The sequence below is a fragment of the Streptomyces phaeofaciens genome, from assembly GCF_014648915.1.
GTDB lineage: Bacteria > Actinomycetota > Actinomycetes > Streptomycetales > Streptomycetaceae > Streptomyces > Streptomyces phaeofaciens.
This window is the reverse complement of record NZ_BMSA01000012.1, coordinates 1-57671: the sequence shown is the minus strand read 5'-3', so window position 1 is coordinate 57671 and position 57671 is coordinate 1. Positions and strand designations below refer to the sequence as shown.

Genomic DNA, 57671 nt, shown 5'->3' with positions numbered 1-57671 from the left:
GGCCCCCGGCCACTAAGCCCCAGCCCCCGGCCGGCCCCCGGCCCCCGGCCACTAAGCCCCAGCCCTCGGCCACCACTAAGCCCCGACCACCAACCACCAGACGCACCCCCCACGCCCACACCCATACCCACGCCCACACACGAGCACGACCACGAGCACGACCACGAGCAGAAGGACACACGAAAAGACCCCGGTCCATTGGACCGGGGTCTGATTCCCGAGCGGACGACGAGGCTCGAACTCGCGACCTCAACCTTGGCAAGGTTGCGCTCTACCAACTGAGCTACGTCCGCATTGCCTCCGACCGGCTTTCACCGATCGGCGCGAGCACCAGCCTACCTGATCCACATACGTGGTCGGGACGGCGATGCAGAGCGGGTGACAGGAATTGCACACTGCGCCTTCCCCCTGGAAGGGGGATGTTCTGCTACTGAACTACACCCGCGTGGCCTCCATGAGCTGGGCTTTTCGGCCCCGCCCGGCGGCGTGCTCCAGACATTAGCCGACCATGTGGGGGGTAGCGCAAGTCGGTTGCCCCCAGGGTCCGCTGACGGGGCCCCGGGACGGGGCTGGAGGGCGCGCCGGAGAGCGGGCCCCGAGGGCAACCGGACGGCGCGGGCTCACTGCGCTTCGGCGAACGCCTCGTAGACCCTCTTGGGGATGCGGCCGCGCGCGGGGACCTCCATCTTGTTGGCCTGGGCCCAGGCGCGGACGGCCGCCGGGTCGGGCGCGACCTCCGTCTGCTTGTACGCCTTGCCGGACTTCGACCGCTTGCGGCCGGCCTCCACGTAGGGGGCGAGCGCCTTGCGCAGTTTCCCGGCATTGGCTTCATTGAGGTCGATCTCGTACGACTTGCCGTCGAGTCCGAAGGCGATCGTTTCCGCCGCTTCCGAGCCGTCGATGTCGTCAAAGAGAGTGACCACGACCTTCTGCGCCACGAATATCGGTCCCTTCGTGCGACAGCTCTGCGATGACGTGCCAAGACGTCACGGAGATGTCGACTGTCCGCCAGTTATGAGGCAAAGTATCGGCTATTGCCAATTCATTTGTACAGTGCCCGGCAATCGAATGTGAAGCCCGACTAAATCTGCCCGCGTGTCCCAGCGCAATAGGGAACACGGGTGCACCCCGGATCTTTCCCTGAATTTTTCGCGAAGGCACTGGTCCGATACCTGATCGTGATGGCGCTCACGTAGTTTCCTACAACTCTACCCGCGTAGAAATTTTGTGCAGGTAGTCTGAAGGCACCTGTTGGAGACACCATCAGGAGCCTGCTCAGCACCACACCACCGGGAGTGCCAGTGGCACGCGTCGTAGTCGACGTCATGCTCAAGCCGGAGATCCTCGACCCCCAGGGCCAGGCGGTGCAGCGCGCACTGCCGCGGCTGGGTTTCGAAGGCATCTCCGACGTACGTCAGGGAAAGCGATTCGAACTGGAAGTTGACGGACCGGTCGACGAGGCCGCCCTCGCCCGCATCCACGATCTTGCGGAATCCTTCCTCGCCAACACCGTGATCGAGGACTTCACCGTCAAGGTGGAGGAAGTCGCGGAGGCCGCGAAGTGACCGCTCGTATTGGCGTCGTCACTTTCCCGGGCAGCCTCGACGACCGGGACACCCAGCGCGCCATCCGCCTCGCGGGTGCCGAACCGGTCGCGCTCTGGCACAAGGACAAGAACCTCCATCAGGTCGACGCGGTCGTCCTGCCCGGTGGTTTCTCGTACGGCGACTATCTGCGCGCCGGGGCCATCTCCCGCTTCTCCCCGGTGATGGAGACCGTCATCGAGCAGGCGAAGGCGGGTCTGCCCGTCCTCGGCATCTGCAACGGCTTCCAGATCCTCACGGAGGCCCACCTGCTTCCCGGCGGGATGCTCGGCAACGACCACCTCCACTTCATCTGCCGCGACCAGAAGCTGCGGGTGGAGAACGCGGACACCGCCTGGACCGCCGACTACACGGCCGGCCAGGAGATCCACATCCCGCTGAAGAACATGGACGGCCGGTACGTCGCCGACGCGTACACGCTCGACAAGCTGGAGGCGGAGGGCCGGGTCGTCTTCCGCTACCTGGACTTCAACCCCAACGGCAGCCTCCGCGACATCGCCGGCATCACCAACGAGGCCGGGAACGTCGTAGGCCTCATGCCGCACCCGGAGCACGCCGTCGAGCCGCTCATCGGGTCGGGCCGTACCGACGGCCTCCCGTTCTTCACCTCGATCCTCAAGAAGCTGGTCAACGCATGAGCCGGACGCCTCTGGACACGGTCGAGCACGCGGCCGCGACCCCCGACGTCGAGCTGCCCTGGGCCGAACTCGGTCTGAAGAAGGACGAGTACGAGCGGGTCGTGGAGATCCTCGGCCGCCGGCCCACCGGCGCCGAGCTCGCCATGTACTCCGTCATGTGGTCCGAGCACTGCTCCTACAAGTCGTCGAAGGTGCACCTGCGCCAGTTCGGCGAGAAGGCCCCGCAGTCCGACGCCCTCCTCGTCGGCATCGGCGAGAACGCCGGCGTCGTCGACGTCGGCCAGGGCTACGCGGTCACCTTCAAGGTCGAGTCGCACAACCACCCGTCGTACGTCGAGCCCTACCAGGGCGCGGCCACGGGTGTCGGCGGCATCGTCCGCGACATCATCGCGATGGGCGCCCGCCCGGTCGCGGTGGTCGACCCGCTGCGCTTCGGCGCCGCCGACCACCCCGACACCAAGCGCGTCCTGCCCGGCGTCGTCGCCGGCATCGGCGGCTACGGCAACTGCCTGGGCCTGCCGAACATCGGCGGCGAGGTCGTCTTCGACGCCTGCTACCAGGGCAACCCGCTGGTCAACGCCGGTGCCATCGGCGTCATGCGGCACGAGGACATCCACCTCGCGAAGGCGTCCGGCGCCGGCAACAAGGTCATCCTGTACGGGGCCCGGACCGGCGGCGACGGCATCGGCGGCGCCTCCATCCTGGCCTCCGAGACCTTCGACGACGCCAAGCCCTCGAAGCGTCCCGCCGTCCAGGTCGGCGACCCCTTCCAGGAGAAGCTCCTCATCGAGTGCACCCTGGAGGCCTTCGCCGAGAAGCTGGTCGTCGGCATCCAGGACCTCGGCGCGGCCGGTCTGTCCTGCGCCACCTCCGAGCTGGCCTCCAACGGCTCCGGCGGTATGCGCGTCACCCTGGACGACGTACCGCTGCGCGACTCCACGCTCTCGCCCGAGGAGATCCTCATGAGCGAGTCGCAGGAGCGCATGTGCGCGGTCGTGGAGCCGGCGAAGGTCGAGCGGTTCCTGGAGATCTGCGACAAGTGGGACGTCATCGCCACCGTCATCGGTGAGGTGACCGACGGCGACCGCCTGGAGATCTTCTGGCACGGCGGCAAGATCGTCGACGTCGACCCGCGGACGGTCGCCCACGACGGCCCCGTCTACGAGCGCCCCTACGCCCGCCCGGACTGGCAGGACGCCCTCCAGGCCGACGACGCGAACAAGCTCGCGCGCCCGGCGACGAGCGACGAGCTGAAGGACCAGGTCCTGAAGCTGGTGGCCTCGCCCAACCAGGCGTCCAAGAAGTGGATCACCTCGCAGTACGACCACTTCGTGCAGGGCAACACCGTCCTCGCCCAGCCCGAGGACTCCGGCATGATCCGGATCGACGAGGAGTCCGGCCTCGGCGTCGCCATCGCGACGGACGGCAACGGCCGGTACGCCAAGCTCGACCCGTACGCGGGCGCGCAGCTGGCCCTCTCCGAGGCCTACCGCAACGTGGCGACGACCGGTGCCAAGCCGCTCGCCGTCTCCGACTGCCTGAACTTCGGCTCGCCCGAGGACCCGGCCGTCATGTGGCAGTTCGCGGAGGCCGTCCGCGGTCTCGCCGACGCCTGCCTCCAGCTCGGCACCCCGGTGACCGGCGGCAACGTCTCGCTCTACAACCAGACGGGCGACGCGGCCATCCACCCCACCCCGGTGGTCGCCGTCCTCGGCGTGATCGACGACGTCGCGCGCCGCACCCCGGTCGCCTTCCAGGAGGAGGGCCAGCTGCTCTACCTCCTCGGCGACACCCGTGAGGAGTTCGGCGGCTCGGCCTGGTCGCAGGTCGTCCACGACCACCTCGGCGGCCTGCCTCCGAAGGTCGACCTGGAGCGTGAGCGCCTGCTGGCCGAGATCCTGATCTCCGCCTCCCGCGACGGCATGATCGACTCCGCGCACGACCTGTCCGACGGCGGTCTGATCCAGGCGGTCGTGGAGTCGGCGCTGCTCGGCGGCAAGGGCGCGCGTCTCGTCGTACCGGACGGGCTCGACGCGTTCACCCTCCTGTTCTCCGAGTCCGCCGGACGTGCCGTCGTGGCCGTCCCGCGCTCGGAGGAGCTCCGCTTCAACGACATGTGCGGCGCCCGGGGTCTCCCGGTCACCCGTATCGGTGTCGTCGACGGCGAGACGGTCGAGCTCCAGGGCGAGTTCGCGCTGTCCCTGGAGGAGCTGCGCACGGCGCACGAGGGGACGATCCCGGCCCTGCTCGCCTGAGCGGTCCCACGACGACGAAGGCCCCGCCCGATGACGGCGGGGCCTTCGCCGTGTTCGCGGGGCCGGCCGACCCGGCGCCCGGTGTCCGCCCCCGGGGTGCACTCACCGCCAACGCCCCCGGCGGGAGAGGCGGTTGTGCCAGGCTGAGAGGTGTACGGGCACACGGCGGCGCGTGGGCGCGAGGAGTGGGCGGATGAAGATCAGGTTCCAGGCGTCCGGACCCGACGGGGAAGCAGAACTCGGGTCCCTGTTCGACTGGTTCTCGGACGACAGAGCACTGCGGGGGCACGTCCGGGTCGAGCGGATCGCCCTCGACACCCCGGGACGGATGGGGCCCGGCCTGGAGGCGGTGCTGACCGTGCTGTCCACGGCCGCCGGTGTGGCCCAGCTCCCGCTGTCGTATCTGGCCTGGCGCCACTCCCGCAGGCCCCGGCCGCCGATCGTCCTCAACGTCCTCGGCGGGGACCCCGCCGAGGTGGAGGAGCTGCTGCGCAGGCTTCGGGGAGAGACCGGGGAGGACGGCGCCGCGGGGGAGGACCGGCCTTGACCGCGACCGTGCCGCACCAGGGCGAGGGCAGCGGCGAGGACCTGGGCACGGCGGGCGAGAACCTCACCCGGATCGATCCCCTCCGCTCGGCCTGTGTGCTGATCGGCGTGGACGACTACGCGTCCCTCGACCCGCTGCGCAGCGTCCGCCACAACCTCGTCGAGCTGCGGGACGCGCTCGTGAAGGAGACGATCTGGGGCATCCCCGAGGACCGGATCGTCACGGTCGCCAATCCTCGGGCACCGGCCGATCTGGTCGGGCCGATTCGGGAGGCGGCCTGGCGCGCCGAGGACACCCTGATCGTCTACTACGCGGGTCACGGCCTGCTCGACCGGCACGAGCGGCAGCTTCTGCTCACCCTGCCCGACTCGGTCGAGGGCCGGCCCGACACCTGCGTCCGATCCCGTGACGTGCGCCTGGCCATCCGCGACACGGGCACCGCGATGCGCAGGGTGCTGATCCTCGACTGCTGCTTCAGCGGACAGGTGCTGAACGAGATGGCCGGCACCGACCGGGGCGCCCAGGGCGGCGCGGCGGCGGTGCAGACGCTGGACGGCGTCCAGGGCTCCTACGTGATGACGTCCGCCCCGCGCGACCGCCCCTCGCACGCCCCCGACCCCAGGCGCTGCACGGTTTTCACCGGCGCCCTGGTGGACGTCATGAACCAGGGGCTGCCGGACGGGCCGGACATGCTGGGGCTGCACGCCCTGTTCCAGGCCGTCAAGGAACGCATCACGACCATGCGGCCGACGATGCCGCAGGAGCCGCAGGACGAGGACCGCAACGGCGTCGGCCGGCTGGACTTCGTCCGCAACCGGGCGGTGGCGCCCCCGCCCCCGCCCCTGCCGCACCAGGCCCTGGCCGAGCCGCCGCGCCGGTCCCGGGCCCGCACCCTGGTGTGGTCGCTGACCGCCGGCGCGGTGGGCCTGGCCCTCGGGCTCGGCGCGGCACCGGCCCGCGACTGGTGGGACGACACCCACCCGGCGGCCGCGACCGGCGCCTGCGGGACACCGGGCAGATCCGACGCGCCCCGGGCGGTCCTGCTCGACCACTCCGACGCCCTGGACAAGACGCACGTCGACTACGAGGACATCGAGGGCCTCTCCTCCCTCGCCCTCGTCCATGAGGGCGACGAGGTCGAGGCCCTCGCGCTGGAGGACAACTCCCCGGGCCGGGTCTTTCCCCTCACCCTCGGCAGCCCCTTCGACCTGCGGCCGGTCGCCGCGACCGGCCGCACCCTGCGCAGTGCGGACAACGAGGAGTTTCCCCAGTGGTACGACGGGGAGGCGCTGGTCGTGGAGAAGGGCGGCCGGACGATGCTGATCGGCTCCGAGACCGGCCCGGCCATCCGGCGCTTCGACATCGACTCCGGCCGGCAGATCGGCGCGGACCTGCCGATCCCGAAGGTGCTGCGGTACTGGCCCGAGGGCGGGGCCCAGGCCGGCCGGAGCATCGAGTCCCTCGCCCTCACACCGGACGGCCGTCATCTCTACGCCGGCTGGGAGGCGCCGCTCTCCAAGGACGGCGACACCCGCGGCCGGGGCATCATCCGCATCCAGCGCTACACGGGCTCGCCGGGCGGCGCCTACACCCCGGACCTGCAGTACGCGTATCTCGCCGGCGACGGCATGAACCTGGTCGAGCTGGCCGCCGTCGACGACTCGGGCGGGCTGCTCGCCCTGGAGCGCCAGTACACGGACGGCCTCGGCACGGCGATCCGGGTGGTCCAGCTGTCCCTCGGCAAGGCCCGGGACGTGGCCGGCGGCGGCTCCCTCTACGGCCGGTCCGCGGACGTCTTCGCCAAGGATCAGCCCGTGTTCAACCTGCTCGACTGTCCCGCGGGCGGCCCCGGCGCGGTCGCCACCTCCGGGTCCGTGCAGCTCAACCCGCTGGTCGACAACGTGGAGGGGATGGCGCTGGGCGCCCCCTGGACGGAGGGCCGCTACAAGGGCTGGCGCCCGCTGTACATGGTCTCCGACGACAACGACAGCCCCGACCAGATCACCCGCCTGTACGCGCTGGCGGTACGGCTGACCCTGTGAGGCCGGGCCGGGCCGCGGCGGGAGCCACGCGGCTGGGGGTCCCCCCTCTGGGGGAGTGCGTGCCAGGCCCCGCGACCCCCGGCGAGATCCGAGAGAGAGGCTCTAGGCTCACGCCATGCCCCCGGCCAAGAAGCGCGCCCGTACGTACGATCCCGCCAAGACCCGGACGGCCGTGTCGGCCCAGTTCCGTGCCGTACGGACGGCGGTCGCCGGACTCACGCCCGAGCAGCTGGCGCTGCCGACGCGGCTCGGGGAGTGGACCGTACGCGAGCTGGTCGCGCACATCGGGATGGCGGTGACCGCCGTGCACCGGGCGCTCGACCTGCCGGAGCCCGCGCGGCAGGACGCCGTGCTGCTGGACTGGCCGTTCGCCACCGTGGCCAGTGCCCCGGCCATCGACGACTTCACCCGGGACGTCGTCGAACGGCACCCCGATCTCGACGCCTACCTCGCCGGCATCGAGCGGAGCCTGCCCGAACTGCTCGACGCCCACCCCGCCGGCCGGCTGCTCCAGACCAACGCCGGCGCCCTGCCGCTGGCCGACTACCTCGTCACCCGCACCGTGGAACTCACCGTCCACACCGACGACCTCAACGCCGCCGTCCCCGGTCTGGACGTCCCGTTCGACCGGCAGGCCCTCGCCGCGGCGACCCGGCTGCTCGCCGACGCGCTCGCCGCGAAGGCGCCCGGCAGCGCGACGGAGGTGCGGGTTCCGCCCTACGCCGTCGTGCAGTGCGTCGAGGGGCCGCGGCACACCCGCGGTACCCCGCCGAACGTCGTCGAGACCGACCCGCTGACCTGGCTGCGGCTGGCGACCGGGCGCCTGACCTGGGGGGAGGCCCGAGCGGAGGCCAAGGTCAGCGCGAGCGGCGAGCGGGCCGATCTGGGAGCGCTCCTCCCGCTGATGTCCTGACCGGACGATGCCGAATGATGTGCGACACCTCACTCATGCATACGGAACGCGACCGCGCAGGGCCGCCCCGGTCACCCGAAGGATCATCCCGGGAACCCGGTTCAGGCCATCTGACCTGCGAAAATAAGTCGATCATGGATATCTCTGCCGGACGATGATCCAGTTACCCGCAGGTATCCCCAATTCGGACCAGTGGTCGATCTCGCCTACACTCGGTGGCGTGCCACGTGGTGACGGTCGACTCAGTCATGATCTGCTCCCCGGCGAGAAAGGACCCCAGGACGCTTGCGGCGTCTTCGGAGTCTGGGCTCCCGGTGAAGAGGTCGCCAAGCTCACTTACTTCGGGCTCTACGCCCTCCAGCATCGGGGTCAGGAATCCGCGGGAATCGCGGTCAGCAACGGCTCCCAGATCCTCGTCTTCAAGGACATGGGGCTCGTTTCCCAGGTCTTCGACGAGACCTCGCTCGGTTCGCTCCAGGGTCATATCGCGGTCGGACACGCCCGCTACTCGACCACCGGTGCCTCCGTGTGGGAGAACGCCCAGCCGACGTTCCGTGCCACCGCGCACGGCTCGATCGCGCTCGGCCACAACGGCAACCTCGTCAACACCGCCCAGCTCGCCGAGATGGTCGCCGACCTGCCCAAGCAGGAAGGCCGCACTCCGCGCGTCGCGGCGACCAACGACACCGACCTGCTCACCGCGCTCCTCGCGGCCCAGGTCGACGCCGACGGCAAGCCGCTGACCATCGAAGAGGCCGCGCACTCGGTCCTCCCGCAGGTCCAGGGCGCCTTCTCGCTCGTCTTCATGGACGAGCACACGCTCTACGCCGCCCGCGACCCGCAGGGCATCCGCCCGCTGGTCCTCGGCCGGCTGGAGCGCGGCTGGGTCGTCGCCTCCGAGTCCGCGGCCCTCGACATCTGCGGCGCCGCCTACGTCCGTGAGATCGAGCCGGGCGAGTTCATCGCCATCGACGAGAACGGCCTCCGTACCTCTCGATTCGCGGAAGCGAAGCCCAAGGGCTGCATCTTCGAGTACGTGTACCTGGCCCGCCCCGACACGGACATCGCCGGCCGGAACGTCTACCTCTCCCGCGTGGAGATGGGCCGCAAGCTGGCCGCCGAAGCCCCCGCCGAAGCCGACCTGGTCATAGCGACCCCGGAGTCCGGCACCCCCGCCGCCATCGGCTACGCGGAGGCGAGCGGCATCCCGTTCGGCGCGGGCCTCGTCAAGAACGCCTACGTCGGCCGGACCTTCATCCAGCCCTCGCAGACGATCCGCCAGCTGGGCATCCGCCTGAAGCTGAACCCGCTCAAGGAAGTCATCAAGGGCAAGCGCCTGGTCGTCGTCGACGACTCGATCGTGCGCGGCAACACCCAGCGCGCCCTGGTCCGCATGCTCCGCGAGGCCGGCGCCGCCGAGGTCCACATCCGGATCTCCTCGCCGCCCGTGAAGTGGCCCTGCTTCTTCGGGATCGACTTCGCCACCCGCGCCGAACTCATCGCCAACGGCATGACGATCGACGAGATCGGCACCTCGCTCGGCGCCGACTCCCTGGCGTACATCTCCATCGACGGCATGATCGAGGCGACCACCATCGCCAAGCCGAACCTCTGCCGCGCCTGCTTCGACGGCGAGTACCCGATGGAGCTCCCGGACCCCGAGCTGCTCGGCAAGCAGCTCCTGGAGACCGAACTGGCCGCCGGTCCGGCCGCCACGGCCGCGGCCGACGCGATCCGTCGCCCGTAAGTCCTGCCGTACGACACGAAAGTTCTCACTAGCCATGTCTGAGACCCCCATTGCCGACGGCGGCGCCAGCTACGCAGCCGCGGGCGTCGACATCGAGGCGGGCGACCGCGCCGTCGAGCTGATGAAGGAGTGGGTGAAGAAGACGCAGCGCCCCGAGGTCCTGGGCGGCCTCGGCGGCTTCGCCGGCCTCTTCGACGCCTCCGCCCTCAAGAACTACGAGCGCCCGCTGCTCGCCTCCGCCACGGACGGCGTCGGCACCAAGGTCGACATCGCCCGTCAGCTGGGCGTGTACGACACCATCGGCCACGACCTGGTCGCGATGGTCATGGACGACATCGTGGTGTGCGGCGCCGAGCCGCTGTTCATGACCGACTACATCTGTGTCGGCAAGGTCCATCCCGAGCGCGTCGCCGCCATCGTCAAGGGCATCGCCGAAGGCTGTGTGCTGGCCGGCTGCGCCCTGGTCGGCGGTGAGACGGCCGAACACCCGGGCCTGCTGGGCGAGGACGACTTCGACGTCGCCGGCGCCGGTACGGGCGTCGTGGAGGCCGACCGGCTGCTCGGCGCGGATCGTATCCGTACGGGTGACACGGTGATCGCCATGGCGGCCTCCGGCCTTCACTCGAACGGATACTCCCTCGTCCGGCATGTCCTGCTGAACCAGGCCGGCCTCTCCCTCGACGCGCGGATCGAGGAGTTCGGCCGCACCCTCGGCGAGGAGCTGCTGGAGCCCACCAAGATCTACTCGCTGGACTGTCTGGCCCTGACCCGGACGACGGACGTGCACGCCTTCTCGCACATCACCGGCGGCGGACTCGCGGCCAACCTGGCCCGGGTCGTCCCCGACGGCCTGCACGCGATCGTCGACCGCTCCACCTGGACCCCGGCCCCGGTCTTCGACCTCGTCGGCCGCACCGGGAAGGTCGAGCGGCTGGAGTTGGAGAAGACGCTGAACATGGGCGTCGGCATGATGGCCGTCGTGCCGCAGGAGTCGACGGACGTCGCCCTGGCGACCCTCGCCGACCGTGGCGTCGAGGCCTGGGTCGCCGGTGAGATCACCGAGCGTGGCGAGCACTCGACCGGCGCGGAGCTGGTGGGCGACTACGCCTGAGACCGCGCGGGCAGCACAAGAGCCGGTCGGTGACCGAAGTCACCGACCGGATGAGTGCTCAAAGCAAGGTCAAGCGCCGCGACGGTGTTGTTGCGAGGAGTCCTCGTCGTCATCCTCGTCGTCGGCCCCGTACAGCTCGGCGTACCGTGCGTACGGGTCATCGTCTTGCTCATCGTCATCGTCCTCGAACGGCTCGCCATTCGGCGGAATGTTCGATGGCGATGCGCCCAGCTCTTCGGCCAGGCGTGAGAGATCTGTCCCGCCGCTGTTGTACTTCAGCTGGCGGGCGACCTTCGCTTGCTTGGCCTTGGCCCGGCCGCGCCCCATGGCTCGACCCCCTCAACGACGGGGCTCGCTGGCCCCAGGTTGACACGCGTTCATGATCCAGGACGGTCTCTCCTCGGAGAGCCCGTCGTAGGGCTCCCACGGTACCTGAGCCCACGCCCGTACGGTACGTCGCCCGTAGCACGCGCGTGTGCACAGAACCTTTGAGGCGCCCCGTCCTCGCTGGTCAGTGGCGATTTTAACCACTTCTCGGCGGCCGACCCGCCGGGAAGAGTGAGAGTTCTCTCTAACTTTCCACCCGGCGGTACCGCCGAAACCCTCGGGACGCCTCTGGGGAAGCCGTCCCGGAACGTCACCGTCCGCGCGCGCGGGCCGCCTCGTGCATCCGCTGTTCGGCGATCCGGTCGGCCGCGGCGGCCGGCGGAATCCCGTCCTCCTTCGCACGTGCGAAGATGGCGAGAGTGGTGTCGAAGATCTTCGACGCCTTCGCCTTGCACCGCTCGAAGTCGAACCCGTGCAGTTCGTCGGCGACCTGGATGACCCCGCCGGCGTTCACCACGTAGTCCGGCGCGTAGAGGATCCCGCGGTCGGCGAGATCCTTCTCCACGCCCGGGTGGGCGAGCTGGTTGTTGGCCGCGCCGCAGACGACCCGGGCGGTCAGCACCGGCACCGAGGAGTCGTTCAGCGCCCCGCCCAGCGCGCAGGGCGCGTAGATGTCGAGTCCCTCGACCCGGATCAGCGCCTCCGTGTCGGCGACCGCCGTGACCCCCTCCGGGTGCCGGTCCAGGATCCGGCGCACGGCGTCCTCGCGCACGTCGGTGACGATCACCTCGGCGCCCTCGTTCCGCAGGTGCTCCACCAGGTGGTGGCCGACCTTGCCGACGCCGGCGACGCCGACCCGGCGGCCGCGCAGCGTGGGGTCGCCCCACAGGTGCTGGGCGGAGGCCCGCATGCCCTGGTAGACGCCGAAGGCGGTGAGCACCGAGGAGTCGCCGGCGCCGCCGTTCTCGGGGGACCGGCCGGTCGTCCAGCGGCACTCGCGCGCCACGACGTCCATGTCGGCGACATAGGTGCCGACGTCGCAGGCGGTCACGTACCGCCCGCCGAGCGAGGCCACGAAACGGCCGTACGCCAGCAGCAGCTCTTCGGTCTTGATCGCTTCGGGGTCACCGATGATCACGGCCTTGCCGCCGCCGTGGTCGAGCCCGGCCATGGCGTTCTTGTACGACATCCCGCGCGCGAGGTTCAGGGCGTCGGCGACGGCCTCCTCCTCGGTCGCGTACGGGTAGAAGCGGGTACCGCCGAGGGCGGGGCCCAGCGCGGTGGAGTGGAGTGCGATGACGGCCTTGAGGCCGCTGGCGCGGTCCTGGCAGAGCACGACCTGCTCGTGACCCCCCTGATCCGAGTGGAAGAGGGTGTGCAGGACGCCGTTGGATACGTCGGTCACTGTGGTGACTCCTGGGTAACTCGCGGCGGTTGGGACAAGGGCTCCCGTACGGGTGGCGGGGCCTGTGGGATGAGCGTAGAGCCTGCACAGCCCGCCGACGCCGCAGTGTTCGGGATCACCTCCGCACGGCGTACGGCCGTGCGACGATTCGCATGGTTTTCCGTGCCCACGGGCGCGGGTCCCGCAGGTTTCCCGGTCGGCCCAGGGGGGAGGGAGCAGGCGTGCCCAAGGTGTCCTCGCTGATCGTCCCGTACGCGTCCTATCTGCGGGTGTACGAGCCGCTGGCCGCCTTCCCGGAGCCCGAGCGCAGCCACTGGGCGCGCTACGCCCGCCGCCCCGAGCACCCCTCCTACCAGGACGAGCTGCACCGCTCGCTGGCCGATCTGCTGCCCACCCCGCCGGTGCCCGTGCCGGTGCACGAGAGCGGCGACGCGTTCGTGCTCGAGGTGGACGGCGTGCTGTGCGTCTGCCCCTGGCGGACCCGGCTGCGCGGCTGGCAGGCCCTGGCCGAGCTGGACGACGAGCTGCCCAGGCCGGTCCTGGAGGCGGCGCTCCCCGAGGTCGTGCGCCGGCAGGCCGCCCAGGACCACGAGCGCTGGCGGGAGCGCAATCCCGACGCCCGGCCCTGGATCCGCACGGCGACCTGGCAGGTGCCGCTGAACTGGTTCGTCCTCGTCGCCGACGAGGAGCGGGCGTACGAGAAGGGGACCGCGGAGGTGGCGCCCGTGCTGCGCTACCGCACCCCGATGGTGCAGGCGCGGCGCCGGGTGGCCCGGGGGCTGCGGGCCCTCAAGGACGCCATGGACGAGGGGCCGCTGATCGACGGCCTGCTGGACGTGGGGCGCTGGCTGGAGGAGTTCCACCCGCGTTCGCTGGTGGAACTGGACTACGGCGGTCTGGTGCACGCCCTGCCGGCCGGCGATCTCGAGGACGACCACTCCGCGAAGGACGTGGCCGAGGGGATCGCCGCGCTGCGGCGCGGGGACGGCGAGGCGGCGGGCGAGGCGTACGGGCGGCTGGTGGAGCGGTGGCGCTCCGTGCGGGACCGGCGGTCGGCCAACTGACCTGCCCCGTTCGGGCCCGCCTGACGGTGTGACAGACGTGACAGCCCTTTCCCTGTGTGACCCGCGTCACGGACGAAATGGTTCGAACAGCGTACGGTCAGCGCCACTTCACGGAACTGACGGGGCGTAGGTCCCGATCCGGGCTTTTGTCGCAAGGGTGATGGACCGCACGTACACGGCCCTTGCGTCGCTTGCCCCTCCTCGTGCCAAAATAGGACAAGGAGTCCGGGGAGGGCTCCGTCCGCCTACTTATGCTCCATGGTGGGGGGAATCTCGGTATTGCACTGCTTTGGGGGTTCTGGTGACTCCTGAGCGCCCCTGTGACTGATCGTCACAGGGGCGTGACTGTCCGCTATGGCATGGTCCATCGGCTTCCGTCGCCGATGAACACCTGGGGGGCAATTCCATCGGTTTGGCCGACGCGGCTGGACGGATGGTGTAGTTGTAGTGCCGAGGACAAGCCGTTCGTCCTATAACCGACTCGACTCGCGTCCGCCATTTCGGGCAACGCGGGTCAAGGTGCAGAATTTAGAGGAAAGAACCGAGAAGGTTCGGTTCTCCCGAGGAGGCCGCTCATGACCGCTCGCACCCCTGATGCTGAGCCGCTGCTGACCCCGGCTGAGGTCGCCACCATGTTCCGTGTGGACCCGAAGACGGTCACGCGGTGGGCGAAGGCCGGCAAGCTCACGTCGATCCGTACGCTCGGCGGACATCGCCGATACCGCGAGGCCGAGGTCCGCGCCCTGCTTGCGGGCATTCCGCAGCAGCGCACCGAGGCCTGAACAACTGAATAACCGGGCGAAACGCCAGGTCCCCCAACCTGTCGTGTCGTTCGAACCCTGGCTACGAGCGACGCGGGTCTGCCCCAACAGGCCCGTCGCCCACAGGGAGCGTCGTCGATCGCGCTGGACTCCGCCGGGTCCAGCGCGATCTTTTTTGTGCGTCCACGACCGTCCCGGAAGCCGTATCAGGTGGCTCTGTGAGCGGGCTTGTCGGAGTCTGGGGAGGCTCTGGGAGGGTTCCTGGAGGCATCCTCCACAGTGGTGCAATTGCACATATTAAATTGACCTGTTGTAGGAGACCGGTAAGTAGGCCCGGTTCCAAAACTTATGCGGTGACACCCGTCACATGCCAGTGGCCTTGTTGCCGCAGGTCCGGGTGCGCTAGTGGAAGCGCTTGCAGGTCAGCCTTCCTCCATCGCCCCCTCGCCGTACGGCTGTTGACGCCGCCGAGAGGTCAGGAGGCCGAGGAGCCCTCGTCCTCCGCGGCGACCCTCTCAGGGGCTTGTGTACCCGCTGGAGCGCCGTCCATCGCCAGCCGCAGCAAGCGGTGGCAGATCGGACAGTGACGGGTCAGGTGCCGGTAGGACGACGCGGCCGACAGATGCGCGCGGAGCAGGGCCCGCGTCTCGTGCCTGACCGATGCCGCCATGCGCCACCTCCTGGGGGCCACACGGGGAAAGGGCCCTGAGTTCTGGGGTACCGACGGAATGTGACGCCGTCAAGGGCGCGAGTCCCCCGCCGGACGGGCGGCGTGCCACCGCCGATGCCCCTACGGGCCTCCCGGGGCCCCTGTGGCCGCCCCGGAGCCGCACTCCGGGCTCATCGGCCCCGACGGCGCCCCGGCCTCACCTGCCGAACGGCGCGACGGTGAGCCGGCTCAACGGGCCTTGGGCGGCCGCCGGGCACACGAAGAAGGCCCGCATCCCCGAGGGGGTGCGGGCCTTCCTTTGCTTCACTGCGGTCCTGACGGGATTTGAACCCGCGGCCTCCACCTTGACAGGGTGGCGAGCACTCCAAACTGCTCCACAGGACCAGGCTTTGCGGCACTTTGTCTTGCGCTGTGCTGCGAGAAGGACTGTACAGGAGGGTGAGCCCCGTGGTCGAACTCACCCTCCGTACAGGGTCCGTCACGGTGCCGCGGCGTCGATCGCCTTCACGATCCGCTTGTCCGAGACCGGGTACGCGGTGCCCAGCGCGTGGGCGAAATAGCTGACCCGGAGCTCCTCGACCATCCAGCGGATGTCCAGGACCTGCCGCGGCACCGGCCGGCCCCGGGGAAGCTGCTCCAGCAGCCAGGCGTACTCGTCCTGCATCTCGTGGACCTTCTCCATGCGGGTGGTGTCCCGCTGGACGTTTGTTGCCATCTGCTGAAGGCGTCGGTCGGCGGCGACGAGGTAGCGCATCAGGTCCGGCAGCCGCCGCAGCCCCGCCCACGTCACGAAACCGGGCTTCACCAGGGCGTCCAGCTGCGCCCGCACGTCCGCCAGGTTGGCCAGCAGCGTCGGGCTGCGTACGCCCTTCAGACGGCGCTCACAGGCCTGCCAGGCGGCGAGGACCTGCTGCACCTGCCCGACCGTACGCACCGTCGTGTCGACGATCTCCGCACGCACCTTGTCGTACAGCTTCCGGTACGACTCCTCGTCCCACGCCGGGCCGCCGAAGTCGGCGATCAGCCGGTCCGCCGCCGCCATGGCGCAGTCGTCGAACAGGGCCTGTATCGACCCGTGCGGATTGGCCGACAGGGCGAGCTTCTGGGCGTTCGTGAGCTTCTCGGACGCGAACTTCGCCGGGTTCACCGGGATGTTGCGCAGGATCAGCCGCCGGGTGCCCTTCCACATCGCCTCCGCCTGCTCCGCCTCGGTGTCGAAGAGGCGTACCGAGACCGTGTCGCCGTCGTCGACCAGTGCCGGGTACGCCTTCACGGGCTGGCCGGCGCGGCGGGTCTCGAAGACGCGGGTGAGCGTGCCGATCGTCCAGTCGGTCAGGCCCGAGCGTTCCAGGGACTCGCCGCCCCGGCGCTCGGCGGTCGCCGCGGCCGCCTGGGAGATCGCCTGGCGTGCCTTCGGCTTCAGACGGAGCCTCAGCGCTTCCAGATCCTTGTCCTCGGCCAGCTTGCGGCGCCGCTCGTCGACGATCCGGAACGTGATCTTCAAGTGGTCGGGGAGCCTCGACCAGTCGAAGTCGTCCGCCTCGAAGGGAACGCCGACCATGCGCTTCAGCTCACGCGCCATGGTGGTGGTCAGCGGCTCCTGGAGGGGCACCGCCTGGTCCAGGAAGCGCTTGGCGAAGTTCGGCGCCGGCACGTAGTGACGGCGGATCGGCTTGGGCAGCGAACGGATCAGCTCGGTGACGACCTCTTCCCGCAGACCCGGGATCTGCCAGTCGAAGCCCTCGTCCGTGACCTGGTTGAGCACCTGGAGCGGGACATGGACCGTCACACCGTCCGCGTCCGCACCCGGCTCGAACTGGTACGTCACCCGGAACTTCAGCGGCCCCTGACGCCAGGAGTCCGGATAGTCGGCCTTGGTGACCGCCTCCGCCGACTCCCGGATGAGCATCTCCCGCTCGAAGTCCAGGAAGTCGGGCTGCTCATGCCGCTTGCTCTTCCACCAGGAGTCGAAATGGGCACCGGAGACGACGTGTTCGGGGACCCGCTGGTCGTAGAAGTCGAACAGCGTCTCGTCGTCGACCACGATGTCCCGGCGCCGCGCACGGTGCTCCAGCTCCTCGACCTCGCTGAGCAGCCTGCGGTTGTCCGCGAAGAACTTGTGGTGCGTACGCCAGTCGCCCTCGACGAGCGCGTTGCGCAGGAACAGCTCACGGCTCGTCTCGGGATCGATCCGGCCGTAGTTGACCTTCCGCTGGGCGATGATCGGAACGCCGTACAGGGTGACCTTCTCGAAGGCCATCACCGCCGCCGCGTCCTTCTCCCAGTGCGGTTCGCTGTACGTCCGCTTCAGCAGGTGCCCGGCGAGCGGCTCGACCCACTCGGGCTCGATCTTCGCGTTGACCCGCGCCCACAGCCGGGAGGTCTCGACCAGCTCGGCCGACATCACGAAGAGGGGCGTCTTCTTGAACAGCGCCGACCCGGGGAAGATCGCGAACTTGGCGCTGCGCGCGCCCAGGTACTCGTTCTTCGCCGTGTTTTTCCCGCCCTCCCGCCCAGCGTTCTTCCCACCCTCCCCCCCGGCGTTCTTCACGTCCTTCATCCCGATGTGCGACAGCAGACCGGCGAGGAGGGAGACGTGGATGCTGTCGCCGGAGGCGTCCTGCTCGTTGAGGTGGATGCCCATCTGCTTGGCGACCGTGCGCAGCTGCGTATAGATGTCCTGCCACTCACGGATCCGCAGGAAGTTGAGGTACTCCTGCTTGCACATCCGGCGGAAGGACGACGAACCGCGCTCGCGCTGCTGCTCACGGACGTACCGCCACAGGTTGAGATAGGCGAGGAAGTCGCTGGTCTCGTCCTTGAAGCGGGCGTGCTGCTGGTCGGCCTGGGTCTGCTTGTCGGAGGGGCGCTCGCGCGGGTCCTGGATGGAGAGCGCGGCGGCTATGACCATGACCTCGCGGGCACAGCCGTTCTTCTCGGCCTCCAGGACCATCCGGGCCAGCCGCGGGTCGACGGGCAGCTGGGCCAGCTTGCGGCCGGTCTGCGTGAGCCGGTTGCGCGGGTCCTTCTGCGCCGGGTCCAGTGCGTTCAGCTCCTGGAGCAGCTGGACGCCGTCGCGGATGTTGCGGTGGTCCGGCGGGTCGATGAAGGGGAACTTCTCGATGTCGCCGAGGCCGGCCGCGGTCATCTGGAGGATGACGGAGGCGAGGTTCGTGCGCAGGATCTCCGCGTCCGTGAACTCCGGGCGGGCGGCGAAGTCGTCCTCGTCGTACAGCCGGATGCAGATGCCGTCGCTGGTCCGGCCGCAGCGGCCCTTGCGCTGGTTGGCGCTGGCCTGCGAGATCGGCTCGATGGGCAGGCGCTGGACCTTGGTGCGGTGGCTGTAGCGGCTGATCCGGGCGAAGCCGGGGTCGATGACGTATTTGATGCCGGGGACGGTCAGGGACGTCTCGGCGACGTTCGTCGCCAGAACGATCCTGCGGCCCGTGTGCTGCTGGAAGACCCGGTGCTGCTCGGCGTGCGAGAGCCGGGCGTAGAGGGGCAGTACTTCCGTGAAGCGGTACTGCTTCTTCTCCAGCGCGTCGGCCGTGTCCCGGATCTCCCGCTCGCCGGAGAGGAAGACGAGGATGTCGCCCTTGCCCTCGGCCTGGAGCTCCTCGACGGCATCGCAGATCGCGGTGATCTGGTCGCGGTCGACGTCCTCGGAGTCCTCTTCGAGGAGCGGCCGGTAGCGGACCTCCACCGGGTACGTCCGCCCGCTGACCTCGACGATCGGGGCGTCTCCGAAGTGCCGCGAAAAGCGCTCCGGGTCGATGGTCGCCGAGGTGATGATCACCTTGAGGTCGGGCCGGCGCGGCAGCAGCTGGGCCAGGTAGCCCAGCAGGAAGTCGATGTTGAGGGACCGCTCGTGGGCCTCGTCGATGATGATCGTGTCGTACGCGCGCAGCTCGCGGTCCGTCTGGATCTCGGCCAGCAGGATGCCGTCCGTCATCAGCTTCACGAAGGTCGCGTCCGGGTTCACCTGGTCGGTGAACCGCACCTTCCAGCCGACGGCCTCGCCGAGCGGTGTGCGCAGCTCCTCCGCGACCCGCTCGGCGACCGTACGGGCGGCGATCCTGCGCGGCTGGGTGTGTCCGATCATGCCGCGGACGCCGCGACCGAGCTCCAGGCAGATCTTGGGGATCTGGGTGGTCTTACCGGAACCGGTCTCACCGGCGACGATGACCACCTGATGGTCGCGGATGGCGGCCGCGATCTCGTCCTTCTTCTGGCTGACCGGAAGCTGTTCGGGGTACGAGACGGCCGGGACGCGGCCGCGCCGCAGCGTCATCCGCTCCTCGACCCGCGCGACGTCCGCCTCGATCTCGGCGAGGACGGCGGCGCGGGCCTCCGGCTTGCGGATCTTGCGCGCGCCTTCGAGCCTGCGCCCGAGCCGGTGCGCATCACGCAGGGACAGCTCGGCCAGACGGGGGGCGAGGGCGCCGAGGGCGGGGGCAGGGTGCGTAGACATACGCGATCCAGGATCTCATCCCGGGGAAAAACGTGGCTAACGCTTTTGTCTCGGCGGTTCGGGCGGGGGAGTCGTGCCCCGTCCGGGCGGGTCGCGTCCGCCGTACGGGGTCCAGGGGTGTCTCCCTCAGGGCCTGTCGTCCGCGTCGCGGCGCAGGACGATCGACCGGGCGGTGTTCGAGACCGCCTTGATGCCCAGATACGCGGTGGTCGTACTGCTGACGGCCGTGAAGGCGGCCGTCAGCACGCCGACGATCACGGAGGTGTCGCCGTCCAGCTGCCAGACGCCGAAGACGGCTGTCCCGGCTATGGCGAGATTGCTGATGATCACTGCCAGCAGTCCGTACCGCGCCCGGTCCTTCTCCAGCTCGACGTCCCGGCCCATCGCTGCCCCCGTCCCTCCGCGAAAGACATACAACAAGGCCCCGATCCGAAGATCGGGGCCTGTGCTGTGGCTGGGGCCGGGGTCGAACCGGCGACCTACCGCTTTTCAGGCGGTCGCTCGTACCAACTGAGCTACCCAGCCGAGGAGTCCACGAGGAACTCCAGCGGTCCTGACGGGATTTGAACCCGCGGCCTCCACCTTGACAGGGTGGCGAGCACTCCAAACTGCTCCACAGGACCAAGCTGTTGTGTGCGAACCAGCGACGCTAAGTGTCGCACACCGTACTGCGTGCCCCCAACGGGATTCGAACCCGTGCTACCGCCTTGAAAGGGCGGCGTCCTAGGCCGCTAGACGATGAGGGCTATCGGCCCGCCTGGGCGCTTCTCAGCGCGTCGGGGACGTGAGAAGCATATGGGATGCGGGGAGGGATCGCCAAAACGGTTTACGGGGACGGGCTGGGAGAGGGCGACGGGCTGGGGAACGGCGTGTCGCCGGGGGCCGCTCCGGGCCGGTTCTCCTCGGGCAGGTGGCGGCTGACCTCGGCCGTCGTCAGACCCAGTCCGCCCAGTTCGATCTCGTCCCAGGCCTGGAGGCGGCGGGTGTCCCGGTCGAAGTAGAGGATCGACGCCTGGATCGGGTCGGGGTACTCGCCCTCGACGGCGCGCAGGCCGCTGCCGCCGGTCGAGCCCTCCACGCGGAGCCGGGTGCCGTTCTTCATGACCTCCGTCTCCTCGTGGTGGAGGTGGCCGGCCAGGACGAGCGGGACGGCGCCGTCCGTGCGGCGGGCGGCGGAGGGCTCGTGCGCGACGGCCACGTCCACGGGGGTGCCGGCCGCGGCCTGGGCGCGCAGGGCCGAGGCCAGCCGGTCGCCCGCCTCCTCCTGGGACGCGCCGGCGCCCGGGACCGAGGACCGGTCGGGGGTGAACTGGGGGTCGCCGATGCCCGCGAAGCGCAGCCCGGCGAGGGTCACGGCCCGGCCGTCGTCCAGGACGTGCACGTTGTCGACGCCTTCCAGGTAGTGCTGGGTGAGCCGTGAGTCGTGGTTGCCGCGGACCCAGACGTAGGGGGCGCCGAGGTCGGCGACCGGGTCCAGGAAGCCGTTCTCGGCGGCCGAGCCGTGGTCCATGGTGTCGCCGGAGTCGACGATCACGTTCACCTTGTACTGCTCGACCAGCGAGCCGATGATCTTCCAGCTCGCGGGGTTGAGATGGATGTCCGAGACGTGCAGCACCCGGACCGTGGTGGGGTCCGGCTGGTAGGCGGGGAGCGTGGAGGTGACGTCGTACAGCTTGGTCACGTTCGTCACGAGGCGGGCGAGTTCCTGCTGGTAGACGTCGAACTCGGTGACGATGCTGCGGGCGTCGCCGACGAGGGACGGGGCGGAGGAGAGCAGGCCGGAGAAGCGGGGTTCCAGGACCGACTTGGGGTTCCAGGTGGCGTACGCGGTCGCGCCCGAGGCGGCGAGCAGGGCGAGGGCGAGGCCGCCGGCGGCCAGGGCGCGGCGGGGGCGCCGGTAGACGGCGAGGCCGAGGGCGGTGGCGCCGGCGACGACGGCCACGCAGGAGCGGACGGCGAGGTCGAGGGTGCCGTGGCGGACGTCCTCGGCGACCTCGTCCTGGAGGCCGGAGAGGCGTTCGGGGTGGTCGACGAGGGCCTGGGAGCGGGCCGGGTCGAGCTGGTCGACGTTGACGTCGAGGCGGACCGGGGCGGTGTGGCTGTCCAGCCGGAGCGCGCCGAGCGGGGAGACGTTGATCTTTGTGCCGCCGGTGAGGGAGGGGCGCAGGGTCATGGTCGTGTTCATGGGCCCGACCGGGGCGCGGACGTTTCCCACGACGAGCAGGCCGAGCCAGGCGCCGAGCAGCACGACCGCGGTCAGTCCGGCGGCGCGCGCCCAGGGGTTGGGGCGGGCGGCGAGTTCTAGGGCGGGCGGGCGGTGCTTCGGGCGCCTCGGGGCGGGGGCGCGGGTGCGGAGGGGGAGGGGGGTACGGGCACGGGCGCGGGCCATTGGTGCCGTATGCCCCGGTGTGGGGGCGGATATGCGGGGCCGGGGCGGGGGTGTGGGCGTGGCCGGCCGCCGCACGGGCCCGGTGCGGTCGTTCGGTTCGGGGCTTCGTAGGGCTTCGTAGGGCGTCGTACGGCGGGGTCGTACCGGAGAATGGGTCTGTGCTGGAGATGACGCGCGAGGAGTTCGAGGAACTGGTCGCCGAGGCGCTGGACCGGATTCCGCCGGAGCTGACGCGGCTGATGGACAACGTCGCGGTGTTCGTCGAGGACGAGCCCCCGGCGGACGATCCCGAGCTGCTCGGGCTGTACGAGGGGACCCCGCTGACGGATCGTGGCGAGTGGTACGCGGGGGTGCTGCCGGACCGGATCACGATCTACCGGGGGCCGACCCTGCGGATGTGCGGTTCGCGGGACGAGGTCGTCGCGGAGACCGAGGTGACCGTGGTGCACGAGATCGCGCATCACTTCGGGATCGACGACGCCCGGCTGCACGCGCTGGGGTACGGCTGACGGGTCGGCACCGACGCGTGTTCGGCACCGGGGTGTTCGGTACCGGCGTGTTCGTATCCGCGTGTTCGCACCGGCGCGTTCGGCGCTGAGCCGCTCGGCCGGGGGCGCGTGTCTTCTCGTGGGCGGCGGGAGTTGGGAAGGCGGACTCTTTTCGCCTGCCCCGGAGGTGGCCCCGTGCTCCCCAAGTACGTACCCGTTCGCCTGGCCGCCACCGTCATGGCCGTCGCGGCGGCCGCCGGCTGCATGAGCGTCGGGGACGACGAGGGCGGCCGGGCCAAGCCGTCGCACTCGGCGGGCCACCGGGGCGGTGACGCGCCGGACGGGGGTCCCGCGGGTGTGGGCGGCGGCTACATGGGCGCGGCGGGCACCGACGGCAAGCACGGGCACGGGCGGGGCAAGGGGCGGCCGAGCGCGTCGGCGTCCGCCTCCGGGTCGCCGTCCGCGGGGGCGAGCGCGTCCGCCTCGACGGGGCCGGTGAACCCCGGGAAGACCGAGAAGCCGGGGGTTCCGGCGCCCACGAAGGCGCAGCCCTCCGCACCCGCCTCCCCCGACCCCGAGCCGCCCGTGCCGTCCCCGGAGCCGCCGCCCCCGTCCGCGGAGCCGACGGTGGCCGAGCCCTCGTCCTCCGCGCACGAGCCGGGGGGTGCGGCGGGTGGGGGTACGGCCCCGCAGCTGGTTCTGCGGGAGCCGGCGCCTCAGGCCGGGGCGCCGGTCTGACCGGTCCGGGAGGGCGGCCCGCTCCGCTCCGCTTTCTGCCGGCTCGTTCGCCGGGCACCGCGCTGAGCTGCGGTGATGGGGCTGGTTTGCCTTCAGGGGGCAGGGTGCGTATGGTAGTAGATCGTTTGATCCCATTTGCCCGGCGCCACCGTAGAGCGCGCCGTGTGGCGCGTACTCTCCCTTGCCGTGGCTGACCGCATTGAGGCGGTCGTAATGCGAACACGGAGTTGACGGGCGCGTGCCGACGAGACTCCGGAAGGTTTCGCTTACGCATGTCCATTTCCAGTACTGATCACTCTGTCCTGCCCGAGAACGCCGAGGTCGAGAACCTCGGCGACGAGGCCGTCGAGATCGTCGACGCCGTCGAGGCCACGGACACCGCCGACATCGTCGAGGCCGTCGAGCCCGACGACGCCGACGACGCCGACGACGCACCCGGCATCACCTTCGCCGACCTCGGTCTCCCCGAGGGTGTCGTGCGCAAGCTCGCGCAGAACGGTGTGACCAGCCCCTTCCCGATCCAGGCCGCGACCATCCCGGACGCCCTGGCCGGCAAGGACATCCTCGGCCGTGGCCGCACCGGCTCCGGCAAGACCCTCTCCTTCGGTCTGCCGACCCTGGCCTCCCTGGCCGGCGGCCGCACCGAGAAGAAGCGCCCCCGCGCCGTCATCCTCACCCCCACCCGTGAGCTGGCCATGCAGGTGGCGGACGCGCTCCAGCCCTACGGCGACGTCCTCGGCCTGAAGATGAAGGTCGTCTGCGGCGGTACGTCGATGGGCAACCAGATCTACGCCCTCGAGCGCGGCGTCGACATCCTCGTCGCCACCCCGGGCCGGCTGCGCGACATCATCAACCGCGGCGCCTGCTCCCTCGAGGACGTGCAGATCGCGGTCCTCGACGAGGCCGACCAGATGTCGGACCTGGGCTTCCTGCCCGAGGTCACCGAGCTGCTCGACCAGGTCCCGGCCGGCGGCCAGCGGATGCTCTTCTCCGCGACGATGGAGAACGAGATCTCCACGCTGGTCAAGCGCTACCTGAGCAACCCGGTCACGCACGAGGTCGACAGCGCCCAGGGCAACGTCACGACCATGTCGCACCACATCCTGATCGTGAAGCCCAAGGACAAGGCGCCGGTCACCGCCGCGATCGCCTCCCGCAAGGGCCGCACGATCATCTTCGTCCGCACCCAGCTCGGCGCCGACCGCATCGCGGAGCAGCTCCGCGACGCCGGTGTGAAGGCCGACGCGCTGCACGGCGGCATGACCCAGGGTGCGCGTACCCGCACGCTGGCCGACTTCAAGGACGGTTACGTCAACGCGCTCGTCGCGACCGACGTCGCCGCCCGCGGTATCCACGTCGACGGCATCGACCTGGTCCTGAACGTGGACCCGGCCGGTGACCACAAGGACTACCTGCACCGCGCCGGCCGCACCGCCCGCGCCGGCCGCACCGGCACGGTCGTCTCCCTGTCGCTGCCGCACCAGCGCCGTCAGATCTTCCGTCTGATGGAGGACGCGGGCGTCGACGCCGGGCGTCACATCATCCAGGGCGGCGCCGCCTTCGACCCGGAGGTCGCCGAGATCACCGGCGCCCGGTCGATGACGGAGGTCCAGGCCGAGTCCGCGGGCAACGCCGCGCAGCAGGCCGAGCGCGAGGTCTCCCAGCTCACCAAGGAGCTGGAGCGCGCGCAGCGCCGGGCGACCGAGCTGCGTGACGAGGCCGACCGCCTGGTGGCCCGCGTCGCCCGTGAGCGCGGCGAGGACCCGGAGGCCGCGGTGGCCGAGGCGCAGGAGCAGGCCGAGGCCGAGATCCAGGCGGCCGTCGAGGTCTCCGTGCCGGAGCAGCCGGTCGCGCGGGACGTCGACCGGGTCGCGCGCGAGGAGCGTGCGCCGTCCACGTCGTCGTACGAGCGCCGTGAGCGTCGTGACGACCGTGGTGGCCGTGGCTTCGAGCGTCGTGACGACCGTGGTGGCCGTTCCTTCGAGCGTCGTGACGACCGTGGCGGTTTCAACCGGGACCGTGACGACCGTGGTGGCCGTGGTTTCAACCGCGACCGTGACGACCGTGGTGGCCGTTCCTTCGAGCGCCGTGACGACCGTGGCGGTTTCAACCGGGACCGTGACGACCGTGGTGGCCGTGGTTTCAACCGCGACCGTGACGACCGTGGCGGCCGTTCCTTCGAGCGTCGTGACGACCGCGGTGGCCGTCCCTTCGAGCGCCGCGACGAGCGTCCCGGCTTCAACCGCGACCGTGACGACCGTGGTGGCCGTTCCTTCGAGCGCCGTGACGACCGTGGCGGTTTCAACCGGGACCGTGACGACCGTGGTGGCCGTTCCTTCGAGCGTCGTGACGACCGTGGCGGCCGTCCCTTCGAGCGCCGCGACGAGCGTCCCGGTCACCGTGGCAGCGACCGTCCGTTCAACCGTGACCGCCGCGACGACCGCCCCGGCTTCCGCGCCGGCGGCCACGAGCGTCCCCACGCCCGTCGTGACGACCACCGTGGCACCGGCTCCGGTTCCACCGGCTCCGGCTCCTTCGGGCGCCGCGACGACAAGCCGCGCTGGAAGCGCAACGGCTGACACATCGGCCGCACCCGCCGGTCCGCCGGCTGAATCCGGCCGATGAGTGAAGGGCCCGTACGACTCCTGTCGTACGGGCCCTTCTTCGTGCGTTGGTAGCCTCACACGATGCCCATACGGCATGCACACTTCATTCACAGAGGGGGGTTCTGTGGGAAGCCGTACATTCATACGGCGTCGTGCGGCGGTGGCCGTCACGGTCGCGGCCGTGGCGGCGGGGGCGCTGGCCGCCGCACCCGTGCAGCCGGCCGGGGCCGTCGGCGGGGGGACCGTCGGGGACGAGATCGTCCTGCCCGCCGGGGACCGGGCCGCGCCGCGCGACGGAGGACTGGGATTCGACAGTTATGGGGACACCGGTCTGATCTCGCGTCCGGACGGCGCCGCCTCCGCGCGGTGGACCGACTACGCGACCGGCCGCTCGAGGGACCTGACCGAGTTCCCCGAGTGGGACGAGCTGCGGGGGAAATCCGGGCTGGCCCGGTCGGACACGGCGTTCGAGCTGTCGACCGATGCCGAAGGCCGCCGGGTCGTCCGGTTCCGGGCCCTCGGCACCGGCGCCGACGAGGGCCGGGTGACCGTCCCGTCCCCTCTGGCCTACGCCGGTACGGCGGGCCCGGGCACCGTCGTCGCCTACGCGGGCAATGTGTCCGCCGTGCGCGAACTGCACCTGCTCAAGGTGACCGCCGACGGCGGCACGAGCGACACGCTCGTCACCGGCTGGCCGCAGGGCGCGAAGCTGCTCGCGGTGAGCGCGGGGGACTCCCGGTCGCTGCTGATGCGCTACCGCGTCCCCTCCGCCGACCCGGCCGGCACCCTCGAACAGCTGGTGCTGGTCGATGTGCGCGACGGCTCCTGGACGGCGGTGCAGGACCCGTACCGGGCGGGTGCGAACCGGATCCCCTATCTGAGCCATGACTATGCGGGCTGGTGGGCCCCGGGTTCGGGCGCCGTGCTGTCGCGCCGTGACGGCCTCGACGGCCCGGCGGTCACCGTCCCGGCCGCCGGCACCGCGGGGAAGACCGGCTTCACGGTCGTCGGGGACGACGTCGTGGTGGCCGACGACACGAAGAGCGGCCGTCCCGTCCTCACCCGCCCGCTGACCGGGGCCGGGGAGTGGCGGCAGCTGTTCCCGCGCATGAGCGGCTGGATCCAGACCGCGCCGGACGGCTCGGCCGTCCTCCAGGCCGGCACGGCGTCCACGGACTGGGGTGTGCAGCGGCTCACCGAGTCCGCCGACGGGCAGCTCGTGGCCCGTGAGCTGGTCGACCTGCCGCCCCTTCCCGCGGCGGTCGACGGGGTGGCGCTGGCGAACGGCACGCTGGCCTGGACGGACCAGACGGCGCCGGAGTACGGGAACGCCATGCTCAACACGCGCACGGTGTCCGGCGGCTCCGCACCGCAGGCCGGTCCGGTGCGCCCGGCCGGCGCGTGGTCGAAGCCGTGCGGTGTCGCGCACGGCTGCCTCAGGCTCTTCCCGGCCGGGGACGGGTCCGTCGTCTACGCCGAGGACGACGTGAACGTCGCCTACCTCAACCGGCGCACCCCGTCGGGAGCGCTTCAGCGCATGACGTTCATCGACACCAACGGCACGGTCGTCGGGGCGTACGGACGGTACGCGGTCATGCAGGCCGGCCCCCGGCAGTACCTCGTCGACTGGACGTCGTCCAGGGTCGCGGCGACGCGTACGGCGGCTGCCGGCACGGTGTGGGACGGGCAGTGGTGGTCCACCACGTCCACCCCGGGCCGGCTGACGATGAGCCGGCCGGGTACCGACCTGCCGCCGGTGGACGTCGGCATCGGCTCGGCCTGTGTCCCCAGCGAACTCCAGGTCAACGGCCGCTTCGTCTACTGGGCGTGCGCGGCCCAGGGCAAGGCGGGCGTGTTCGACCGCTCCCGCGGCCGGTCGGTGGCCGTGCCCACCGGTGACGCGGTGCTCGCCCACGGGTTCCTGGTCCGGCACGACACGGCCCGCGGCAAGCTGGTGCGCACCGACGTCGCCTCCGGCAAGGCGCTCACCGCCGACCTGGCCGACCTGCCCGTCACCCCCGATCCGGCGGAACCGGCGCGGGGTTCGGACCGCAGGAGCCGCTGGAACCTCGACCCGTACGGCGACCGGGTGGTGTTCGTGGACGGCGACGAGCGCGTCCACGTGGCCACGGCCGGATCGGCCGCGGCCCCGGTACGGCGGGACCACGCCGGCCGGGACGGTCTCGGTGACCTCCTCACCCTCACGTCCTCGGGCACGCTGACCTTCCAGCAGGGCACGGGCAAGGGCACGTTCGCCGGGAAGGTCAGCGGTTCCGGCTGGCCGGCGCGGATCACGCCGGTGCCGTTCGGCGACCTGAGCGGCGACGGCTGCAACGACGTCCTGGTCCGGCTGAGCAGCGGGGCGGTACGGCTGTACCAGCCGGCCTGCGGCGGTGCGGTGAAGCCGTCGACGCCGTACACGACCCTGGCCACCGGCGGCTGGGGCCAGTACGACGTCCTCACCTCGCCGGGCGATGTGACGCGGGACGGCCTCGCGGACCTGCTCGCGCGCAACGCGAAGACCGGCGCGGTCTACCTCTACCGGGGCACCGGCACCGGAAGGCTGTCGGCGCGGGTGAAGCTCTACGACAACTGGAAGACGTACAAGAAGGTCGTCGGCGCCGGGGACCTGAACGGCGACGGCATCGGCGATCTGGTCGCGCAGGACAGGTCCGACAACCTGTACCGGTACTACGGGAAGGGCGACGGCAGGTTCTCCGCGCGTGTGAGGGTCGCCGCGAACTGGGGTGCCTCGTACAACGCGGTCGTCGGCGTCGGGGACGTCACCGGCGACGGCAGGGCGGACCTCGTCGCGCGTGACACGGCGGGTGTGCTGTACCGGCTGCCCGGCGACGGCAAGGGGTCCTTCGGCACCAGGGTGAAGATCTCCACGGGCTGGAAGGGCTACCTGGGTCTCCACTGACGGACCCCCAAGGGCGTTTTCTCGCCAAGTTGTGACGTGTGTCATACCCCCGGCAAGGGAATTGCTGGGGGCATGACAGATGACGCCATAGCGAGTGGGCTGTCGGACGAAGAGCGACTGGCCCAGCTCGGCTACACGCAGGTACTCGCCCGGCGCATGTCGGCGTTCTCCAACTACGCGGTCTCCTTCACGATCATCTCGGTCCTGTCGGGCTGCCTGACGCTGTACCTGTTCGGGATGAACACCGGCGGCCCCGCGGTGATCGTCTGGGGCTGGGTCGCCGTCGGCCTGATGACCCTGTTCGTCGGCCTCTCCATGGCCGAGATCTGTTCGGCGTACCCGACCTCGGCAGGCCTGTACTTCTGGGCCCACCGCCTGGCGCCGGCCCGCTCGGCCGCGGCCTGGGCCTGGTTCACGGGCTGGTTCAACGTGCTCGGCCAGGTCGCGGTCACCGCCGGCATCGACTTCGGGGCCGCGTCCTTCCTCGGCGCGTACCTGAACCTCCAGTTCGACTTCACCGTGACACCGGAACGCACGATCCTGCTGTTCGCGGGCATCCTGCTGCTGCACGGCCTGCTGAACACCTTCGGGGTCCGGATCGTCGCCCTGCTCAACAGCGTGAGCGTGTGGTGGCACGTGCTGGGCGTCGGCGTCATCGTGGGCGCCCTCGCCTTCGTCCCCGACCGGCACCAGTCCGCGTCCTTCGTCTTCGGCGAGTTCGTCAACAACACCGGCTGGGGCAGCGGGGTGTACGTCGTCCTCCTGGGCCTGCTGATGGCCCAGTACACCTTCACCGGCTACGACGCCTCCGCCCATATGACGGAGGAGACCCACGACGCGTCGACGGCCGGCCCCAAGGGGATCGTGCAGTCCATCTGGACCTCTTGGATCGCCGGCTTCGTGCTGCTCCTCGGCTTCACCTTCGCCATTCAGTCCTACCAGGGGGCGCTCGACTCCCCCACCGGCGCGCCGCCCGCCCAGATCCTGCTGGACGCGCTCGGCGCGACCGCCGGGAAGCTGCTGCTCCTGGTGGTCATCGGCGCCCAGCTGTTCTGCGGCATGGCGTCCGTGACCGCCAACAGCCGCATGATCTACGCGTTCTCCCGGGACGGCGCCCTGCCGTACTCCCACATCTGGCACACGGTCAGCCCGCGCACCCGTACCCCCGTCGCCGCGGTCTGGCTGGCGGCCGGCAGCGCGCTGGTCCTCGGCCTGCCGTACCTGATCAACGTGACCGCCTACGCGGCCGTCACCTCCATCGCCGTGATCGGCCTCTACATCGCCTACGTCATCCCGACGCTGCTGCGGCTGCGCAAGGGGGAGGCCTTCGAACGCGGGCCGTGGCACCTGGGCCGCTGGTCCCGGGCCGTCGGCCTGGTGTCGGTGGCGTGGGTGGCGGTCATCACCGTGCTGTTCATGCTGCCGCAGGTCTCCCCGGTCACCTGGGAGACGTTCAACTACGCCCCGGTGGCCGTACTCGTCGTCCTGGGCTTCGCGGGGCTGTGGTGGATGCTCTCCGCCCGCGAGTGGTTCCTCGACCCCGCACACGAACGGACCATCGCCCGGGAGGCGGCACGCGCGGGAACCGCCCCGGAACCGGCGGATCCGTGACCGATCCTCACCGCCCGGCGCGCCGCGGCGCGGCCGTGTCCCCGATACCCGATCGGCGAGACGGCCGCGTCCGGCTATGCTCGGGGAGGCAACATCGCCTGGGCCCTTAGCTCAATTGGCAGAGCAGTGGACTTTTAATCCATTGGTTGTGGGTTCGAGTCCCACAGGGCCTACCGAATCGCCCCCAGCTCAGAGGTAGTTCGAGCTGGGGGCGAGTCCGTTCCGGGGCGGCCCTGTGACCGCGGGCCGGCACCCCCACCGAGGTCTCCCCGGGCGGGCGGTCAGCCCGCGGTCAGGCCGGTGAGTTCCGTGAGCGGCAGGGTGTGTTGGGTCTGGAGGACCTTGGCGCGCAGGTAGCGGACGTTGTGCGGAGTGGTGAAGACACCGGTCGGCACCCGGTCGTGGACGTCGATGCCCAGCTCCCGCAGCTGGCCGGCCTTGTCGGGGTTGTTGGACAGCAGGTCCAGGCGGGTGATGTCCAGGGCGCGCAGCATCTGGGCGGCGGCCGTGTAGTCGCGGTCGTCCTCGGGCAGGCCGAGGGCGGCGTTCGCCTCGTAGGTGTCCAGGCCCTGGTCCTGGAGGGCGTACGCGTCGAGCTTGTTGTAGAGGCCGATGCCGCGGCCCTCCTGGCGGAGGTAGAGCAGCACGCCGCCGGTCTGGGCTATGCGCTCGACGGCCTCGCGCAGCTGGGGGCCGCAGTCGCAGCGGGCGGAGCCGAAGACGTCGCCGGTCAGGCATTCGGAGTGCAGCCGGACCAGCGGGATCTCGCCCGGTTCGCCGAGGACGACGGCCAGGTGTTCCTGGCCGTCGGTCAGGCCGTGGAAGGTGACGAGCTCGGCGTCGACGGAGTAGCCGTCCTGGAAGCGGAGCGGTACCCGGACGCGGGCGCGCTGGGTGGCGGCGGTGGTGTCGGGCATGCGGGTCTCCCAGTGCGGGTGCGGGACGAGGTGGGGCATCTGCTTCAGATTTGAAGCAGATCCTCGATACCGCGGACCCTACCCCATGCTTGAAACTTGAAGCAACAGGATTGCGGCGCGGATCACGAACAGGACGAAGGGGGCGTGGACCGCCGCCGCCACGGCACCTCGTCGGCCGCCGGCCGCGTCCCGTCGGCCTCCAGCGCCCGCGCGACCCCCGTGCAGATCGCCTCCAGCTGCTCCACCTGCTCCGCGCTGAGGTGGGCGAACAGCGAGTTCCGTACGGTCTCGACGTGCCCCGGCGCCGAACGCTCCAGCACCGCCCGCCCCTCGTCGGTCAGCACGGCCACGCTGCCCCGCTTGTCCCACCGGCAGTTCTCCCGCCGGACCAGCCCGTCCTTCTCCAGCCGGGTCACCGCGTACGTGAGCCGGCTGCGGGTGATCTTCGTGCGCTCGGCCAGATCCGTCATGCGCAGCTGCTGTTCCGGAACCTCGGAGAGGTTGGCCAGGATGGAGTAGTACAGGTGGGGCATGCCGGCGTCCTGCTGGAGCTGCCGGTCGATCGCGTCCTCGACGAGCAGTGTCGCGGCGAGGTAGGCGCGCCAGGCGCGTTGCTCACCGGGGGTGAGCCAGCGGGTCGTCATGTCCACCAGTGTAGGTTTGTTTCAAACTTGAACCAAGCCCCGCCGTCCGTCGTTCGTCCCGGGAGAGTCGCGCCGATGCCGTACCCGTACGTCCTGCTGTCCGCCGCCGTCTCCCTCGACGGCTACCTGGACGACACCACCCCCGAACGCCTGCTCCTCTCCAGCCCCGCCGACTTCGACCGCGTCGACGAGGTGCGAGCCTCCGTCGACGCGATCCTGATCGGCGCCGGCACCATCCGCGCCGACAACCCCCGCCTGCTGGTGAACTCCCCCGACCGCCGCGCCGCCCGCGTCGCCGCCGGCCGGCCGGAGTACCCGCTCAAGGTCACCGTCAGCGGCTCGGGCGACCTCGACCCGGAGGCCCGGTTCTGGCACTCCGGCGGCGAGAAGGTCGTGTACACGACGGAGGTGGGCGCCGCACGGGCCCGCGCGCTCGGCATCGCGGCGGACGTCGTCCCCCTCGGCGCCGAGCTGGACTGGCGGCGGCTCCTCACCCACCTCCACGACGAGCGCGGGGTCCGCCGGCTCATGGTCGAGGGCGGCGGGACCATCCACACCCAGCTGTTGCGGCAGGGCCTCGCCGACGAGCTCCAGCTCGTCCTCGCCCCCCTGTTCGTGGGCGACCCCGACGCGCCCCGCCTCTTCGGCCCCGGCGCCTACCAGGGCGGACGCCTGCGGCTGACCGGGACCCGGCGGATCGAGGACGTCGTCCTCATGCACTACGAGCCCACCGCCCCCGGCACCGGAACCCTCCCCGCGGCGGCCGACCGGCACTGGCTCGCCCTCGCCTGTGAGCTGGCCGCCCAGTGCCCCCCGTCGGACACGGCCTTCAGCGTCGGTGCGGTGGTCGTGGCCGCCGACGGGACGGAACTGGCACGCGGCCACTCCCGTGAGGCCGGCGACCCGCAGGTGCACGCCGAGGAGGCGGCCCTCGCCAAGCTCGACCCCGCCGACCCCCGCCTGGCCGGCGCCACCGTCTACAGCAGCCTCGAACCCTGCGCCGTCCGCTCCTCCCGGCCCACGCCCTGCGCCCGGCTCATCCTCGACGCGGGCGTACGCCGGGTCGTCACCGCCTGGCGGGAGCCCGACACCTTCGTGACAGCCGCGGACGGCAGCGGTCTCCTCGCGGCCCGGGGCGTCGACGTCGTCGTCCTCCCGGAGTACGCCGAGCGGGCCCAGGAACCCAACCGCCACCTGCCCGGATAACCGATGTGCTTTCTGCCCCGCCGATGGCGTACAGTTGTCTTTGTCGACGCGGGGTGGAGCAGCTCGGTAGCTCGCTGGGCTCATAACCCAGAGGTCGCAGGTTCAAATCCTGTCCCCGCTACTGAAGGCCGAGGGCCGGAATCCGAAAGGGTTCCGGCCCTCGGTGCATTCCCCTGTCCTGCGCTCCGTCACCCCCCGTGATCGCGCGACCTCCCTGCGCATAACAACTGAGTCACCATCAAAACGCGGATGACTCCTGAGGGCCTTCCGGGCTCGGTCAACTCGCCCGTTTTTCATCGTTCATGGCCCGAAAGTCCAGGCCAGAAATGTTGTTGATCAAGCGGAACATCTTGGAATCCCGCCCTCAGGTCTATTAACGTTCGATAACGCAGCGCGGTCGTCCCAGCCGTCACAAGAGATGGCTCCGTGCGCACGCGCCGAATCCCGCAAGGGAACCGGGGAACCACCAACTTGGGGTGAATCGCGCCGAAGCCGCCGTGAACTCGCAGAGTCACGAACGGTATACGCGCGTAGGAGACCTTCCCGCTCCGAACCCGTCAGCTAACCCGGTAGGCGACGGTAGGAAAGGAGTGCGCCCGCGTGGCGTCCAACCGGCCCGGCCCAGAAGCCCCGTTCGTGCCCAGCCAGCGTTCTCCTGAGACCGAGACCTTCGGCTACGGCAGCTACCGCACCGACGAGGGCCCCTGGGAGGAATGGAATCCCACCGCGGAGTCCGTTCGCCCGGTTCGGGGCAAGCACCGGGTCGCCAAGCAGCGCGGCGGCGGGTTCGCCCGTAGCTCCACCGTTCTCGGCGTCGGTGTCATAGCCGCCGTCAGCGCGGGCGGGATGGCCAGCGCCAACACCGGCAAGGCCCCCGTCTCCATCTCCATGCCGGACCTGCCGAACGTCGGCTCGCTCATCTCGGACGACGAAGAGCCCGCCGAGGACACGGCGCCCACCCTCAGCAGCTTCGGCAGTGTCACGGCCGAGGCCGACACCGCCACCCAGAGCGCCACCGACGCCGGCGAGGCCCTGCGCAGCCGGATCATGGCCCAGGCCGAGTCGCAGCAGACCCAGATCGAGACCAAGGCCGCCGCCGACGCCGCGGCCGCCGCCGCCAAGGCCCAGGCCGACGCTGTCGCCAAGGCCGAGAAGGAGGCGGAGGCCAAGGCCGCCGCCGCCAAGGAGAAGGCCGAGGCGGAGGCCAGGCAGAAGGCCGAGACCGCCCGTCTCGCCGAGCTGGCCAAGCAGTACACGCTGCCGACCTCCTCGTACACGATCACCTCGACCTTCGGTCAGGCCGGCGCGTACTGGTCCTCCGGCTACCACACCGGCCTCGACTTCGCCGCCCCCACGGGCACGCTGATCAAGGCCGTGCACAGCGGCACGATCACGTCGGCGGGCTACGAGGGCTCGTACGGCTACAAGACCGAGCTGACCCTCGACGACGGCACCGAGATCTGGTTCGCCCACCAGTCGTCGATCAGTGTCAGCGTCGGCCAGAAGGTCGCCACCGGCGATGTCATCGGCCGCGTCGGCGCCACCGGCAACGTCACCGGGGCCCACCTCCACCTGGAGGTCCACCCGGGCGGCAGCGCGGAGGGCATCGACCCGGCGGCCTGGCTGCGCGGCAAGGGCCTCAACCCCTGAGGCAGCCCCTGACGAACCACCCCCGGCAGCCCTGACGACACCCCCCGTCGTCAGGGCCGCCGGTCTTCGTGCACCCGCGCCCGGTCCGCGTTCGTCGCGTCGCACCCGGCTCTGGACCACCGTCCTCGCCTCGCGCCCGTCGCCGTGTTCACACGTTCTTCGTGGTGCGGGCGGAATCGGCGCGGCGTCGGTGGTGGTTGGAATGAGGCATGACGTCTCTTCGCAAGCTCGGCTCCTCCGACCTCGAGGTCTTCCCGCTCGCCCTCGGTGGCAACGTCTTCGGCTGGACGGCCGACCGCGCCGCGTCCTTCGCCGTCCTGGACGCCTACACCGCCGCGGGCGGCAACTTCGTCGACACCGCCGACTCCTACTCGGCGTGGATCGAGGGCAACAGCGGCGGTGAGTCCGAGTCCCTGATCGGCGCCTGGCTCAAGGCGCGCGGCAACCGCGACGACGTCGTGATCGCCACCAAGGTCAGCCAGCACCCCGAGTTCCCGGGCCTGACCGCCGCCAACATCAAGGCCGCCGCCGACGCCTCCCTGCGTCGCCTCGGAACCGGCCACATCGACCTCTACTACACCCACTTCGACAAGCCCGAGGTGCCGGTCGAGGAGATCATCGGGGCGCTGGACGAACTCGTGCGTGCGGGCAAGGTGCGGCACATCGCCGCCTCCAACATCTCGCCCGAACGCCTCCAGGCGTCCCTGGAGTTCTCCGACCGCGAGGGCCTCGCCCGGTACGTGGCCCTCCAGCCCCACTACAACCTGGTCTCCCGCGACACCTACGAGGGCCCCCTCCAGGACCTGGCCGCCCGCGCCGGCCTCGCCGCCGTCCCCTACTTCGCGCTCGCCGCCGGCTTCCTCACCGGCAAGTACCGGCCCGGTACGACGGTGGACAGCGCACGGGCCGGCCGCGCCGCCCAGCACCTCGACTCCGAGCGGGGCCGCCGGGTCCTCACCGCGCTGGACGAGATCGCCCGCGCCCATGACGCCGAGGCCGCCACGGTCGCCCTGGCCTGGCTCGCCGCCCGGCCGACGGTCGCCGCGCCGATCGCGTCCGCCCGGACCCCGGAACAACTGCCGGCGTTGCTGGCGGTGGCGGAGCTGGAACTGACGCGGGAGGAACAGGACCGGCTCACCGAGGCCTCGGCCTGAGCGACCCCCGCCCGGACCGGCGGTGCCGCACCGCCCGCGCCCCTACGACTGATAGGGGTTGTGGACCGGATGCGGTCCCGCCGGATATCCGTAACCCGACGGAGAGCCGTGTCCCCACCCTGCGGGATGGCCGTACCCCTGGCCCTGCCCGTACACCCCGTACACAGGCCACGGCGCCACCGGGACCCGGACCGGCGGGGCCGTCATCCGGGCCGCGTGGTCCAGGGCGGGACGGGCGACGTCCTTGCGCCGCCACAGCTCGTTCAGCAGCTCCCGCTCCCGTACGACGAAGTCGGCGCCCGCCCGGCCCCGGCGGCCCCGGTGCCGCAGGAACGCCAGGGAGGTGGCGTACGCCTCGTACTCGGCGACCGCCCGCGCGGCCGGCCTGCCCAGGTGCCGCCCGGCGTGCTCACGGGCCAGCCGCCGGGCCCGCATCGAGCCGAGCGCGAACGGCTCGGCCGGGCTGAGCCAGCCGGCGGCCGTGTAGGCGGGCAGTTCCTCGCGCACCGTGCGCAGCTCCCGCTGGCGTGTCCACACCACCAGCCAGGTGAGCAGTCCGAACGCGGGCACCATGAAGGAGGCGTACACCGCGAAGAACCCCAGCTCGCCGAAGGTCGAGGAGCCGTTCCACAGGGCGTGCATGCCCATCGCGAGCAGGAGTCCGCAGAGCGGGAGCAGCACCCGGCGCACCCGCCGGCCCTCCCCGGAGAGCGCGGCGACGCCGAAGCCGATGCCGGTCAGGACGGTGAAGAGGGGGTGCGCGAACGGTGACATCACCACGCGCACGAAGAAGGTCGCGGCCGTGACCGAGGCGATGCCGCTGTCGCCGGTGAGCTGGTCGGTGCCGAAGGCGGTGCCCAGATAGAGGATGTTCTCGGTGAACGCGAAGCCGGTGGCGGTGACCCCGGCGACGACCACCCCGTCGACGATGCCGGTGAAGTCCCGCCGGCGGAACAGGAAGAGGAGCAGGACGGCCGCCGCCTTGGCGGTCTCCTCGACGACCGGCGCTATGACCGTCGCCCCGAGGGTGTCCGCGCTCGACGGGTCGGCGGTCGCGGTGGCTATCCACCGGGTCGCGAAGCTGTTGGCGACGATGGCTATCAGTGCCGCCGCGCAGGCCCCCCAGGCGAAGGCGAAGACCATGTTCCGCCAGGGCCCCGGCTCCACCCGGTCCAGCCAGCGGAACGCGGCGACCAGCAGCGGCACGGGCAGCACCGCCAGCCCCAGCCCGACCAGGAACCCCTCGGTGCCGGTCTGTTCGCGCACCAGCGCCAGGATGACGAGCCCGGACAGCGCGAGCAGGGTGATGAGCGCCCCGTAGCGCACCCATGCGCGCTGCCACCAGTGCGCGTGCCGCAGGGCACCACCCTCTGCTGGGCCACCGGGGTGCGGGGGGTACGGCGGAAACGGGGGACTGATGGCCACGGCATCGACCCTAACGAGGGAGAGGACTGTGGTGGGAGGGGTTGCTGGGTCAGTGGTCCCCGTGCTGTACGCGACGGAAGAGCAGGTCGTTCACCACATGACCCTTGTCCAGACCCTGTCCCTCGAAACGGGTCAGCGGCCGGAAGTCGGGCCGGGGCGCGAACCCGTCGGCGCAGGTGTTCTCGAAGAGGGGGTGCGCGGTGAGCACAGTCAGCATCTGCTCCGCGTACGGCTCCCAGTCGGTCGCGCAGTGCACGATCGCCCCCGGCCTCAGCCGCGTCGCGACGAGGTCCAGGAACTCCGGCTGGATCAGCCGCCGCTTGTGGTGCCGCTTCTTGGGCCACGGGTCGGGGAAGTAGACGCGCAGCCCGTCGAGGGAGTCGGCGGACAGCATCTCGCGCAGCAGGATGATCGCGTCTCCGTTGGCCACCCGGACGTTGGCCAGCCCCTGGTGGTCGGCGAGGTTGAGCAGATTGCCCTGGCCGGGGGTGTGCACGTCCACGGCGAGGATGTCGGTGTCGGGGTCGGCGGCCGCCATCTGCGCGGTGGCCTCCCCCATCCCGAAGCCGATCTCCAGGACCACGGGCCGGTCGTTCCCGAACAGCTCGGTGAGATCGACGCGGTGCCCGTCGATGTCCAGACCCCACTTCGACCACAGCCGCTGAAGGGCGTCCGCCTGCCCGGCCGTCACCCGGCTCCGCCGGGGCTGGAAGCTCCGGATCCGCCGCTCGAAGTGCGATCCGGCCGGGTCGGCCTTCGGCCCGTCCGGGAACCGGGGCTCCCCCTTGGCACGGCTGTGCCGCACGGAGACACCGGGGACATGCTCGGCACCGTCCGGGACACCGGACGCGGTGCGCGGGCCGGGAGCGGGCCGGGAGGCTTCAGGAGAGTTCAGCGATTCAGACACAGTGGGGTCGATTTTACGGCGCCGCGCCGTGAGGGTGCCGCCGTGCTCGGAGAGGCTCATCGATCGCCCAGTGCCGCCAGTGCCCGGCGGGCCACCTCCCGCCCGATCGGCAGCGAGGCCGTCGCCGCGGGGGAGGGCGCGTTCAGCACGTGCACCGCCCGCGGCCCCTCCTGTATGAGGAAGTCGTCCACCAGGGCGCCGTCCCGCAGCACCGCCTGTGCCCGCACCCCGGCCCCCGCGCGCGTCAGGTCCTCCGCCTCCACCGCCGGCAGCATCCGGCGCACCGCGTCCACGAACGCCCCCTTCGACACCGACCGCCGCAGCTCCCCGGCGCCGTACCGCCAGTGCTGCCGGCCCATCCGCCACACCCCGGGCCACGCCGCGGTCGCCAGCGCCTCCCGCGGCCGTACGACACCCCAGCCGTACCCCTCGCGGGCTAGCGCCGGCACCGCGTTGGGCCCGACGTGCACGTCGCCGTCGATGCCCCGGGTCAGATGCACGCCGAGGAACGGGAACGCGGGGTCGGGCACCGGATAGACCAGCCCCCGCACCAGCCCGGGCCGGGTCAGCGTGTAGTACTCCCCGCGGAACGGCACGATCCGCGCCTCGGGCTCCTCGCCCGTCATCCGGGCGATCTCGTCGCAGTACAGCCCGGCGCAGTTCACCAGCACCCGGGCGCGCACGACGTCCCCGCGGTCGGTGAGCACGGCCACGCCCCGCTCGGGCCGCCGGTCGATCCGGACGACCCGCGCGCCGTACCGGATCTCCGCGCCGGACGCCTCGCCGAGCCGGGCGGCGACCGCCGTGAAGTCGCAGATCCCGGTCGTCGCCACCTGGATCGCGGCGAGCCCGCGCACCTGCGGCTCGTACTCCGCGATCTGGGAGGCGCCCAGTTCCCTGACCGCTATGCCGTTCTCCCGGCCGCGCTGCACGAGCGCGTGCAGCCGGGGCAGCTCGGCGCGGTCCGTGGCGACGATCAGCTTGCCGGTCACCGCGTGCGGGATGCCGTACTCCGCGCAGAACTTCGTCATCTCCGCGGCGCCGCGCACCGCGTACCGGGCCTTCAGCGAGCCCGGACGGTAGTAGATCCCGCTGTGGATCACCCCGCTGTTGTGGCCCGTCTGGTGCCGGGCCGGTCCCGGCTCCTTCTCCAGCACCGTCACCCGGGTCCCGGGCGCGGCGCGCGTGATCGCGTACGCCGCCGACAGTCCGACGATGCCCCCACCGACGACGAGCACATCACCGTCGTACGCCACCACCTGCACCACCTCCGCCTTCGATAGTGCACTGCGCCACTGACAGTGCCTTCAAACGCCGGGCGGGTACCTCGTGCGCGGCTGCCTAGGCAGGTGCCACCATCAGCAGCGGCCGAGCCCGCTCCCGCAGCTCCACCACCCTCGGCTCGTCCCCGTACGGCTCCAGCCGGTGCAGCAGGTCCTTCACGTACTCCGTGGTCCTGGCCGAGGAGATCCGCCCGGCCACCTCGACGGCCCGCACCCCCTGCTCGCACGCGGCGTCGAGGTTGCCCGACTCCAGTTCGGCGACCGCCGAGACCACCAGCCGCAGCCCGTGCGAGCGCACGAACTCCTCGGTCGGCTGCGACAGGGCCTGTTCCGTGAAGCGGCGCACCTGTCGCGGTGCCTTCAGGTCGCGGTAGCACTCCGCGGCGTCCGCGGCGAACCGGTCGTAGGAGTAGAAGCCGAGCCAGGAGGGGTCGTTGTCGCCCTCGCGGGCCCGCTCCAGCCAGCTCTCGGCCGCCTTGAGGGCGGCCCCCGCGGCCTGCGCGTCGTTCGCCCGCGCGTGTGCCCGGGCCTCGACCAGGCGGAAGAAGCTCATCGTGCGGGCCGTGGCCAGCCCCCGGTTGCGTTCTAGCGCGGCCTGCGCGAGGTCGACGCCCTCGTCGCCGAAGCCCCGGTAGGTCGCCTGGAGCGACATCGATGCCAGCACATAGCCCCCCAGCGGCACGTCCGCCGCCGCGCGCGCGAGGCGCAGCGCCTGGATGTAGTACCGCTGCGCGGCCTCCTGCTGGCCGGTGTCGAAGGCCATCCACCCGGCGAGGCGGGTCAGTTCGGCACTCGCCCCGAAGAGCGCCCGGCCCACCTCGTCGGAGTACGCCCCGAGCAGCAGCGGCGCCGCCTCCACCCGCAGACACTCCGGCACCATGGACGAACGCCAGTCGCCGCCTCCGTACTTGGAGTCCCAGCGCCTGGCGTCCTCGGCGGCCTCCCGCAGCTTCTGCACATCGCTGTGGCCGACTTTGAGCGGTGCGCCGGACCCCTCCAGGGAGTGGGCCTCACGTGCCACCGAACTGTCGGCCGGGGTTATCAGCCAGCGCGAGGCAGGCGTTGCGTATGCGCTTACTGCGAATGATCCGGCCAGCGACTGCCAGATGCCCCCGGTGCCGGCCCGGCGGCCGGCGAGGTCGAGGCGGTACAGCTCGGTGGCCGAGCGCACGGCCTGGCCGACGTCCCTGGGGAAGGCGAGGCCCACCTCGGGCGCGGGATCCGCGTCCGCCAGGCCGATCTCGTGGAGCGGCACCGGGCGGCCGAGCTTCTGCCCGATGGCGGCCGCGATGAGGTGCGGCGCGGCGCCCTGCGGCACCATGCCCTTCGACACCCAGCGCGCCACGGACGTCTTGTCGTAGCGAAGAGTCAACCCGCGTTGGGCGCCAAGGTCGTTGACGCGACGCGCGAGTCCTGCGTTGCTGATTCCCGCGAGGGCGAGAACGGCGCCGAGCTTTTCGTTCGGCCCGCGTAGCTCCCTGGACATTGCGCCACCCCTCGACACAGACGGCTGCGCGCTGGCATAACCACGCGGCATTCGTAAACCCAGCGTAGTTCGCCGCATCCCAAGCGTTAAGGGGCATTCTTCCGGATGGCGGGATTGTGGTCCGTACGGAAGTACGGGCTTCGGCACGGACCGTCGCGGCGTGCTCCCGCTGTGTGGCCGTGCGCCCGTGTGTGCGCTCTTCTCCGGCCACCTGGGGAGCGGTTCCATGGGCCGTGCGTGGGTCGGCCCGCTGTACTGGATCCAGTGGGCTGGGGGACACCGCCGCCTTCATCCCCGCGGGCGGCGGAACGGTCCGGGAGGCGGAGTCCGTCTCCCGGGCCGGCGCTGCTCGTTCAGGGCACGCGCGCGTGTACGGAGCGTGTGCGGAGCCTGCCCGCGACGCTCCCGACGCCGGTCGTACGTCCGGGATTTGGCCGAAAATCGACCCTCTGTTCCCTGGGCGACAACGCCTCCCACCATGGAAATCGAGGGCGCGCAGGGCGTTTTGGGGGAGCGTACCGGGGGCGCATTCACGTCGCAGACGCCGGGGTGCACCTCGTCTCTCCTTCCCGCGCCGCCGCCCCCACCCGGGCACACTCCCCGGATCGCAAGCGGCGCCGCCTCCCTCTGTGGTGCGTTCTTCGTGGCAGCATGGTGAACCGTTCGTACGGTGCACTCGTTTGTCCACAGCCTGTGGAGGCGTCGATGCGGTGGTTGGTGGGATGGAGCAGCACCGCCGCGGGTGCACTCGGCGGAACCGTCGGTTCGGTCGGCTCCGTCGGTTCGGTCGGGTCCGTCGGTTCGGTCGGGTCCGTGGGGTCCGTGGGGTCCGCCGGTTTCGACGGCCAGGAGGTCTACGGCGGCCAAGTCGGCTACGACGGCGAGACCTTGCACCCCGTCGGCTCCCAACTCCTGTGGGGCGACCCCGATCCGCTGTGGGCGGTCGGCGACTGGCGCCCCGACGAGGTGCGCGTGGTCCGGGCCGACGCGCAGACCCGGATCGCCGTCCTCGGCATCTGCGGGGCCAGCGACGAGCAGCTGCGCGTCGGACTGCTCGCCGCGCGCGGGGGCGCACTGCGCCACCTCACCGCCTGGCCGGGCAGCTACACCGCGATCGTCCAGGTCGGCCGGCGCATCACCGTCTGCGGCGACCTGGCGGGCGCGCGCCCGGTGTTCCACGTCCCCTGGGCGGGCGGCACCGCGTACGCGACGGCCGCGCTGCCGCTGGCCGACCTCATCGAGGCCAACCTCGACTTCGGCCACCTCGCGGCGCTCCTGGCCGCCCCCGAGGTACCGGCCGCCCTGCACGACTCCACCCCGTACGACGGCGTGCGACGCATTCCACCGGGGCATGCGCTGATCCTTCGCGCCGGGTCGCGCGAGATCGCCGGGTACGAGCCGGTCGCCTCCCTCGCCGTCGCGGCGCCCCCGGCCGACCCGGACAGCGCGGTCGACGGGGTCCGGGACGCGCTCGTCGACGCCGTACGCGCGCGGCTGTCCGCGCCCCGGCACGTCCCCGACATCGACCCCGGACCGGTCCCCGGCATGGGACCCGCCGAACGGCGCGCCGCGCGCGGGATGCCCGTCCCCGGCATCGGCGCGGACCTCTCCGGCGGCCCCGCCTCGGGCACCCTCGCGCTGCTGGCGGCGGGCCTGCCCGGCCGGCCCGGCACGGTCCTGGGGCACGGCACCGGCGCCGGGGAGCGCCTGCTGGCGGTCACCTTCAACGACCTGGCCGTCGGCGGCCGCGAGGCCGAACTGGAACGGGCCGGCACCCTCGCAGCCAACCCCCGCCTCCACCACGTCGTCGTGACCGGCGGCGAGGAGAGCCTGCCGTACGCCGACCTGGACGGCCCGCTCACCGACGAACCCGGCCCCAGCCTGGTCACCGCCGCCCGGCACCGCGCGCGGCTCGCCGCGGGCAGCGCGGACCACTTCACCGGCTACGGCGCCCGCCAGGTCCTGGACGCCCACCCGGCCCGGCTGGCCGACCTGCTGATGGACCGCAAGCGGCGCCATCTCGTGCGTCCCGTCGCCGCCCTGACGAAGGCCGACGGCTCGGTCCTGGTCCCCGCGCGCGTGTACGGCGCCGCCCGCCGCCTGGCCCGCACGTCCTACGGGGCCGGGGTGGAGGGCCTCGCCGAACAGCTCCGCCAGCGTCGGTTCGACGAGCCCGGCGATGCCGTCGGAGCGTCGCTCGCGGCCCTGGCATGGGGCGGACCGGGCCCCGCGGCGCGGTGGCTGACGGGCGAGGCCCTGGCTGAAGTATCGGTTCGCCTGGAGGGCGCGGGGTACCGCAACGGGATCGGCCCCGGGCAGCGCCCTGGCGACCACCGCGCGCGTGCCGCCCTGTCCCGGCACGCCGCCGACCTCCGCGTCCTGGAACAGGCCGCCGAGATCCGCTCGCAGCGCCTGCACGCGCCCTTCCTCGACAACCAGGTCGTACGCGCCTGCCGCGCCCTGCCCGAGACCCTGCGCGTGCGGCCCGGGGCGCGTGCCGAGATCCTGCGCACCGTCCTGAAGGTGTCCGGCACCGTCGACCTCCCGGCCGGCTGGGGCGCCCCCTCCCAGGCCTCCGCCAACGCCGCCGCCCGCGCGGGGCTGCGCAGGTCCGCCGACCCCCTCCTCTCCCTCTTCGACGCGCCCCTCCTCGCGGACGCGGGCCTGATCGAGGCGAGAGTCGTCCGCAAGGCCCTCAGAGCGGCCGCCTCCGGCGAACCCCTCCCCCTGGACGGCCTGGCCGACCTCGTCTCCCTGGAACTCTGGCTCCGCCGGCTGCTGTCCCGCCGGGGCACCTGCTGGACGGGCACACCGGCACGCGCGCGTGCGGTACCGGCGGGGATCGCCCCGCAGAGACGGGCGGTTTCCTCGGGGGGCTGATCGGCGGTGGTGTGCCCCGACGGCTCCGGCGGGCCGTGCCCCGACGGTCCCGGCGCCCCGGAAACACCTGCCCCCGCCGCGACCCCCGGCGACAATGAACCCGTGCGGTACAGAATCCTGGGCGTCACCCAGACAGAGGACGACCACGGCACCCCCGTACCCGTCCCCGGCACCCGCCTGCGCACCCTCCTCACCGCACTGGCGCTGCGCCCCGGCCGTCCCACCGCCCCGGAGACCCTCATCGACGAGGTCTGGGCCGGCACTCCACCGCAGGACGCACCCGCCGCCCTCCAGGCCCTCGTGGGCCGCCTGCGCCGCACCGTGGGCAAGGACACCGTCACCTCGGCCCCCGGCGGTTACCGCCTCGCCGCGACCGAGGACGACGTGGACCTGTTCGTCTTCGAGAAGCTGGTGCGGCAGGGCACCGCGGCCCTCCGCCACGGCGAGCCCCACGACGCCGCCCGCACCCTGGACGCGGCCCTCGCCCTGTGGCGCGGTCCCGCCCTCGCCGACCTGCCCGACCGCACCGCGGCCACCCGCCCCGAGGCCCTGCACCGCGACGCCACGCGCGCCCGCGCCGAGGCGGACCTCGTCCTCGGCCACGCCCACGACGCGGTCCCGCGCCTGACGGAACTCACCACCGCGCACCCGTACGACGAACCGCTGCGGGCCCTCCTCATCCGCGCCCTGCGCGACACCGGCCGGGAGGCGGACGCCCTCGCCGCGTACGAGGTCGCCCGCCGCACCCTCGCCGAAGGCCTCGGCACCGACCCCGGCCCCGAACTGCGCGCCCTGCACGCCGAACTCCTCGCCGGCCGACAGCCGGCCGCCTCCCTCCGGCCGGATTCCCGCCCCCACGCCCTGCCGCCGGCCCGGCCCGGGTCGGCCTCCCTCACCCGGCCGACCCCCCTCACCCCACCCCGGCTTCCCGGGCGTACCGGCAACCTCCGTCCGCGGCTTACCTCTTTCGTGGGCCGGGAACCCGAGTTGGACGCCATCCGTTCCACCATGCACAGGGCCCGTCTCGTCACCCTCACCGGACCGGGCGGCTCCGGGAAGACCCGTCTCGCCGAGGAAGCCGCCGCCGGGCTCCCGCAGGCGTGGCTCGTCGAGCTGGCGCCGCTCGACCGGCCGGAGGCGGTGCCGGGCGCGGTGGTCAGCGCCCTCGGTCTGCGCGAGACCGCCCTGATGGCCACCGACATGGCCACCCCGCAGGACGATCCGGTCGCCCTGCTCGTCGAGTACTGCGCCCCGCGCAGCGAACTGCTGATCCTTGACAACTGCGAGCACGTCATCGGCGCGGCCGCCGCCCTCGCCGAGACCCTCCTCACCCGCTGCCCGGACCTCACGATCCTCGCCACCAGCCGCGAGCCCCTGGGCGTCCCCGGCGAACAGGTCCGCCCGGTCGAGCCCCTCCTCCCCGACCAGGCCCACCGCCTCTTCAGGGAGCGCGCGGCCGCCGTCCGCCCCGACGCGGCCGCCGCCCTCCAGGGCCGGGAGGAGGAAGCGGTCACCGAGATCTGCCGCCGGCTCGACGGCCTGCCCCTCGCCATCGAGCTGGCCGCCGCCCGGCTCCGGCTGCTCACGCCCCGGCAGATCGCCGACCGGCTCGACGACCGTTTCCGCCTCCTCACCTCCGGCAGCCGCACGGCCCTGCCCCGCCAGCAGACCCTGCGGGCCGTCGTCGACTGGTCCTGGGACCTGCTCGACGCACCGGAGCGGACCCTGCTGCGCGAGCTGTCCGTCTTCGCGGGCGGCTGGGACCTCGAGGCGGCCGAGGCCGTGTGCACCGGCCCGGTCGCCGAGCTCGTCGGCGCGCTCGTCGACAAGTCCCTGGTGGTCGCCACCCCGTGCGAGCGCCCCGGCGGCGGCGACGGCATGCGCTACCGCATGCTGGAGACGATCCATGAGTACGCCTCGGAACGCGCCGCCGAGGTCCCGCACGCGCGTGCGGCGGCCGAGCGACGGCACCGCGCGTGGGTACGCGCGCTCGCCGAGCGGGCCGACCCGCTGCTGCGCTCCGCGGAGCAACTTCCGTGGATCTCCCGCCTGGAGAGCGAGCTGGACAACATCCGCGTGGCGATCCAGCGCGCACTCACCTGCGCCGACGAGGAGGAGGCCGCCGCCCTCTGCCTCGCCATGGGCTGGTTCTGGTGGCTGCGCAACTACCGCCACGAAGGCGCCGAGTGGACCGACCGCACGCTCCGGCTGGGCGCGATCCTGGACACGCTCCCCGCAGCGGAGACCAACGCACCGGAGACCCCCGCACCGGAGACCCCCGCACCGGAGAACGCCGGAGCGGCGACCAGCGCACCGGAGAACACCGGAGCGGCGACCAGCGCACCGGAGACCCCCGCACCGGAGACCGTCACCCCGGTGCCCACCGTTCCCACGCTCGTGTGCCGCTCCTTCCGCGTCCCCGCCGGAGCCGCCGACCTCGCCGCCCGTATGGCCGCCGTCGACCCGGTGGAGGCCTTCCTCGCCGAACCGCCCGGCCAGGACGACGATCCGCGGCACGGGTGGCGCATGGACCTGCGGATGCAGCACGTGTTCCTGCTGTCCGAGGCCGAGCCGCAGTCCCTGCGGACCGACCCGCGCAGCGGGGAGTACCTTCTGCGGCTCAACGCCCGCTACGAGCGTGGCGGCCCGGCGTCGGCCAGGATGCCCGGCCTGATCTGGCCGCTGACGGCCTTCCAGCTGCGTGACCTGGCCGACCAGGCGGATCCGGCGGACGTGAGGGACATGACCGACCGGGCGCACCTGGACGGGAATCCCTCGATGGACGTCCGAGCCATTCTCGACAGGGCCGTCGCCAACTGCCGTGCCCACGGCGGTGACTGGGAGCTGGGCTGCGCCCTGATGTTCCGTACGCACACGGTCGTCGACTCGCCCGGCGGGCTGCTCGGCGTCGACGACGACCTGGCGGAGCTGCGCGGGATCGCCCGGCGGGTGGGTGACCGCTGGATGCGGGCGCAGGTGTGCAGCGCGTCCGGCGAGGCGGCGATGGCCCGCAGCCGCTTCACGGAGGCGGAGGGGGAGTACAGCGAGGCGTTGCGGCTGGCCTACGAGGTCGGCGCGTACACCGAGACGCCGTTCCTGATGGCCCGGCTCGCGGAGATCGCGTTCCGTTCGGGCGATGTCGACGCGGCCCGGTCCATGCTCGACGAGGCACGTGTCGCGGCCGACCGCCACGGCTCCTTGGACGCCCAGGCGTTCGTGTCCCTGCTGCGGGCCCAGATCGCGCTCCACGACAAGGACGTCTCCCACGCGCGCGAGATGTGCGAGGCCGCCCGCGTGGAGACGGGACGGGGCACCCCGCCGCCCCAGTTCGTGGCGGCGCTGAACCTGCTCGACGCCGAGATCACCGCGGCGGAGTCCGGTCCGGCGTACGGTCTGCCGCTATTCGCCGACGCGCTGCGCCGGGCGCTGGCCGACCGGTGTTCCGAGGCGATCACGTCGGCGGTCGTGGACGGCGGGGCGGGGATGCTGGCCCGGCTCGGGGACTTCCCGCGCGCGGCCAGGCTGTTCGCGGCCGCCGATGTCCTGCGCGGCCCCGTCCCCCGTCCGGCCCCGCAGTGCGAACTGGCGGAGCGCGCCGAGGACACGGCCCGCGCGGCCCTGAGCGCCGAGCGGTACACGGCCGAGCGGGCCCGGGGCGCGGCCCTGACGGTGACCGACGTCGTGCGGGAGCTGGCCGAGGCCGTACGGGACCACCCCACGAGCGGGTGACCCCGGGCGGACGACTACGAGCAGGTGAACGTGGCGTCCGCCCAGTCCGCGAGGGCCACGACGTCGATGTGGCTGTGCGGCTCGACCAGCAGGCGCACGGTCTTGTGGCCGGTGAGGTTCACATGGACGGGCACGGCGGGGTCGCCGCCCTTGATCACACCGGACCGCCACAGCGGGGCGCCGTCGGCCAGGACCGAGAAGGTGACCTTGCCGAGCTTCATCGTCAGGTCGTCGAGGCCGACCATCGCGTCGTAGGAGGTGCAGGCCCGGTTGAGGTCGACGGTGACGGCGGAGGCGCCGTGCACGGTCACCCCGCGCGCGTACTGCCGGCCGGCGATGGACAGCCCGGAGCGCTGCCACACCCAGCTGCTGCCGGCGAGCCGGATCTCGGGCTCGGTGCCGTCGCCGGTGACGTCGTAGGACAGCTCGCTCAGCGGGCGGACGACCGGGGCGGGCGGGGGAGTGGGCGACGGGGTCGGGGTCGGCGTAGGGGTGGGGGTGGGAGTCGGGCCGGGGGTCGACCCGGGGGTGGGCGTCGGGGTCGGAGTGGGGGTCGGGGTGACCCGTGGGGTGGGGGTCGGTGTCGGTGTCGCGGCGGCGGCCGGGACGACCGCCGGCGGCTCCGGCTCGGGCGCCTTCGCGGTGCGGGTCGGGGTGGGCGTCGGCTCCTGCGGCCGGACCACGGGCGCGGAGGCGGGCGGGCCGGCCTCCGGCTGCCGGGCGGGACCGTTCTCGCCCACGAGCGCGAGGGCCACCGCGGCGGCCGCCACCGCGACCACACCGGCGGCGATGCCTGCCTTCACCGGGGCGCCCAGCCCCTCCGAGACCGCCGCCGCGCCGCTCCCGGCGCCCGCCCCGCCCGAGGAGCCGCCGCTCGCCGCGGCCGCCGCGCCCGCGACGCCCGCCGCGCCCGCTCCGGTACCGCCGGCGATGAGGGCGAGCGCCTTGGCGTACCCGGCGGCGCCGAACCAGCCGATGACCGCGACCGGCACCACGGCCGGGATGCTGCCGGCCACTTCCTCGATCTGGAGGGCGGCCAGCCGGCACTTGGCGCACTCCTCCAGGTGTTTGCGCAGACCGCGTTCGGCGCGGGTGCGCAGCCGGCGGCGGGCGTAGGTGCCGAGCTGGTCGGCGTAGCGGGCGCACTCCTCGTCGCTGGTGAGCGTGGAGCTGACATGGGCCTGGAGGTAGGCCTGTTTGAGGCCCTCGCGGGCCCGGCTGGCGAGCACGCGCGTGCCGTTGGCGTCGAGGCCGAACAGCGTCGCGACCTCGCTCGGCGACTCGTCCTCGACCTCGGTGTGCCAGAGCACGGCCTGCCAGCGCTCGGGCAGCGAGCGGAACGCCTGCATCGCCATGGACTGCTCGGCCTCGTGCATCGCGCGCACATCGGCGCCGAGGTCCAGTGTGTCGTCGTCCGACACCTCGGAGGAGCGGGTGGCCTGCGCGGCGAACACGGCGAAGTCGTCGACGAGCTGCTCGCGCTTGGCCGACTGCGTCCAGCCGGCGGCCACGCGCCGGACGGAGGTCAGCAGATACGCGCGGACGGCGTACTCGGGGCCGGAGCCGTTGCGCACGGCCTGGAGCATGCGGGCGAAGACTTCGGCGGTCAGATCGTCGGCGGTGTGGGCGTCCCGGCAGCAGGTGCGGGCGTAGCGGCGGACGGCATCGGCGTGGCGCCGGTAGAGCTCCTCGTACGCGCTGTCGTCCCCGGAGCGCATCCGGGCGATCAGATCGGTGTCGGCCGGCGGCAGATCGCGCGGCGGCAGCACCCCGTCGTCGAACCGCTCCCGCTGTGCCGGAACGCTGCCCTCCGGAGCGCCCTGGCCACCACCGGGGCCGCCCGAGCGAGCGCCCTGGCCCCCGGGGCCGCCCGAGCGCCCACCGGCGCCGCGGGGCGCCCCTGGGCGTCCGCCCGGCGTGCCGGACGCTCCCGCGCGTCCGCCCTGGCTCGGCACCTGCTCGTCGCGTCCGTCAACGCTCATCGCGGAAAGCCCCCGCCGCCTGCCCTACCCGTCCAGACCACCGGGTCAGAGTGCCATATTGGCTTTTGGTCAGGACCCGGCAGGACGGGCCATCCACTCGTCCGTGGGGACCTGTCGAGATCCAGTACTAACTTTCACTCGTACGGAGAAGGTTCAACTGTCGCCCTGCGGGCACGAGGTGAGCCGCACAAGCGGAATGGCCGAAATGTCCGAACGGGGCGGGCCGGGGGCGTGAGCACCGACGCACCCCGCCCCCGTCACCCTTTCGGGTACTCCGAGCCCCGCGGCCCACCCCTCACGAGGACGGCCGCGAGCGCAGCCCCTCCAGCAGGATGTCCAGCAGCCGCGCCGAGGCGGCCGCCTGCTGCGCCGCGTCCGGCAGCGAGGGCGCCGCGGTCGCGATCACCAGCAGCACGTCCGCCACCGACACGTCCGGGCGCAGCTCGCCCGCCGCCCGCGCCCGCTCCACGAGCTGGCCCACGACGTCGAGCAGCGCCGCCGCCCCGGAGTCGTCGTCCACGGAAGCACCTGCGGAAACACCGACGGAAGCAGCGGGAGAAGCCCCCGGAGCGGCCCCGGGCGCGGTGCCCGAAGCACCTTCGCCGGCCACCAGCCGCAGCTCACCGCCGCCCGGCTGCGTCCGCTGCTGCGGCACCCGCGCCTCGTCGGCCGGCGCCCCCTCGGAACCCTCCTCGGCGACCCCGACGCGCAGCACCTGCGGCGGCAGCAGCCGCCCGGCACCCGACGCCACCGACGTCCGCAGGAAGCGCGACAGCGCCGACCACGGCTCGTCCTCCTGGCCCAGGGCCGCCCGCGCCTGCTCGGTCAGCCGGGACGTCTCCTCCTCGGCGATCCGCCGCACCAGGACGTCCTTGCTCGGGAACCGCCGGTACACGGTCCCCACGCCCACCCGGGCGCGCCGCGCCACGTCCTCCATCGGCGCGCCGTACCCCAGCTCGCCGAACACCTCGCGCGCCGCCCGCAGGACGTGCTCCAGATTGCGCTGTGCGTCCACGCGCAGCGGTGTGTTCCGCGCGTCCCCGCGTCCGTTGCCCGCCGCCGCGCTCACGCCGCCGCCACCATGGGCGAGAGCGGAAGCGGACGACCAATGCGTGTCCTGAATGTGCATGAATGATCCCCCGGTAATGACGTCTCCCCCCGGAGACTCTCCCCGCCATCGAAAGCCGGGGCGTGTGGAACAGGGGATCGCGACCCGCCCGGCCCCACTCTTTCGTGGATCCGGAAGGTGTATCCCCCTACACCCCGTCGATACGAACATAGTTGAGTGGGAGTCAATTCAGAAGGGGCAGGTTCCGCACGGAGCGCCCCCCGATCGGAGTACGAGCCGTATACGTCCCGATTGCACCCCTTCCCGCACCCCGGCGCACCCCCGCTGACCTGCGCACCTGCCCCGCGCTCCCGGGTTTCGGCCAACCCCGTGGCGCCGCGACTCGCGGTCACACAATTTGTCGGGGCTGTGGACAAAGCCCGGCGCCCGGTGCGTCATGGGATGGTGAAGGAACGTGCGCGCATTCTCGTTGTCGGCGGCGGCTACGTCGGGATGTACACGGCTCTGCGGCTCCAGGAGAAGCTGAAACAGGAACTCGGCCGCGGCGAGGCCGAGATCACCGTGGTCACTCCCGAGCCGTACATGACCTACCAGCCGTTCCTCCCCGAGGCGGCCGCGGGCGCCGTCTCCCCCCGGCACGTCGTCGTCCCGCTGCGCCGCGTCCTGCCGCACTGCCGGGTCGTCGTCGGCGAGGTCACCGCCGTCGACCACGCCAAGCGCACCGCCACCCTCACCACCCTCGCCACACAGGAGGAGGGCACCGGACCGCAACAGCTGGCGTACGACGAGATCGTCCTCGCGCCCGGCTCCGTCTCGCGCACCCTGCCGATCCCCGGCCTCGCCGACTACGCCATCGGCTTCAAGACCGTCGAGGAGGCCATCGGCCTGCGCAACCACGTCATCGAACAGATGGACATCGCCTCCTCCACCCGCGACCCCGCGATCCGCGACGCAGCCCTCACCTTCGTCTTCGTCGGCGGCGGCTACGCGGGCGTGGAGGCACTCGGCGAACTCGAGGACATGGCCCGCTACACCACGCGCTACTACCACAACGTCAAGCCCGAGGACATGAAGTGGATCCTGGTCGAGGCCTCCGACCGGATCCTGCCCGAGGTCGGCGAGGACATGGGCCGCTACACCGTCAGCGAACTGCGCCGACGCAACATCGACGTACGCCTCGGCACCCGCCTGGACTCCTGCGCCGACCGCATCGCCGTCCTCAGCGACGGCGCCCGCTTCCCCACCCGTACGGTCGTCTGGACGGCCGGCGTGAAACCCCACCCCCTCCTCGCTGCCACCGACCTCCCGCGCGACGAACGAGGTCGGCTGAAATGCACCCCCGAGCTGGCCGTCGAAGGCGTCACGCACGCGTGGGCGGCCGGTGACGCCGCCGCCGTCCCCGACGTGACGGCCGCCGAACCCGGCAAGGAGACCGCCCCCAACGCCCAGCACGCCGTCCGCCAGGCCAAGCTCCTCGGCGACAACATCGTGCGCTCCCTGCGCGGCGAACCTCTCCAGCCGTACTCGCACAAGTACGTCGGCTCGGTCGCCTCCCTCGGCCTCCACAAGGGCGTCGCCCACGTCTACGGGCGCAAGATCAAGGGCTACCCCGCCTGGTTCATGCACCGCGCCTACCACCTCAGCCGTGTGCCCACCTTCAACCGCAAGGCACGCGTGCTCGCCGAATGGACCCTCGCCGGGCTCTTCAAACGGGAGATCGTCTCCCTGGGATCCCTCGAACATCCCCGCGCGGAGTTCGAACTCGCTGCCGGTGGAAAGCCTTCTGACGAGCCCTCCGACGACCCGAAGGGGTCGTCCTGACCGGATCCAGGAACTCCCCCGGCCGCCGCTGCGTCTGACGAATGTCGGCCCGGACGGCGCCCACACTGCCAGACTGCTCCCTGCTCATAAGCCCCTCCCCGAGCCCATGGGGCGGGCCACCGCCCGCCCCCGCCCACCCCACGAGGCCGGTCCCACGTGCTCCACATCCCGGGTGCTGCAACAATGTGCGGCCACCGCCGCGCGGCCCCCGGAGCCCAGGCCGGGCCCGGAGCCGGCCGACGACGACTACACGAGGCAAGGATTCGTGAACTTCACGCGCTGGAGCGCCCGGCTCCCCGGAACGCAGCGCCGCGCCGCCGCGCGGGCCGAGCACACGGTCACCACCACGGACCGGCGGAGCGAGGGCTCCGTACCCGCGGCCCGCGCCGAACAGCTGACCGACGAGCCGCCGCCCGTCCCCGCCGTCGACGAACTCCCGGTCCGTGAGGTCCTCGACCGCGTCCCGGCCCTCGTCGCCCTCGTGCACGGCCCGGACCACCGCCTCGCCTACGTCAACGACGCCTACACCGCGGCCTTCGGCGTCCGCCCCTGCGGCGAACCCGCCGCCGAGGCCCTTCCCGAACTGCGCGACCTCGGCCTCCTGCCCCTCCTCGACCAGGCCCTGCGCAGCGGCAAGCCCCGCACCCTGAAGTCCCGCAAGGCCCCCGACGGCCGCTCCTACACCTTCACCTGCACCCCGGCCGCCGAGGAGAACGGCGAAGGCGCCGTCCTCGTCTTCGCCACCGACGTCACCGACCACGCCGAGGCCGCCGAACGCCTCAGAGCCAGCGAACGCCGCCAGCGCGAGACCGCCGTCACCCTCCAGCGCTCCCTCCTCCCCCAGGAGCTCGAACAGCCGGACGACCTGCGCATCGCCGCCACCTACCAGCCCGGCGGCACCGAGGCCGCCGTCGGCGGCGACTGGTACGACGTCATCACCCTCGGCGGCGGCCGCACCGCCCTCGTCATCGGCGACGTCATGGGCCGCGGTGTCCGCGCGGCTGCCGTCATGGGCCAGCTCCGCACCGCCGTGCGCGCCTACGCCCGCCTCGACCTCCCCCCGCACGAGGTCCTCCAGCTCCTCGACGTGCTCGCCGCCGAGATCGACGCCAACCAGATCGCCACGTGCGTGTACGCCGTCCACGACCCCAACGAGGGCCGGCTGGTGTACTCCTCCGCGGGCCACCTGCCCATCCTGGTCCGTGACGACAACGGCACCGTCCGCCGCGCCGACGAGCCCACCGGCCCGCCCCTGGGCACCGGCGGCTGGATGCACGCCTCCGGCTCGATCGCCCTCGGCCCCGGCTCCACCGCCGTCCTCTACACCGACGGCCTGGTCGAGCGCCGCGACGAGGACCTCGACGAGGGCATCGCCTCCCTGGAGCGCGCCCTGGCCGGCGCCACCGGCACCCCGCAGGTCGTCTGCGACCGCCTGGTCCGCTCGGCCGGTGTCACCGCCGACCACGACGACGACGTCGCCGTCCTGGTCCTCCAGCACCCGGCCCGCACCGGCCCCGACAGCGAACTGTTCCGCAACGCCGCACTGGATCTCCTCGGCGGTGTCGAAGCGGCCCCACGCGCGCGTGCCTTCGCCTCCGGCGTCCTCACCAGCTGGCGCTTCCCGCCCGACCTGCACGACGCCGGCGTCCTCGCCACCAGCGAACTCGTCGCCAACTCCCTCCAGCACGGCATCCCGCCCATGCGGCTGCGCCTGCGCCGCACCGACCGCCGCCTGATCATCGAGGTCACCGACGGCGACGACCACCACCCGCGCCGCCGCCGTGCGGAACCGGGCGACGAGTCCGGCCGGGGCATCGCCATCGTCGCCACGATCGCCACCCACTGGGGCAGCCGCAGCACGCCCGGCGGCGGAAAAGCGGTGTGGTGCGAGTTCGTCCTGCCGAAACCGGCCGAATGAACGGACGGAAGGGGACTGAAGAGGACCGAGGAGGACCGAAGGGGACCGAGGAGGACCGGAGAGGACCGGGCGGGGACCGAGGGTCCGGGAAGAAAGACTGACGGGAAGAAAGACTGAAAAGACTGAAAACAGGGACCCGAACGCCTCTTCCCCGCGCGTAGCACCTAGGCGAACACGCCCCCCGGTGCTACTAGCTCCCCATGGCAGACGTCACGGGCTTTCACCTCAAGGGAAGCGCCCCCGAGCGCTACGAACACTACGTCGCGCCCCTCATGGCGCCCTTCGTCACCGCACTCGTGGACGCCGCGGACCTCTTTCCCGGCGCCACCGTCCTCGACCTGGCCTGCGGTACCGGCTTCGCCGCCCGCACCGCGGCCGCCCAGGCGGGCCCCACCGGCCGCGTCGCCGGCGCGGACCTCAACGAGGGCATGCTCAAGATCGCCGTAGCGTGCCACCCCCGCCTCTACCCGGACATCGAGTTCACCCCCGCCCCCGCCGACGACCTCCCCTACTCCGACGCGACCTTCGACGCCGTCCTCTGCCAGCAGGGCGCCCAGTTCTTCCCCGACCTCGACGCGGCCCTGCGCGAGACCGCCCGCGTCACCCGCCCCGGCGGCCGCTTCGCCGCCACGGTCTGGTCGGACCTGGACGACTCCCCCTACTTCGTCGCCCAGTACAAGACCCTCGGCCGGCTCGGCGGTCCGGAAGCGACCGAGGCCTACCGGTCGGCCTTCCACGCCGCCGACCGCATCACCACGGCCCTCACCGGCGCCGGCTACCGGGCCGTGAACCGCCGCGAACTCACCTTCGCCATCACCCTGCCCCCACTGGAGGACTACATCCCCGGCCACCTCTCCGCGATCCCCTGGGGCCAGGAGATCACCGAGACCGCCGGCGAACAGGCCCTCACCGAAGCCGCCCGCGCCATCCGCGCCCAGCTTCCCGAGGACACGACCACCTTCCCCTTCACGGCCACCCTGGTGACAGCCACCCGCTGACCGCACGCGAAGGGCGGCCGTCGTTCCAGGAACGACGGCCGCCCTTCGCACCTCTCACGCCTCCGCGACAACGGGCTCCGACAGAGCCCCACCCTTCGCGACCACGCGGTTGCGCACCAGCCACGGCTGATCCTGCACCACGGTCAACCGCTGCCCCAGCCGCACGGCGAGATAGCTGATCCCCAGCGAGAACAGCAGGAACGTCACGATGTACGGCGCGTGCAGCGAGGCCCCCATCGGCCCGCCCACCGCCGGCCCCACCGCCAGCGCGAGCTGCTTGACCAGCGCGAACGCCGAGTTGTACTGCCCGGCCATACCGCTCGGCGCCAGATCGGCGACCAGCGGCGCGACCGTCGGCGACAGCATCGCCTCACCCAGCCCGAACAGCGCGTACGTCGACACGAACGCGGCCGTCGCCATCGTCTGGCTGCCGTGCCCCAGCCCGGCGTACCCGGCCACGGCCCACGCCAGGGCCCAGATCAGCCCCACGGCCGCGATCACCCGGGACCGCTTCTGCCGCTCGACGAACCGCAGCACCGCGAACTGCGCGACGACGATCACCGCGGTGTTCGCGGCCAGCGCGGTACCGAGCGCCGACGTGGAGATCCCGGCGGCCTCCACGCCGTACGCGGCCAGCCCCGACTCGAACTGTCCGTAGCAGGCGAAGAACAGCACGAAGCCCAGGACACACAGCTGCACCATGGCCCGGTTGCCGAGCAGCTGCTTCCAGCCGCCCTTGGCGGACCCCCTCGGAGCGTCTCCCACCCGCGGCGCGCGCGGCAGCCGCACGGTCGCCATCACGACGGCCAGCAGCAGGAAGATCGCCGCCTCGATCGAGAAGAGCAGCGTGAACGACGAGACCCGCGTGGTGTCGACGAGATGCCCGCCGATCAGACCGCCGACCCCGAGACCCAGGTTCTGGAGAAAGAACTGCGTCGCGAACGCCCGCGACCGCGTCTCCGCGCTCGAGCAGTCCACGATCATCGTGGCCAGCGCCGGCTGCATCACGGCCTGCCCCGCCCCGAGCGCGGCCGACGCCGCCAGTACGGCGGCTGCGCTGCCGGCCAGCCCCAGACTCAGCGCGCCCAGCGCGGCGGTGACCAGGGCGGTGAGCAGGACCGGCAGTGGACCGCGCCGCACGATCGCCCGTCCGGCGAACGGCAGCACGATCAGCGCGGCCACGGCGAAGACGGCGAGGACGAGCCCCGCCGTCATGGCCCCCAGTCCCCGCACCTGCGCCACATAGACGTACAGGTAGGGGACGGTGAAGCCGAGCCCGAACGCGCTGAATGCGTTGCCCACGTGGATCCGGCGCATCGCTGCGCCCATCGCCCTGGTCACGTTCACCTCTCTCAACCAGTTAGGAGTGAAGACTTCAAAGCTAAAGTTCGAAGCTAAAGAGTACACAGTGAAGGACTTCAAGGCAAAGGAGCATCGTGCGATACTGCGACCATGGCCGACACCGCCGGCGCCTCCGAGCCGACACTCGAAGAGCAGATCGCCGCCTACCAGCGCGAGTTCCGGGACCTCGACCCCCAGGTCGAGAAGATCGTGTCCGCGCTCTCCCGGCTGAACCGACGTATGAACGTCGCGTACGGCCGCCAGACCGCCGCGCTCGGCATCAGCAACGCCGAGTGGGAGGTGCTCAAGGCCCTCGTCCTCTCCGGCGCCCCCTATCGGATGGGCCCGAGCGACCTCGCCAAGCGACTCGGCCTCACGCCGGCCGCGATGACCCACCGGATCGACCGCATGGTGACCGAGGGACTGGTGACCCGGGAGCGCGACGAGACCAACCGGGTGCGGGTCATCGTGGAGCTGCTGCCCGAGGGGCGCGAGAAGTGGACCGAGGCCATGCGCCAGGCCTCGGGCTTCGAGGAGGACCTCCTTCAGGACCTCTCCGCGGAGGAGCGCACCACCCTCGGCGACGTCCTGACCCGGCTCCTGCGCCGGGTGGAGCACGCCCAGCCGGACGCCGGCGGGCGGCTCAGCGACCTCGACTGAGCCACAGAAAAGATCTTGACAGGGGCTCCTTGACGCTGCCTGCCCAGATCCGTATAGTTCTCCGGGTTGCCGCGGAGCCGTAACGGTTCTTCGGTGGCACTCCGCCGCAGTAGCGGCACCTCACACCACCAGCACGATCTCCCAACGGGATGTAATTCGGCGTGCCCGAATTCAATTCGATTTGGGGCCGGCAGCTCGATTAGGAACTGCCGAACGGATCCGCTAAGGTTTGAGACGTCGGAACGGCCCAACAGCCGGGAAGACAACCCCCTCTGACTGGGAATCAGACGC

The 57671-nt window shown here is 71.8% G+C and carries 40 protein-coding genes, 8 tRNA genes and 1 riboswitch; of the genes, 26 read left to right on the top strand and 22 right to left on the bottom strand.

Annotated elements, in window-relative coordinates:
• Nucleotides 1-220 precede the first annotated feature (220 nt).
• From IE275_RS20800 to IE275_RS20790, 3 genes are all read right to left on the bottom strand, one after another.
• A tRNA-Gly gene (locus tag IE275_RS20800) sits at nt 221-293 on the bottom strand.
• A gap of 80 nt (nt 294-373) precedes the next feature.
• Nucleotides 374-445 (bottom strand) — tRNA-Gly (locus IE275_RS20795).
• Nucleotides 446-620: 175 nt separating this feature from the next.
• Nucleotides 621-938: a histone-like nucleoid-structuring protein Lsr2 gene (locus IE275_RS20790; protein WP_189712845.1), complete on the bottom strand. Its 318-nt coding sequence runs from the start codon at nt 936-938 to the stop codon at nt 621-623.
• A gap of 363 nt (nt 939-1301) precedes the next feature.
• Between IE275_RS20790 and purS the strand changes: the two genes are divergently transcribed.
• The 8 genes from purS to purM all read left to right on the top strand — a co-directional run bounded on the left by purS (nt 1302) and on the right by purM (nt 10857).
• Complete coding sequence (gene purS, locus IE275_RS20785) at nt 1302-1565, top strand: phosphoribosylformylglycinamidine synthase subunit PurS (protein WP_015659417.1); 264 nt, start codon at nt 1302-1304, stop codon at nt 1563-1565.
• Complete coding sequence (gene purQ / locus IE275_RS20780; RefSeq protein ID WP_189712844.1) at nt 1562-2242, top strand: phosphoribosylformylglycinamidine synthase subunit PurQ; 681 nt, start codon at nt 1562-1564, stop codon at nt 2240-2242. Before purS ends, purQ begins: the two co-directional genes overlap by 4 nt.
• Nucleotides 2239-4497 (top strand): phosphoribosylformylglycinamidine synthase subunit PurL, encoded by a 2259-nt coding sequence (purL, locus tag IE275_RS20775; RefSeq protein ID WP_189712843.1) that lies wholly within the window; start codon nt 2239-2241, stop codon nt 4495-4497. The genes purQ and purL overlap by 4 nt, the downstream gene beginning before the upstream one ends.
• Before the next feature lie 193 nt (nt 4498-4690).
• Nucleotides 4691-5044, top strand: coding sequence for an effector-associated constant component EACC1 (locus IE275_RS20770; protein ID WP_189712842.1), 354 nt, complete (start codon nt 4691-4693; stop codon nt 5042-5044).
• Nucleotides 5041-7086: a caspase, EACC1-associated type gene (locus tag IE275_RS20765; protein ID WP_229870404.1), complete on the top strand. Its 2046-nt coding sequence runs from the start codon at nt 5041-5043 to the stop codon at nt 7084-7086. The genes IE275_RS20770 and IE275_RS20765 overlap by 4 nt, the downstream gene beginning before the upstream one ends.
• A 115-nt stretch (nt 7087-7201) precedes the next feature.
• Nucleotides 7202-7999: a maleylpyruvate isomerase family mycothiol-dependent enzyme gene (locus IE275_RS20760; protein ID WP_189712841.1), complete on the top strand. Its 798-nt coding sequence runs from the start codon at nt 7202-7204 to the stop codon at nt 7997-7999.
• Between the two features lie 220 nt (nt 8000-8219).
• Complete coding sequence (purF, locus tag IE275_RS20755; protein ID WP_189712840.1) at nt 8220-9746, top strand: amidophosphoribosyltransferase; 1527 nt, start codon at nt 8220-8222, stop codon at nt 9744-9746.
• A gap of 34 nt (nt 9747-9780) precedes the next feature.
• Nucleotides 9781-10857, top strand: a complete 1077-nt coding sequence (gene purM / locus IE275_RS20750) for a phosphoribosylformylglycinamidine cyclo-ligase (protein ID WP_189712839.1) — start codon at nt 9781-9783, stop codon at nt 10855-10857.
• A 69-nt stretch (nt 10858-10926) separates the two neighbouring features.
• Here purM and IE275_RS20745 read toward each other — a convergent pair whose 3' ends face one another.
• Together IE275_RS20745 and IE275_RS20740 are read right to left on the bottom strand one after the other, a co-directional pair.
• Entirely contained in the window at nt 10927-11184 is a 258-nt protein-coding gene (locus IE275_RS20745; RefSeq protein ID WP_030798031.1) for a DUF3073 domain-containing protein, read from the bottom strand.
• 310 nt (nt 11185-11494) lie between these two features.
• Nucleotides 11495-12589, bottom strand: coding sequence for a Leu/Phe/Val dehydrogenase (locus IE275_RS20740; RefSeq protein ID WP_189712838.1), 1095 nt, complete (start codon nt 12587-12589; stop codon nt 11495-11497).
• Between the two features lie 221 nt (nt 12590-12810).
• Between IE275_RS20740 and IE275_RS20735 the strand changes: the two genes are divergently transcribed.
• Nucleotides 12811-13653, top strand: coding sequence for a DUF8083 family protein (locus IE275_RS20735; RefSeq protein WP_189712837.1), 843 nt, complete (start codon nt 12811-12813; stop codon nt 13651-13653).
• A gap of 575 nt (nt 13654-14228) precedes the next feature.
• Nucleotides 14229-14435 carry a developmental transcriptional regulator BldC gene (gene bldC / locus IE275_RS20730; protein WP_033321412.1) on the top strand — a complete coding sequence of 69 codons (207 nt, stop codon included), beginning with the start codon at nt 14229-14231 and terminating at the stop codon, nt 14433-14435.
• A gap of 454 nt (nt 14436-14889) precedes the next feature.
• Here the strand turns inward: bldC and IE275_RS20725 are convergent, their stop codons facing one another.
• From IE275_RS20725 to IE275_RS20690, 8 genes are all read right to left on the bottom strand, one after another.
• Entirely contained in the window at nt 14890-15084 is a 195-nt protein-coding gene (locus IE275_RS20725; protein ID WP_189712836.1) for a DUF6274 family protein, read from the bottom strand.
• 309 nt (nt 15085-15393) lie between these two features.
• Nucleotides 15394-15468, bottom strand: a tRNA-Asp gene (locus IE275_RS20720).
• Nucleotides 15469-15562: 94 nt separating this feature from the next.
• A complete protein-coding gene (hrpA, locus tag IE275_RS20715) occupies nt 15563-19555 on the bottom strand; it encodes an ATP-dependent RNA helicase HrpA (protein ID WP_189712835.1) in 3993 nt (1330 codons plus the stop codon).
• A gap of 126 nt (nt 19556-19681) precedes the next feature.
• Entirely contained in the window at nt 19682-19939 is a 258-nt protein-coding gene (locus IE275_RS20710; RefSeq protein ID WP_189712834.1) for a hypothetical protein, read from the bottom strand.
• A 67-nt stretch (nt 19940-20006) separates the two neighbouring features.
• A tRNA-Phe gene (locus IE275_RS20705) sits at nt 20007-20080 on the bottom strand.
• Nucleotides 20081-20103: 23 nt separating this feature from the next.
• Nucleotides 20104-20178, bottom strand: a tRNA-Asp gene (locus IE275_RS20700).
• 50 nt (nt 20179-20228) lie between these two features.
• Nucleotides 20229-20301 (bottom strand) — tRNA-Glu (locus tag IE275_RS20695).
• Nucleotides 20302-20381: 80 nt separating this feature from the next.
• Nucleotides 20382-21944: a metallophosphoesterase family protein gene (locus IE275_RS20690; protein WP_189712833.1), complete on the bottom strand. Its 1563-nt coding sequence runs from the start codon at nt 21942-21944 to the stop codon at nt 20382-20384.
• A 158-nt stretch (nt 21945-22102) separates the two neighbouring features.
• On the opposite strand from IE275_RS20690, the gene IE275_RS20685 reads away from it, so the two are divergent.
• The 6 genes from IE275_RS20685 (at nt 22103) to IE275_RS20660 (ending at nt 30483) form a co-directional block, all read left to right on the top strand.
• The gene (locus tag IE275_RS20685; protein WP_189712832.1) at nt 22103-22453 is read left to right on the top strand and encodes a metallopeptidase family protein; all 351 of its coding nucleotides are present in this window, start codon (nt 22103-22105) and stop codon (nt 22451-22453) included.
• 174 nt (nt 22454-22627) lie between these two features.
• Complete coding sequence (locus IE275_RS20680) at nt 22628-23170, top strand: hypothetical protein (RefSeq protein ID WP_189712831.1); 543 nt, start codon at nt 22628-22630, stop codon at nt 23168-23170.
• 272 nt (nt 23171-23442) lie between these two features.
• Nucleotides 23443-25749 carry a DEAD/DEAH box helicase gene (locus IE275_RS20675; RefSeq protein ID WP_189712830.1) on the top strand — a complete coding sequence of 769 codons (2307 nt, stop codon included), beginning with the start codon at nt 23443-23445 and terminating at the stop codon, nt 25747-25749.
• Nucleotides 25750-25936: 187 nt separating this feature from the next.
• Nucleotides 25937-28699 (top strand): FG-GAP repeat domain-containing protein, encoded by a 2763-nt coding sequence (locus IE275_RS20670; RefSeq protein ID WP_189712829.1) that lies wholly within the window; start codon nt 25937-25939, stop codon nt 28697-28699.
• Between the two features lie 72 nt (nt 28700-28771).
• On the top strand, nt 28772-30310 hold the full coding sequence (locus IE275_RS20665; RefSeq protein WP_189712828.1) for an amino acid permease: 1539 nt from the start codon (nt 28772-28774) through the stop codon (nt 30308-30310).
• 100 nt (nt 30311-30410) lie between these two features.
• Nucleotides 30411-30483, top strand: a tRNA-Lys gene (locus IE275_RS20660).
• 108 nt (nt 30484-30591) lie between these two features.
• On the opposite strand, the gene IE275_RS20655 is transcribed toward IE275_RS20660, so the two are convergent.
• Both IE275_RS20655 and IE275_RS20650 read right to left on the bottom strand, forming a co-directional pair.
• Nucleotides 30592-31227: a GTP cyclohydrolase II gene (locus IE275_RS20655; RefSeq protein ID WP_189713007.1), complete on the bottom strand. Its 636-nt coding sequence runs from the start codon at nt 31225-31227 to the stop codon at nt 30592-30594.
• Nucleotides 31228-31349: 122 nt separating this feature from the next.
• On the bottom strand, nt 31350-31871 hold the full coding sequence (locus IE275_RS20650; RefSeq protein WP_189712827.1) for a MarR family winged helix-turn-helix transcriptional regulator: 522 nt from the start codon (nt 31869-31871) through the stop codon (nt 31350-31352).
• Nucleotides 31872-31946: 75 nt separating this feature from the next.
• Between IE275_RS20650 and IE275_RS20645 the strand changes: the two genes are divergently transcribed.
• The 4 genes from IE275_RS20645 (at nt 31947) to IE275_RS20630 (ending at nt 35881) form a co-directional block, all read left to right on the top strand.
• Nucleotides 31947-33077: a dihydrofolate reductase family protein gene (locus tag IE275_RS20645; protein WP_189712826.1), complete on the top strand. Its 1131-nt coding sequence runs from the start codon at nt 31947-31949 to the stop codon at nt 33075-33077.
• A 47-nt stretch (nt 33078-33124) separates the two neighbouring features.
• Nucleotides 33125-33198: transfer RNA gene (locus tag IE275_RS20640), tRNA-Met, on the top strand.
• A gap of 304 nt (nt 33199-33502) precedes the next feature.
• Nucleotides 33503-33668, top strand: a riboswitch (cyclic di-AMP (ydaO/yuaA leader).
• 9 nt (nt 33669-33677) lie between these two features.
• Nucleotides 33678-34727, top strand: a complete 1050-nt coding sequence (locus tag IE275_RS20635) for a M23 family metallopeptidase (RefSeq protein WP_189712825.1) — start codon at nt 33678-33680, stop codon at nt 34725-34727.
• 209 nt (nt 34728-34936) lie between these two features.
• Complete coding sequence (locus tag IE275_RS20630) at nt 34937-35881, top strand: aldo/keto reductase (protein WP_189712824.1); 945 nt, start codon at nt 34937-34939, stop codon at nt 35879-35881.
• A 42-nt stretch (nt 35882-35923) separates the two neighbouring features.
• Here IE275_RS20630 and IE275_RS20625 read toward each other — a convergent pair whose 3' ends face one another.
• The 4 genes from IE275_RS20625 to IE275_RS20610 form a co-directional block, all read right to left on the bottom strand.
• Nucleotides 35924-37306, bottom strand: a complete 1383-nt coding sequence (locus tag IE275_RS20625) for a PrsW family intramembrane metalloprotease (RefSeq protein WP_189712823.1) — start codon at nt 37304-37306, stop codon at nt 35924-35926.
• A gap of 49 nt (nt 37307-37355) precedes the next feature.
• A complete protein-coding gene (trmB, locus tag IE275_RS20620; RefSeq protein ID WP_189712822.1) occupies nt 37356-38213 on the bottom strand; it encodes a tRNA (guanosine(46)-N7)-methyltransferase TrmB in 858 nt (285 codons plus the stop codon).
• 56 nt (nt 38214-38269) lie between these two features.
• On the bottom strand, nt 38270-39478 hold the full coding sequence (gene lhgD / locus IE275_RS20615; RefSeq protein ID WP_373299267.1) for an L-2-hydroxyglutarate dehydrogenase: 1209 nt from the start codon (nt 39476-39478) through the stop codon (nt 38270-38272).
• A gap of 76 nt (nt 39479-39554) precedes the next feature.
• Nucleotides 39555-40982 (bottom strand): NsdA family TPR-like regulatory protein, encoded by a 1428-nt coding sequence (locus IE275_RS20610; RefSeq protein WP_189712820.1) that lies wholly within the window; start codon nt 40980-40982, stop codon nt 39555-39557.
• A gap of 705 nt (nt 40983-41687) precedes the next feature.
• Between IE275_RS20610 and IE275_RS20605 the strand changes: the two genes are divergently transcribed.
• On the top strand, nt 41688-43862 hold the full coding sequence (locus tag IE275_RS20605) for an asparagine synthase-related protein (RefSeq protein WP_189712819.1): 2175 nt from the start codon (nt 41688-41690) through the stop codon (nt 43860-43862).
• Nucleotides 43863-43964: 102 nt separating this feature from the next.
• Nucleotides 43965-47591, top strand: coding sequence for an ATP-binding protein (locus IE275_RS45990; protein WP_229870402.1), 3627 nt, complete (start codon nt 43965-43967; stop codon nt 47589-47591).
• A gap of 14 nt (nt 47592-47605) precedes the next feature.
• Here the strand turns inward: IE275_RS45990 and IE275_RS20595 are convergent, their stop codons facing one another.
• The gene (locus tag IE275_RS20595; protein WP_189712818.1) at nt 47606-49573 is read right to left on the bottom strand and encodes a sigma-70 family RNA polymerase sigma factor; all 1968 of its coding nucleotides are present in this window, start codon (nt 49571-49573) and stop codon (nt 47606-47608) included.
• A gap of 295 nt (nt 49574-49868) precedes the next feature.
• A complete protein-coding gene (locus IE275_RS20590) occupies nt 49869-50702 on the bottom strand; it encodes a TetR/AcrR family transcriptional regulator (RefSeq protein ID WP_189712817.1) in 834 nt (277 codons plus the stop codon).
• Nucleotides 50703-51083: 381 nt separating this feature from the next.
• Between IE275_RS20590 and IE275_RS20585 the strand changes: the two genes are divergently transcribed.
• The 3 genes from IE275_RS20585 to IE275_RS20575 all read left to right on the top strand — a co-directional run bounded on the left by IE275_RS20585 (nt 51084) and on the right by IE275_RS20575 (nt 55379).
• The gene (locus IE275_RS20585; RefSeq protein ID WP_189712816.1) at nt 51084-52463 is read left to right on the top strand and encodes an NAD(P)/FAD-dependent oxidoreductase; all 1380 of its coding nucleotides are present in this window, start codon (nt 51084-51086) and stop codon (nt 52461-52463) included.
• A 265-nt stretch (nt 52464-52728) separates the two neighbouring features.
• On the top strand, nt 52729-54381 hold the full coding sequence (locus IE275_RS20580; RefSeq protein WP_189712815.1) for an ATP-binding SpoIIE family protein phosphatase: 1653 nt from the start codon (nt 52729-52731) through the stop codon (nt 54379-54381).
• Nucleotides 54382-54581: 200 nt separating this feature from the next.
• Nucleotides 54582-55379, top strand: coding sequence for a class I SAM-dependent methyltransferase (locus tag IE275_RS20575; protein ID WP_189712814.1), 798 nt, complete (start codon nt 54582-54584; stop codon nt 55377-55379).
• Between the two features lie 54 nt (nt 55380-55433).
• Here the strand turns inward: IE275_RS20575 and IE275_RS20570 are convergent, their stop codons facing one another.
• Nucleotides 55434-56708 (bottom strand): MFS transporter, encoded by a 1275-nt coding sequence (locus IE275_RS20570; RefSeq protein WP_189713006.1) that lies wholly within the window; start codon nt 56706-56708, stop codon nt 55434-55436.
• A gap of 123 nt (nt 56709-56831) precedes the next feature.
• Here IE275_RS20570 and IE275_RS20565 point away from each other — a divergent pair, with 123 nt between their 5' ends.
• Nucleotides 56832-57380, top strand: coding sequence for a MarR family winged helix-turn-helix transcriptional regulator (locus IE275_RS20565; protein ID WP_189712813.1), 549 nt, complete (start codon nt 56832-56834; stop codon nt 57378-57380).
• Nucleotides 57381-57671: the final 291 nt, after the last annotated feature.

What these genes read in the sequence shown, in the direction of transcription:
- IE275_RS20690 (WP_189712833.1), bottom strand. Translation starts at nt 21,944, where the DNA reads ATGGCCCGCGCCCGTGCCCGTACCCCCCTCCCCCTCCGCACCCGCGCC.
- IE275_RS20725 (WP_189712836.1), bottom strand. Translation starts at nt 15,084, where the DNA reads ATGGCGGCATCGGTCAGGCACGAGACGCGGGCCCTGCTCCGCGCGCAT.
- bldC (WP_033321412.1), top strand. Translation starts at nt 14,229, where the DNA reads ATGACCGCTCGCACCCCTGATGCTGAGCCGCTGCTGACCCCGGCTGAG.
- IE275_RS20610 (WP_189712820.1), bottom strand. Translation starts at nt 40,982, where the DNA reads ATGTCCAGGGAGCTACGCGGGCCGAACGAAAAGCTCGGCGCCGTTCTC.
- IE275_RS20590 (WP_189712817.1), bottom strand. Translation starts at nt 50,702, where the DNA reads ATGCACATTCAGGACACGCATTGGTCGTCCGCTTCCGCTCTCGCCCAT.
- IE275_RS20650 (WP_189712827.1), bottom strand. Translation starts at nt 31,871, where the DNA reads ATGACGACCCGCTGGCTCACCCCCGGTGAGCAACGCGCCTGGCGCGCC.
- IE275_RS20675 (WP_189712830.1), top strand. Translation starts at nt 23,443, where the DNA reads ATGTCCATTTCCAGTACTGATCACTCTGTCCTGCCCGAGAACGCCGAG.
- purL (WP_189712843.1), top strand. Translation starts at nt 2,239, where the DNA reads ATGAGCCGGACGCCTCTGGACACGGTCGAGCACGCGGCCGCGACCCCC.
- IE275_RS20565 (WP_189712813.1), top strand. Translation starts at nt 56,832, where the DNA reads ATGGCCGACACCGCCGGCGCCTCCGAGCCGACACTCGAAGAGCAGATC.
- purM (WP_189712839.1), top strand. Translation starts at nt 9,781, where the DNA reads ATGTCTGAGACCCCCATTGCCGACGGCGGCGCCAGCTACGCAGCCGCG.
- IE275_RS20595 (WP_189712818.1), bottom strand. Translation starts at nt 49,573, where the DNA reads ATGAGCGTTGACGGACGCGACGAGCAGGTGCCGAGCCAGGGCGGACGC.
- IE275_RS20645 (WP_189712826.1), top strand. Translation starts at nt 31,947, where the DNA reads ATGCCGTACCCGTACGTCCTGCTGTCCGCCGCCGTCTCCCTCGACGGC.
- IE275_RS20745 (WP_030798031.1), bottom strand. Translation starts at nt 11,184, where the DNA reads ATGGGGCGCGGCCGGGCCAAGGCCAAGCAAGCGAAGGTCGCCCGCCAG.
- IE275_RS20760 (WP_189712841.1), top strand. Translation starts at nt 7,202, where the DNA reads ATGCCCCCGGCCAAGAAGCGCGCCCGTACGTACGATCCCGCCAAGACC.
- IE275_RS20605 (WP_189712819.1), top strand. Translation starts at nt 41,688, where the DNA reads ATGCGGTGGTTGGTGGGATGGAGCAGCACCGCCGCGGGTGCACTCGGC.
- IE275_RS20710 (WP_189712834.1), bottom strand. Translation starts at nt 19,939, where the DNA reads ATGGGCCGGGACGTCGAGCTGGAGAAGGACCGGGCGCGGTACGGACTG.
- IE275_RS20665 (WP_189712828.1), top strand. Translation starts at nt 28,772, where the DNA reads ATGACAGATGACGCCATAGCGAGTGGGCTGTCGGACGAAGAGCGACTG.
- IE275_RS20630 (WP_189712824.1), top strand. Translation starts at nt 34,937, where the DNA reads ATGACGTCTCTTCGCAAGCTCGGCTCCTCCGACCTCGAGGTCTTCCCG.
- IE275_RS20570 (WP_189713006.1), bottom strand. Translation starts at nt 56,708, where the DNA reads ATGGGCGCAGCGATGCGCCGGATCCACGTGGGCAACGCATTCAGCGCG.
- IE275_RS20575 (WP_189712814.1), top strand. Translation starts at nt 54,582, where the DNA reads ATGGCAGACGTCACGGGCTTTCACCTCAAGGGAAGCGCCCCCGAGCGC.
- IE275_RS20585 (WP_189712816.1), top strand. Translation starts at nt 51,084, where the DNA reads ATGGTGAAGGAACGTGCGCGCATTCTCGTTGTCGGCGGCGGCTACGTC.
- hrpA (WP_189712835.1), bottom strand. Translation starts at nt 19,555, where the DNA reads ATGTCTACGCACCCTGCCCCCGCCCTCGGCGCCCTCGCCCCCCGTCTG.
- IE275_RS20655 (WP_189713007.1), bottom strand. Translation starts at nt 31,227, where the DNA reads ATGCCCGACACCACCGCCGCCACCCAGCGCGCCCGCGTCCGGGTACCG.
- IE275_RS20770 (WP_189712842.1), top strand. Translation starts at nt 4,691, where the DNA reads ATGAAGATCAGGTTCCAGGCGTCCGGACCCGACGGGGAAGCAGAACTC.